At 60.0% G+C, this 56163-nt stretch carries 49 protein-coding genes, 2 tRNA genes and 1 pseudogene (2 of these 52 cut by a window edge); 19 read left to right on the top strand and 33 right to left on the bottom strand.

The annotated features are described in order from the left end of the window. Nucleotides 1–790: the 3' portion of a 3'(2'),5'-bisphosphate nucleotidase CysQ gene (gene cysQ, locus HBR93_RS05855; RefSeq protein WP_057958007.1), read on the top strand. It extends 47 nt beyond the left edge of the window; the window shows 790 of its 837 coding nt (coding positions 48–837); the start codon falls outside the window, past its left edge; it ends in the stop codon at nucleotides 788–790. 81 nt (nucleotides 791–871) lie between these two features. Here cysQ and HBR93_RS05850 read toward each other — a convergent pair whose 3' ends face one another. From HBR93_RS05850 to rfbB, 7 genes are read right to left on the bottom strand one after another with little or no spacing between them, the layout of a single operon-like run. Next, on the bottom strand, nucleotides 872–1327 hold the full coding sequence (locus HBR93_RS05850) for a thioesterase domain-containing protein (protein WP_169959969.1): 456 nt from the start codon (nucleotides 1325–1327) through the stop codon (nucleotides 872–874). Nucleotides 1328–1353: 26 nt separating this feature from the next. After that, nucleotides 1354–2736, bottom strand: coding sequence for a sigma-54 dependent transcriptional regulator (locus HBR93_RS05845; RefSeq protein ID WP_120731254.1), 1383 nt, complete (start codon nucleotides 2734–2736; stop codon nucleotides 1354–1356). Further along, nucleotides 2733–4541 carry an ATP-binding protein gene (locus HBR93_RS05840; protein ID WP_169959968.1) on the bottom strand — a complete coding sequence of 603 codons (1809 nt, stop codon included), beginning with the start codon at nucleotides 4539–4541 and terminating at the stop codon, nucleotides 2733–2735. The genes HBR93_RS05845 and HBR93_RS05840 overlap by 4 nt, the downstream gene beginning before the upstream one ends. 35 nt (nucleotides 4542–4576) lie before the next feature. Next, the gene (gene rfbD, locus HBR93_RS05835) at nucleotides 4577–5458 is read right to left on the bottom strand and encodes a dTDP-4-dehydrorhamnose reductase (protein WP_169959967.1); all 882 of its coding nucleotides are present in this window, start codon (nucleotides 5456–5458) and stop codon (nucleotides 4577–4579) included. Continuing rightward, on the bottom strand, nucleotides 5455–6000 hold the full coding sequence (gene rfbC / locus HBR93_RS05830; RefSeq protein ID WP_169959966.1) for a dTDP-4-dehydrorhamnose 3,5-epimerase: 546 nt from the start codon (nucleotides 5998–6000) through the stop codon (nucleotides 5455–5457). The genes rfbD and rfbC overlap by 4 nt, the downstream gene beginning before the upstream one ends. After that, entirely contained in the window at nucleotides 5997–6872 is an 876-nt protein-coding gene (gene rfbA / locus HBR93_RS05825) for a glucose-1-phosphate thymidylyltransferase RfbA (RefSeq protein ID WP_169959965.1), read from the bottom strand. Before rfbA ends, rfbC begins: the two co-directional genes overlap by 4 nt. Continuing rightward, complete coding sequence (rfbB, locus tag HBR93_RS05820) at nucleotides 6869–7951, bottom strand: dTDP-glucose 4,6-dehydratase (protein ID WP_169959964.1); 1083 nt, start codon at nucleotides 7949–7951, stop codon at nucleotides 6869–6871. Before rfbB ends, rfbA begins: the two co-directional genes overlap by 4 nt. A gap of 176 nt (nucleotides 7952–8127) precedes the next feature. On the opposite strand from rfbB, the gene HBR93_RS05815 reads away from it, so the two are divergent. The 4 genes from HBR93_RS05815 to HBR93_RS05800 all read left to right on the top strand — a co-directional run bounded on the left by HBR93_RS05815 (nucleotide 8128) and on the right by HBR93_RS05800 (nucleotide 13695). Further along, complete coding sequence (locus tag HBR93_RS05815) at nucleotides 8128–11037, top strand: aminotransferase (protein ID WP_169959963.1); 2910 nt, start codon at nucleotides 8128–8130, stop codon at nucleotides 11035–11037. Nucleotides 11038–11248: 211 nt separating this feature from the next. Further along, a complete protein-coding gene (gene aguB / locus HBR93_RS05810) occupies nucleotides 11249–12127 on the top strand; it encodes an N-carbamoylputrescine amidase (protein ID WP_057437091.1) in 879 nt (292 codons plus the stop codon). A gap of 5 nt (nucleotides 12128–12132) precedes the next feature. After that, nucleotides 12133–13239, top strand: coding sequence for an agmatine deiminase (gene aguA / locus HBR93_RS05805; RefSeq protein WP_057437092.1), 1107 nt, complete (start codon nucleotides 12133–12135; stop codon nucleotides 13237–13239). A 243-nt stretch (nucleotides 13240–13482) separates the two neighbouring features. Continuing rightward, a complete protein-coding gene (locus tag HBR93_RS05800) occupies nucleotides 13483–13695 on the top strand; it encodes a hypothetical protein (protein ID WP_057437095.1) in 213 nt (70 codons plus the stop codon). A 185-nt stretch (nucleotides 13696–13880) separates the two neighbouring features. Here the strand turns inward: HBR93_RS05800 and HBR93_RS05795 are convergent, their stop codons facing one another. Next, the gene (locus tag HBR93_RS05795; protein WP_169959962.1) at nucleotides 13881–15953 is read right to left on the bottom strand and encodes a TonB-dependent siderophore receptor; all 2073 of its coding nucleotides are present in this window, start codon (nucleotides 15951–15953) and stop codon (nucleotides 13881–13883) included. 460 nt (nucleotides 15954–16413) lie between these two features. Between HBR93_RS05795 and HBR93_RS05790 the strand changes: the two genes are divergently transcribed. Continuing rightward, the gene (locus HBR93_RS05790) at nucleotides 16414–17730 is read left to right on the top strand and encodes an OprD family porin (protein ID WP_169959961.1); all 1317 of its coding nucleotides are present in this window, start codon (nucleotides 16414–16416) and stop codon (nucleotides 17728–17730) included. Nucleotides 17731–17805: 75 nt separating this feature from the next. Here the strand turns inward: HBR93_RS05790 and HBR93_RS05785 are convergent, their stop codons facing one another. The 4 genes from HBR93_RS05785 to HBR93_RS05770 form a co-directional block, all read right to left on the bottom strand. After that, complete coding sequence (locus tag HBR93_RS05785; protein WP_169959960.1) at nucleotides 17806–19371, bottom strand: M48 family metallopeptidase; 1566 nt, start codon at nucleotides 19369–19371, stop codon at nucleotides 17806–17808. A 12-nt stretch (nucleotides 19372–19383) separates the two neighbouring features. Continuing rightward, nucleotides 19384–19749, bottom strand: coding sequence for a hypothetical protein (locus tag HBR93_RS05780; protein ID WP_057437096.1), 366 nt, complete (start codon nucleotides 19747–19749; stop codon nucleotides 19384–19386). Between the two features lie 37 nt (nucleotides 19750–19786). After that, nucleotides 19787–21133 carry a CHASE2 domain-containing protein gene (locus HBR93_RS05775; RefSeq protein WP_169959959.1) on the bottom strand — a complete coding sequence of 449 codons (1347 nt, stop codon included), beginning with the start codon at nucleotides 21131–21133 and terminating at the stop codon, nucleotides 19787–19789. Between the two features lie 136 nt (nucleotides 21134–21269). Then, nucleotides 21270–22148 (bottom strand): EamA family transporter, encoded by an 879-nt coding sequence (locus HBR93_RS05770; protein ID WP_169959958.1) that lies wholly within the window; start codon nucleotides 22146–22148, stop codon nucleotides 21270–21272. A 119-nt stretch (nucleotides 22149–22267) separates the two neighbouring features. On the opposite strand from HBR93_RS05770, the gene HBR93_RS05765 reads away from it, so the two are divergent. Next, complete coding sequence (locus HBR93_RS05765; protein ID WP_169959957.1) at nucleotides 22268–23065, top strand: helix-turn-helix transcriptional regulator; 798 nt, start codon at nucleotides 22268–22270, stop codon at nucleotides 23063–23065. A gap of 43 nt (nucleotides 23066–23108) precedes the next feature. Here the strand turns inward: HBR93_RS05765 and HBR93_RS05760 are convergent, their stop codons facing one another. Then, nucleotides 23109–23399 (bottom strand): DUF3077 domain-containing protein, encoded by a 291-nt coding sequence (locus HBR93_RS05760; RefSeq protein WP_057958022.1) that lies wholly within the window; start codon nucleotides 23397–23399, stop codon nucleotides 23109–23111. A 947-nt stretch (nucleotides 23400–24346) separates the two neighbouring features. On the opposite strand from HBR93_RS05760, the gene drt2 reads away from it, so the two are divergent. Next, nucleotides 24347–25624 (top strand): antiviral reverse transcriptase Drt2, encoded by a 1278-nt coding sequence (drt2, locus tag HBR93_RS05755; protein WP_178111972.1) that lies wholly within the window; start codon nucleotides 24347–24349, stop codon nucleotides 25622–25624. Between the two features lie 12 nt (nucleotides 25625–25636). Here the strand turns inward: drt2 and HBR93_RS05750 are convergent, their stop codons facing one another. The 5 genes and pseudogenes from HBR93_RS05750 to HBR93_RS05735 all read right to left on the bottom strand — a co-directional run bounded on the left by HBR93_RS05750 (nucleotide 25637) and on the right by HBR93_RS05735 (nucleotide 29193). Next, the gene (locus HBR93_RS05750; protein ID WP_169959956.1) at nucleotides 25637–26656 is read right to left on the bottom strand and encodes an RES family NAD+ phosphorylase; all 1020 of its coding nucleotides are present in this window, start codon (nucleotides 26654–26656) and stop codon (nucleotides 25637–25639) included. Nucleotides 26657–26664: 8 nt separating this feature from the next. After that, on the bottom strand, nucleotides 26665–27597 hold the full coding sequence (locus HBR93_RS05745) for a sce7725 family protein (RefSeq protein ID WP_169959955.1): 933 nt from the start codon (nucleotides 27595–27597) through the stop codon (nucleotides 26665–26667). A gap of 5 nt (nucleotides 27598–27602) precedes the next feature. Continuing rightward, complete coding sequence (locus HBR93_RS05740) at nucleotides 27603–28484, bottom strand: sce7726 family protein (protein ID WP_346266846.1); 882 nt, start codon at nucleotides 28482–28484, stop codon at nucleotides 27603–27605. 140 nt (nucleotides 28485–28624) lie between these two features. Next, a pseudogene (locus tag HBR93_RS26880) lies at nucleotides 28625–28930 on the bottom strand (hypothetical protein). Nucleotides 28931–29117: 187 nt separating this feature from the next. Further along, nucleotides 29118–29193: transfer RNA gene (locus HBR93_RS05735), tRNA-Thr, on the bottom strand. 252 nt (nucleotides 29194–29445) lie between these two features. Here HBR93_RS05735 and HBR93_RS05730 point away from each other — a divergent pair. Next, nucleotides 29446–30294: an SDR family oxidoreductase gene (locus tag HBR93_RS05730; protein ID WP_169959954.1), complete on the top strand. Its 849-nt coding sequence runs from the start codon at nucleotides 29446–29448 to the stop codon at nucleotides 30292–30294. Between the two features lie 190 nt (nucleotides 30295–30484). Next, complete coding sequence (gene bcsQ, locus HBR93_RS05725) at nucleotides 30485–31336, top strand: cellulose biosynthesis protein BcsQ (protein WP_169959953.1); 852 nt, start codon at nucleotides 30485–30487, stop codon at nucleotides 31334–31336. 230 nt (nucleotides 31337–31566) lie between these two features. Here the strand turns inward: bcsQ and HBR93_RS05720 are convergent, their stop codons facing one another. The 5 genes from HBR93_RS05720 to HBR93_RS05700 all read right to left on the bottom strand — a co-directional run bounded on the left by HBR93_RS05720 (nucleotide 31567) and on the right by HBR93_RS05700 (nucleotide 35808). Continuing rightward, nucleotides 31567–32790 (bottom strand): methyltransferase, encoded by a 1224-nt coding sequence (locus HBR93_RS05720; protein ID WP_169959952.1) that lies wholly within the window; start codon nucleotides 32788–32790, stop codon nucleotides 31567–31569. Further along, complete coding sequence (locus tag HBR93_RS05715) at nucleotides 32771–33460, bottom strand: ABC transporter permease (protein ID WP_029295855.1); 690 nt, start codon at nucleotides 33458–33460, stop codon at nucleotides 32771–32773. Before HBR93_RS05715 ends, HBR93_RS05720 begins: the two co-directional genes overlap by 20 nt. A 38-nt stretch (nucleotides 33461–33498) precedes the next feature. After that, a complete protein-coding gene (locus tag HBR93_RS05710; RefSeq protein WP_057437111.1) occupies nucleotides 33499–34194 on the bottom strand; it encodes an ABC transporter permease in 696 nt (231 codons plus the stop codon). A 74-nt stretch (nucleotides 34195–34268) separates the two neighbouring features. Then, the gene (locus tag HBR93_RS05705) at nucleotides 34269–35021 is read right to left on the bottom strand and encodes an ABC transporter substrate-binding protein (RefSeq protein ID WP_057437113.1); all 753 of its coding nucleotides are present in this window, start codon (nucleotides 35019–35021) and stop codon (nucleotides 34269–34271) included. A gap of 13 nt (nucleotides 35022–35034) precedes the next feature. After that, nucleotides 35035–35808, bottom strand: coding sequence for an ABC transporter ATP-binding protein (locus HBR93_RS05700; protein WP_128593020.1), 774 nt, complete (start codon nucleotides 35806–35808; stop codon nucleotides 35035–35037). A 553-nt stretch (nucleotides 35809–36361) separates the two neighbouring features. On the opposite strand from HBR93_RS05700, the gene gabP reads away from it, so the two are divergent. Next, a complete protein-coding gene (gene gabP, locus HBR93_RS05695) occupies nucleotides 36362–37753 on the top strand; it encodes a GABA permease (RefSeq protein WP_057437117.1) in 1392 nt (463 codons plus the stop codon). A 255-nt stretch (nucleotides 37754–38008) separates the two neighbouring features. Here the strand turns inward: gabP and HBR93_RS05690 are convergent, their stop codons facing one another. Next, nucleotides 38009–38422, bottom strand: a complete 414-nt coding sequence (locus tag HBR93_RS05690; protein WP_057437118.1) for a hypothetical protein — start codon at nucleotides 38420–38422, stop codon at nucleotides 38009–38011. 70 nt (nucleotides 38423–38492) lie between these two features. Then, nucleotides 38493–39401: an alpha/beta fold hydrolase gene (locus HBR93_RS05685; protein ID WP_057958029.1), complete on the bottom strand. Its 909-nt coding sequence runs from the start codon at nucleotides 39399–39401 to the stop codon at nucleotides 38493–38495. 321 nt (nucleotides 39402–39722) lie between these two features. Here HBR93_RS05685 and HBR93_RS05680 point away from each other — a divergent pair, with 321 nt between their 5' ends. Beyond that, nucleotides 39723–41363, top strand: a complete 1641-nt coding sequence (locus HBR93_RS05680; RefSeq protein ID WP_169959951.1) for a glycosyltransferase family 39 protein — start codon at nucleotides 39723–39725, stop codon at nucleotides 41361–41363. A gap of 29 nt (nucleotides 41364–41392) precedes the next feature. On the opposite strand, the gene HBR93_RS05675 is transcribed toward HBR93_RS05680, so the two are convergent. The 6 genes from HBR93_RS05675 to HBR93_RS05650 all read right to left on the bottom strand — a co-directional run bounded on the left by HBR93_RS05675 (nucleotide 41393) and on the right by HBR93_RS05650 (nucleotide 48378). Continuing rightward, nucleotides 41393–43468, bottom strand: coding sequence for a TonB-dependent siderophore receptor (locus tag HBR93_RS05675; protein ID WP_057437686.1), 2076 nt, complete (start codon nucleotides 43466–43468; stop codon nucleotides 41393–41395). Between the two features lie 302 nt (nucleotides 43469–43770). Next, nucleotides 43771–44439 (bottom strand): hypothetical protein, encoded by a 669-nt coding sequence (locus HBR93_RS05670; protein ID WP_057437122.1) that lies wholly within the window; start codon nucleotides 44437–44439, stop codon nucleotides 43771–43773. A 207-nt stretch (nucleotides 44440–44646) separates the two neighbouring features. Continuing rightward, nucleotides 44647–44722 (bottom strand) — tRNA-Phe (locus HBR93_RS05665). A 103-nt stretch (nucleotides 44723–44825) separates the two neighbouring features. Then, the gene (locus HBR93_RS05660; protein WP_038445278.1) at nucleotides 44826–45098 is read right to left on the bottom strand and encodes an oxidative damage protection protein; all 273 of its coding nucleotides are present in this window, start codon (nucleotides 45096–45098) and stop codon (nucleotides 44826–44828) included. Beyond that, nucleotides 45095–46162: an A/G-specific adenine glycosylase gene (gene mutY / locus HBR93_RS05655; protein ID WP_057958032.1), complete on the bottom strand. Its 1068-nt coding sequence runs from the start codon at nucleotides 46160–46162 to the stop codon at nucleotides 45095–45097. Before mutY ends, HBR93_RS05660 begins: the two co-directional genes overlap by 4 nt. Then, nucleotides 46159–48378 (bottom strand): AsmA family protein, encoded by a 2220-nt coding sequence (locus tag HBR93_RS05650; RefSeq protein WP_169959950.1) that lies wholly within the window; start codon nucleotides 48376–48378, stop codon nucleotides 46159–46161. Before HBR93_RS05650 ends, mutY begins: the two co-directional genes overlap by 4 nt. 296 nt (nucleotides 48379–48674) lie before the next feature. Between HBR93_RS05650 and HBR93_RS05645 the strand changes: the two genes are divergently transcribed. The 7 genes from HBR93_RS05645 to HBR93_RS05615 all read left to right on the top strand — a co-directional run bounded on the left by HBR93_RS05645 (nucleotide 48675) and on the right by HBR93_RS05615 (nucleotide 54458). Then, entirely contained in the window at nucleotides 48675–50336 is a 1662-nt protein-coding gene (locus HBR93_RS05645; RefSeq protein ID WP_057958034.1) for an OFA family MFS transporter, read from the top strand. Nucleotides 50337–50590: 254 nt separating this feature from the next. Beyond that, nucleotides 50591–51184, top strand: a complete 594-nt coding sequence (hisB, locus tag HBR93_RS05640; protein ID WP_003218037.1) for an imidazoleglycerol-phosphate dehydratase HisB — start codon at nucleotides 50591–50593, stop codon at nucleotides 51182–51184. Continuing rightward, nucleotides 51184–51822 carry an imidazole glycerol phosphate synthase subunit HisH gene (hisH, locus tag HBR93_RS05635; RefSeq protein WP_057437127.1) on the top strand — a complete coding sequence of 213 codons (639 nt, stop codon included), beginning with the start codon at nucleotides 51184–51186 and terminating at the stop codon, nucleotides 51820–51822. The genes hisB and hisH overlap by 1 nt, the downstream gene beginning before the upstream one ends. Beyond that, on the top strand, nucleotides 51822–52079 hold the full coding sequence (locus tag HBR93_RS05630; protein WP_169959949.1) for a DUF2164 domain-containing protein: 258 nt from the start codon (nucleotides 51822–51824) through the stop codon (nucleotides 52077–52079). The genes hisH and HBR93_RS05630 overlap by 1 nt, the downstream gene beginning before the upstream one ends. A 39-nt stretch (nucleotides 52080–52118) precedes the next feature. Further along, nucleotides 52119–52856, top strand: coding sequence for a 1-(5-phosphoribosyl)-5-[(5-phosphoribosylamino)methylideneamino]imidazole-4-carboxamide isomerase (gene hisA / locus HBR93_RS05625; protein ID WP_038445290.1), 738 nt, complete (start codon nucleotides 52119–52121; stop codon nucleotides 52854–52856). A 9-nt stretch (nucleotides 52857–52865) separates the two neighbouring features. Further along, on the top strand, nucleotides 52866–53636 hold the full coding sequence (gene hisF / locus HBR93_RS05620; RefSeq protein ID WP_003171107.1) for an imidazole glycerol phosphate synthase subunit HisF: 771 nt from the start codon (nucleotides 52866–52868) through the stop codon (nucleotides 53634–53636). 66 nt (nucleotides 53637–53702) lie between these two features. Continuing rightward, nucleotides 53703–54458, top strand: a complete 756-nt coding sequence (locus tag HBR93_RS05615) for an ABC transporter substrate-binding protein (RefSeq protein ID WP_169959948.1) — start codon at nucleotides 53703–53705, stop codon at nucleotides 54456–54458. Nucleotides 54459–54461: 3 nt separating this feature from the next. On the opposite strand, the gene HBR93_RS05610 is transcribed toward HBR93_RS05615, so the two are convergent. Together HBR93_RS05610 and HBR93_RS05605 are read right to left on the bottom strand one after the other, a co-directional pair. Beyond that, nucleotides 54462–55235, bottom strand: a complete 774-nt coding sequence (locus HBR93_RS05610; RefSeq protein WP_169959947.1) for a divergent polysaccharide deacetylase family protein — start codon at nucleotides 55233–55235, stop codon at nucleotides 54462–54464. A 1-nt stretch (nucleotide 55236) separates the two neighbouring features. After that, nucleotides 55237–56163, bottom strand: the 3' portion of a protein-coding gene (locus tag HBR93_RS05605) for a S41 family peptidase (protein ID WP_057958036.1). 381 nt of this gene lie beyond the right edge of the window; only the last 927 of its 1308 coding nucleotides appear in the window; the start codon falls outside the window, past its right edge — the gene reads right to left on this strand; the stop codon is at nucleotides 55237–55239.

The raw sequence follows: 56163 nt of genomic DNA, 5'->3' as shown, positions 1-56163 counted from the left end.
ACTGGCCCGCCAGGCCGGCGAGGTCATCCTGCCGTACTGGCGCGCCAATGTAGCCGTGACGGCCAAGGCGGATGATTCGCCGGTGACCGCCGCCGACCTGGCCGCCCATCACCTGATTCTCGCCGGCCTCACTGCGCTGGACCCAAGCATCCCGGTGCTGTCGGAAGAAGATGCCGATATCGACCAGAGCGTGCGTGCCGGTTGGCAACGCTGGTGGCTGGTGGACCCGCTGGATGGCACCAAGGAATTTATCAGCGGCAGCGAAGAATTTACCGTCAACATCGCCTTGATCGAACAGGGGCAGGTGGTGTTTGGCGTGGTGTCGATGCCCACCAGTGGCCGCTGCTACTTCGGCGGCGCCGGGCTTGGGGCGTGGCGCTCCGACGTGAATGCCGCACCCCGGCCGATCCAGGTGCGCCAGAAGCCGGCCGCAGGCGAGGCGTTCACCGTGGTTGCCAGCCGTCGCCACACCAGCCCCGAACAGGAGCGCTTGCTCGATGGGTTGAGTGAAGGGCTGGGGGAGTTGAAGCTGGCCAATATCGGCAGCTCCTTGAAATTCTGCCTGCTGGCCGAAGGCAGCGCCGATTGCTATCCGCGCCTGGCGCCGACGTCGCAGTGGGACACCGCCGCCGCCCAGGGCGTGCTGGAAGGGGCTGGCGGCGAAGTGCTGGAGTTGAATGGCCAGCCGTTCAGCTACCCGGCACGCGAGTCGCTGTTGAACCCGTTCTTCCTGGCCTTGCCGGCCAAGGCCGCCTGGCGCGAGCGTTTGCTGACTCTGGCCCGTTCTTGAAGGCAATGCAGATCAAATGTGGGAGCGGGCTTGCCTGCTCCCACACAAGCCCGCTCCCAGATAGGCCTTGGATGATCTTGCCTAGCGGTGCAACACGTACTGCCCGGTAAACGCCACCGCCCGCGCTTCACTGCCCTCATTCACGATCCACGCCTGCAACGCCAGCCGCGCCCGGCCATGGCGCCGGTAGGTCGCCAAAAAGCGCTTCCACACCTTGTCCTCCGGGGCCTGGCAAATCGCCGTGGCGTCCTGGGTGACAGGCAATGGGTAGCTGATCTGCCCTTCCTGAATCACGATATGCCCGTCTTCAATCCCTTCCTCGCGCAATTGCAGGTGCAGCCAGCCCCAGCCCGCCAAGACCGTGCCGCAATACAGGCTGCCGCCGAACATGGTGCTCTTGTGGTTGATATTGGCTTGCAACGGTAAGTGCAGGCGCAGTTGCCGGTCCTGCCAGTCGAGCACCTTGAGGCCCATCTCCCGGGTCAGGGGGATGTCATGGTGCAGAATGGATTCCAGGTAACGGCTATCGCGGCTCATGGCAGTCTCTTGGCAGGGGGAAAAGGTCAATCGTCGTCAGCGTGGGCGTTGCCGCTGTCGGCAAAGTTCAGGCCGTGCTTGCGTAACTTGTCATGCAGGGTTTTGCGCGGCACGCCCAGGGCTTCGGCCAGGCTGCGCACAGAGCTGTGGGGGCGGCCGAGTTCGGCCGCGATCAGGGCTTTTTCAAAGTGCTCGACTTGCTCGCTCAAGCCCCCCGTCGACATCGGTACACCCGGCGCCGGGCCGTCCGGTGCGTTGTCCAGGGCCAGTTCCAGGCCAAGGGCGAAGCGCTCGGCGACGTTTTGCAGTTCGCGCACGTTGCCCGGCCAGTTATGGCGCAACAGCATTGCCCGTTGGCCCGGCTGCAGCTCATGCAGCGGTAGGCCGTGGCGGCTGCTGGCCTCGTCGGCGAAGTGCTGGAACAGCATCAGGGCATCTTCGCCCCGCTCGCGCAGCGGCGGAATGCGCAGCGGCGCGACGTTCAGGCGGTAGTACAAGTCTGCGCGAAAGCGCCCCTGGTCGGCGGACTGGCGCAGGTCTTCCTTGGTCGCGGCGATGATGCGGATATCCAGCGGGATCTGCTGATTGCCACCCAGGCGCTCGACCACCCGCTCCTGTAGCAGACGCAACAACTTGACCTGCACATCCAGGCTCATGCTCTCGATTTCATCGAGGAACAACGTGCCGCCGTTGGCAAATTCGAACTTGCCGATGCGCCGTTTCTGCGCACCGGTAAACGCCCCCGGCTCATGGCCGAACAGCTCGCTTTCGACCACGGACTCGGCCAGGGCGCCTGCGTTGATAGCGACGAAGGGCCCGGTGCGGCGGTTCGACAGGTCGTGCAGGGCGCGCGCCACCACTTCCTTGCCGGCGCCGGTTTCGCCGAGGATCAGCACGTCGGCGCGGGTCGCCGCCAGCGCGCCAATCTGCTCGCGCAGGCGCAGCATCGGCGCCGACTGGCCGACCAGGCGCGTGCTCAATTGCTGGCGGTCACTCAGGGCCAGGCGCAGGCTGCGGTTGTCCAGCACCAGCCGGCGCAGCGACAAGGCGCGGCGCACGCTGTCGAGCAGGGCGTCGCTGGCGAAGGGTTTTTCGAGGAAGTCATAGGCGCCGGCGCGCATTGCTTGCACCGCCAGTGGCACATCGCCGTGGCCGGTGATCAGCAGTACTGGCAACTCCGGGTCCTGGCCGTGGAGCTCGGTGAGCAGCTCCAGGCCGTCCATGCCGGGCATGCGGATATCGCTGACCACCACCCCTGGCCAATCCCGCGTCAGGCGCGCCGTGAGGCCGGTGGCCTCGCCAAGGGGCAGGACTTTCAGCCCGGCCAGGTCCAGGGTCTGGCACAGGGCCTGACGCAGGTGTGGATCATCGTCGATCAACACCACCTGAATCTGGTTATCGATAGTCATACACTGCGGTCCTCGGACGGTTGCAGACTGACGCCGGGTGCTCCGGCGCGCAGTTTCAAGGTTATCAGTGCGCCGCCTTCCTTGTGGTTGGCGAACAGCAGTTCACCACCAAAGGCACGCATCAGGGTGTCACAAATGGCCAGGCCCAACCCCAGGCCCTGGGTGCGGGTCTTGGTGGTGTAGAAGGGCTCGCCGGCGCGACCCAGGGCTTCCATGCAGAACCCCGGCCCGTTGTCGCGGATGTACAGGTTGACGCCCTGCTCGGTGGATTCGGCACTCAGCCACAATTTGCGCGGCGGACCCTTTTCGGTCAACGCATCCAGGGCATTGGCCAGCAGGTTGCCCAGCACCTGGCGCAGGCGGGTTTCCCCGGCCTCCACCCACAGGGAGGCTTCTGGCAAGTCGCGGATCAGCTCCACTTCCATGGCCCGTCGGCGCTTGGCCAGCAATGCCAGGGCGTCGTCCAGGGCCGGTTGCAGGGCCACGCTTTCCGGGGCATGCCGGTCGCGGCGGGCAAAGGCGCGCAAGTGGGCGATGATCGAGGCCATGCGCCCGGTCAGTTCGCTGATCAGTTTGAGGTTGCCCCGCGCGTCGTCGGTGCGCTGGTGGTCGAGGAGAATCTCGGCGTTTTCCGCGTAGCTGCGAATGGCCGCCAGGGGCTGGTTGAGTTCATGGCTGATACTCGCCGACATGGTACCCAGCGCCGACAGTTTGCCGGCCTGCACCAAGTCATCCTGGGCGCGCACCAATTCCTGCTGGGCATTTTCGCGCTCCAGCACTTCCTGGCGCAGGCGACGGTTGAGGCCTTCGAGGTCGCTGGTGCGTTCGGCCACGCGCATTTCCAGCTCGCGCCGGGCCTTGGCTTCAAAGGCGATGCGTTCCAGGTAGTGGCGACGGCGCTGCATCATCAGGCCGAGCAGCAGCATCAGCACCAGTAAGGTCGCGCCGCCGACGGCAACCACCGTGCGCACGGGGCGGTCGATCAGGGTGCGCGGCGCAAGAATCTCCACTTTCCAGCCGGTTTCGGCGATTTCGGTGGATTGGCGCAGCCAGGCATTGGAGCTGAAAGTCAGGGGCTGTGGGTCGCGGGTCGGGTAGGGCTGGATCGCGACGATCGCCTGGTGCTCGGCCTCGGTCAGTGGCCGGGTCGCGCGAAAACGCCATTGTGGGCGTGAGGTCAGGATCACCACGCCGTTGTGGTCGGTGACCAGCAGCTGCTCGGGGGTCTGCCCCCAGAGACTCTCGGTGTGGTCCAGGTCGACCTTGACCACCAGCACGCCAATCACATGTTCGTCTTCGCGCACCGCAGCGGCGAAGAAGTACCCGCGCTTGGCCGAGGTGGTGCCCAGGCCGAAGAAACGCCCCAGGCGCCCGGCCATGGCCTCACTGAAATACGGACGAAAGGAAAAGTTGCGGCCGACGAAGCTGTCCTGTTTGTCCCAGTTCGAGGCGGCCAGGGTCTTGCCACGGGTGTCCATCAGGTACATCACTTCCACGCCCGCCTGGGCTGATACCTCCTTGAGCAACTGGTTGGCGGCGACCAGGTTGGTGCTGATGTGAGGCGCTTCCAGGGCGGTACGCAAGGCCGGCAATTCGCCGAGAATTTGCGGCAGCACTTCGTAGCGGTGCAGGGTGCCCAGCAGGTTGGCGACGTACAGGTCGAGGGTCTGGCGGTTCTGCCCGGCCAGCTCGCTGCGGTAGTAACGTTCGGCCAGATGCTCCAGCGGCCACAGCAGCGGTGCCAGGCATAACGCCAGCAACGCCAGGCTGCGCCAGCGGGGTCTTCGTGGAAGGGGTGAAGTCATGTAAGTCTGCGCCTGTGGGTACAGGCGCATTATGCCTAGTGCTGCTGTGCAAGACACTCGCGCAATGCTTCGCGCCATTGCGGTTGGCCGACGTGCCATTGTTGTTGCAGGCGGCTGCAGTCCAGGCGCGAGTTCAACGGGCGCTTGGCGGGCGTGGGGTAGTCGCTGGCGGGAATCCCTTCCAGCTCGGCGCACGCCTTGCCTTCGGCCAGCAGTTGCTCGCCAATGGCCTGGGCAAAGCCGAACCACGAGGTCTCGCCCTGGGCCGTCAAGTGATAGACGCCCCAGTCCCCGGCTTGGCCGGCCTGCCAGCGCTCGATCAGTGCCCGGGTGCTGTTGGCGATGGTCCCGGCCCAGGTCGGCGCGCCGATCTGATCGGCGACGATACGCATCTGCGGTTTTTCCTGGAGCAGGCGCTGCATGGTCAGCAGGAAATTCTTGCCGTGGCTCGAATACACCCAACTGGTACGCAGGACCAGGTACTGACCGCCCACCGCCGCGATGGCCTGCTCGCCCGCCAGCTTGCTCTGGCCGTAGACACCCAACGGGTTGGGCGCATCGTCCTCGGTGTAGGGCGCCGGCTTGCTGCCGTCAAACACATAGTCGGTGGAGTAGTGGATCAACGGGATGCCCAGGGCCTTGGCTTCTTCGGCGAGGATGCCGGGCGCCGTGGCATTGATCGCGAAGGCCACCTCGGGCTCGTTCTCGGCCTGGTCGACAGCAGTATGGGCCGCCGCGTTGATGATCAGCCCAGGGCGATGGCTGCGCACCTGTTGGCGGATCTGCTCGGGGTTGGCCAGGTCGAGCTGGTCGCGACCGAGCACGACCAGTTCACCCAGGCCCTGGAGCCGCAGTTGCAGCTCGCGGGAAACCTGGCCGTGTTGGCCGGTGATGAGGATTTTCAGGGGTTTGTTCATGGGAACAGCTCGGCTTCCAGCAGAGGCTTGCCGTTCTGGTCCTTGGCGGACAGTTGTGGCGGTTCGGTCAGTTGCCAGTCGATAGCCAGCGTTGGGTCATTCCACAGAATGCAGCGCTCGGCACTTGGCTGGTAATAGTCGGTGGTCTTGTAGAGGAACTCGGCGTAGTCGCTCAGCACCACGAAGCCGTGGGCAAAACCTTCCGGTACCCACAGTTGGCGATGATTCTGCGCAGACAGGCGCACACCGATCCATTGGCCGAAATTCGGCGAGCTGCGGCGGATGTCGACCGCCACGTCCAGGACCTCGCCGGCGCTGACGCGCACCAGTTTGCCCTGGGTGTGTTCCAGCTGGTAATGCAGGCCGCGCAACACGCCTTTCTGTGAGCGTGAATGGTTGTCCTGAACAAAAGTGCGCGTAAGGCCGGTGGCCTCTGCAAAAGCGCGAGCGTTGAAACTCTCGTAGAAAAAACCGCGTTCGTCACCGAACACTTTAGGTTCGATGATCAGCACACCGGGCAGGGAGGTTTCCACGATATTCACTGGTGCTCTCCCGCCAGGGCGAACAGGTACTGCCCATAGCCGGTCTTGCCAAAATATTTAGCGCGCTCGAGCAAGTGCTCACGGTCGATCCAGCCGCTCTGGTAGGCGATTTCTTCCAGGCACGCGACTTTCAAGCCCTGGCGGTGCTCGATGGTTTGCACATACTGCGAAGCCTCCAGCAGGCTGTCATGGGTACCGGTGTCGAGCCAGGCGAAGCCCCGGCCAAAGCGCTCAACCTGTAGGTCGCCGCGTTGCAGGTAGGCATTGTTGACGTCGGTGATTTCCAGTTCGCCACGGGGTGACGGTTTGATCGCCTTGGCAATCTGGATCACGTCGTTGTCGTAGAAATACAGGCCTGTTACGGCGTAGCTGGATTTGGGCTTGAGGGGCTTTTCTTCGATGGACAGGGCGCGACCTTCGCTGTCGAAGTCGATCACGCCAAAGCGTTCCGGGTCCTTGACCCAGTAGCCGAACACAGTGGCGCCCTTGTCGCGCTTGACGGCGCTGTGCAGTTGCTGGCTGAAGCTCTGACCATGGAAGATGTTGTCGCCCAGAATCAGGCACACGGGATCCTTGCCAATAAATGCTTCGCCAATCAGGAACGCCTGGGCCAGGCCGTCCGGGCTGGGTTGTTCGGCATAACTGAAGGTAACCCCGAACTGGCTGCCGTCTCCCAGCAGGTTGCGGTACTGCGGCAGGTCCGCTGGGGTCGAAATCACTAGGATCTCCTTGATCCCGGCCAGCATCAGCACCGAGATCGGGTAGTAGATCATCGGTTTGTCATAGACCGGCAACAACTGCTTGGACACGCCCAGGGTAATGGGGTGCAAGCGGGTGCCGGAGCCGCCGGCCAATACAATTCCCTTCATCATGCGATCAGATCCTTTAGGTCGGTGTTACCCAGTCGTTGTCCTTGATAGCTGCCGTCCTGGACTCGGCGGCACCATTGCAGGTTATCCAGATACCACTGAACGGTCTTGCGCAGGCCGGTTTTGAAGGTTTCTTCAGGAACCCAGCCCAGTTCGCGCTCGATCTTGCTGGCGTCGATGGCGTAACGCTGGTCGTGGCCTGGGCGATCCTTGACGAAGGTGATCAGGTCGGTGAACTGCGCAACGCCGGCCGGACGCTGTGGCGCCAGCTCTTCGAGCAGTGCACAGATGCTACGCACCACGTCGATGTTCTTCTGCTCATTGTGCCCGCCGATGTTGTAGGTCTCGCCCACCACACCTTCGGTGACCACTTTGAGCAATGCACGGGCATGGTCTTCGACATACAGCCAGTCGCGCACTTGCAGGCCATCGCCATATACCGGCAGGGGCTTGCCTGCCAAGGCATTGAGGATCACCAGGGGGATCAGTTTCTCGGGGAAGTGGAACGGCCCGTAGTTGTTCGAGCAGTTGGTCAGCAGCACCGGTAAACCGTAGGTGCGCTGCCAGGCGCGAACCAGGTGGTCGGACGCGGCCTTGCTCGCAGAGTAAGGCGAGCTTGGCGCGTAAGGCGTGGTTTCGGTGAACAGGTCATCCACACCATGCAGGTCGCCATACACTTCGTCGGTGGAAATGTGATGGAAGCGGAAGGCGCTCTTGGCCGGCTCTGCCAACTGTTGCCAATAGGCGCGAGTGGCTTCCAGCAGGCTGTAGGTGCCGACGATGTTGGTCTGGATAAAGTCCGACGGACCGTCGATGGAACGATCGACATGGGACTCGGCCGCCAGGTGCATGATGGCCTGGGGCTGGAAGCGTGCCAGCACGGCGCTGACGGTGGCCTGGTCGATGATATCGGCCTGGACGAATTCATAGCGGGTGTTGGTCGCGATGCTGGCCAGCGACTCAAGATTGCCAGCGTAGGTCAGTTTGTCGAGGTTGAGCACTTCATGCCCGGTATGTTGAATCAAGTACCGGACCAGAGCCGAGCCAATAAATCCTGCACCGCCGGTAATAAGAATGCGCATGTCGAGAGCCCTTTTCCTTAGACAGACATAAAGCGAATGGAGCATAGCTTGTGTTGTGGCGCGAGCCGGTGCAAGGGCGCGCGGTCAGATCGCCGGCCTGGCCGTCTTCCAGGGGTTGCGCAACCCCCGTCAACAATGGCGATATAGGCACCGGACAAAAAACCAGGGGCCGTCACATGTTGCTCGATACATTGATCCACCGCGCCAGTTTGCCGTGCCCTCAAGTCGGGCCGGAGCAAGCCTTGCAGTTGCTTGAGCAACATTACGGCCTCAGTGGCACGCTGCAGTCCCTGGGCAGCCAGCAAGACCTCAATTACCGGGTCGACAGTGACCGGGGCCGCTTCGTCCTGAAAATCTGCCGTGGCGAGTATGCCGCCGTTGAGTTGCACGCCCAGCACGCCGCCCTGGCGCACCTGCAGGCGCATGCGGCGGTTCGGGTGCCCACGGTCATCAGTACCCTTGATGGCGAGCAGCTGCTGAGCCTGACGGTGGCCGGGCAGGCGGTGCACCTGCGGGTGCTGGACTATATCGACGGCCAGCCGCTGACCCACCTGCCGCACCTGGGCCGTGAGCTGATCGCCGGGTTTGGCCAGCTGTGCGGGCAGATGAGCCGGGCATTGGCCGGCTTCGCCCATGAGGGCCTGGAGCGCACCCTGCAGTGGGACCCGCGCCACGCCCTGGAACTGATCCGTCATTTACTCTCGACACTCGACAACCTGCCCCAGCGTACGGCCCTGGAACAGGTCGCCGCCCAGGTCGAGCAGCGCCTGCGCCCCCTGGCCGAGCAATTGCCGTGGCAGGCGGTGCATATGGATATCACCGATGACAACGTGGTGTGGCAGCGGGATGCCGAGCGGCATTGGCAGGTGCAGGGCGTTATCGACTTCGGTGATTTGGTGCATACCTGGCGGATTGCCGATTTGTCGGTGACCTGCGCCGCGTTATTGCACCACGCCGACGGCGACCCGTTTGCGATCCTGCCGGCGATCCAGGCCTGTCACGCGTTGACCCCTTTGCAACCCCAGGAATTGCAGGCGTTGTGGCCGCTGATTGTGGCCCGTGCGGCGGTTCTAGTCCTGAGCAGCGAACAGCAGCAGCGTCTGGACCCAGATAACTCTTACCTGTTGAAGAATGCCGAGCACGAGTGGGAAATTTTCCACGTTGCCAACTCGGTGCCGTTTGAATTGATGGAGGCGGCGATCCAGGCGTGCGTCGGTGCAACCCCCAAACCAGTGGCCAGCGAAGGTTTTGCCCCGCTGCTGCCGGGCCTGGTGGGGCGCGAGTTCGCGCTGATCGACCTGGGTGTACTCAGTGAGCATTTCGAAGCCGGAAACTGGGAAACCCCTGGCATCGACCAACATCTATTGCAGCAGGCTGCAACGGTCCACGGCTTGGCGGCCAGTCGTTATGGTCAGTATCGCTTGTCCCGCACGCGCCCAGACTGCGCGAGCGAACCGCACACGTTCGCCCTGCACGTCGAACTGTATGTGCCCCAAGGCAGCGTCGTAGAGGCGCCGTTCGCCGGCATCCTGCGCAGCACTGCCGATGGCGTATTAAGTCTGCATAGCGCGCAACTGAATGTACGGCTACAGGGCCTGAAAAATGCCTTGCAACCCGGTGCCGCAGTGCTCAAGGGCCAGGTCCTGGGGGAGGCGTGCGGGGCATTGACCGTGCAACTGTGCCGGGTTGACCTTGATCCGCCATTGTTCTGCACGCCGTCCCGCGCTGCGGCCTGGCAGGCGTTGTGCCCATCGCCGGCGACGCTGCTGGGCCTGGCCTGTGACGCCGAGCCGGAGGTGGATCCAGAAGCCTTGCTGGCCCGGCGCGATGCCAGCTTCGCCCGCTCGCAGAAGCACTATTACGTCGACCCGCCGCGCATCGAGCGTGGCTGGCGCAATCATCTGATCGACATGCAGGGCCGCTCGTACCTGGACATGCTCAACAATGTCGCGGTACTGGGCCACGGCCATCCGCGCATGGCCCAGGTGGCGGCGCGGCAGTGGTCGCTGCTCAACACCAACTCACGCTTTCATTACGCCGCAATTGCCGAGTTTTCCGAGCGTCTGCTGGCGCTGGCGCCCGAGTCCATGGACCGCGTGTTCCTGGTCAACAGTGGCACCGAAGCCAACGACCTGGCGATCCGCCTGGCCTGGGCCTACAGCGGCGGGCGCGACATGCTCAGTGTGCTGGAGGCCTATCACGGCTGGTCGGTGGCGGCCGATGCGGTGTCCACCTCGATCGCCGACAACCCCCAGGCCCTGAGCAGCCGGCCCGACTGGGTGCACCCCGTGACCGCGCCCAATACCTATCGCGGCGAATTCCGTGGCCCGGACACTGCACCGGATTACGTGCGCAGCGTTGAGCACAACCTGGCGAAAATCGCCGCCAGCCAGCGCCAGTTGGCGGGCTTTATCTGCGAACCGGTATATGGCAATGCCGGTGGCATCTCCCTGCCACCGGGCTATTTGCAGCAGGTGTATGCCCTGGTGCGCGCCCAGGGTGGGGTGTGTATCGCCGATGAAGTGCAGGTTGGCTATGGGCGCATGGGCCATTTCTTCTGGGGCTTTGAAGAGCAGGGCGTGGTGCCGGACATCATCACCATGGCCAAGGGCATGGGTAACGGCCAGCCGTTGGGTGCGGTGATCACCCGCCGGGAAATCGCCGAAGCGCTGGAGGCTGAAGGGTACTTCTTCTCGTCCTCCGGCGGCAGCCCGGTCAGTTGCCGGATTGGTCTGGCGGTGCTGGATGTGATGGAGCAAGAAAAGCTCTGGGAAAACGCCCAGGTGGTCGGCGGGCACTTCAAGGCGCGGCTCGAGGCGCTGATCGAGCGCCATCCGCTGGTGGGGGCGGTGCATGGCTCGGGCTTTTATCTGGGGCTGGAGTTGGTGCGGGACCGGCAGACTCTGGAGCCGGCGACGCAAGAAACCGCCAAGCTGTGTGATCGCTTGCGTGAGCTGGGGATTTTTATGCAGCCGACCGGGGACTATTTGAACATCCTCAAGATCAAGCCGCCGATGGTCACGTCTAAACGCAGTGTGGATTTCTTTGTCGACATGTTGTCGAAGGTGCTGGATGAAGGGTTGTAACCCCCTTCAATAAATTGAAATGCTCCCACAGTTGATTGGGGTTTCACTTTTAAAGCCGATTGTTATCGGTAATATTTTGAGTTTTTTAGATAGTCGGATGTTTGCGCGCTTTAAAAGCCGATTTTTATCCGCTATAAAGTCGCGCAGCATTCCCCTTTCTGTCATCGGCCCTGGTTATCCTGGCCGCTGACCACCGCCCAGGAGATGATTCATGAGCCGTATCGTTACCGTCGCCGCTACCCAGATGGCTTGTTCCTGGGACCTTGAAGCCAATATCGAGACCGCTGAAAAGCTGGTCCGTGAGGCCGCCGCCAAAGGCGCGCAGATCATCCTGATCCAGGAACTGTTCGAAAGCCCGTACTTCTGCCAGAAGCCGAACCCGGACTATCTGCAACTGGCGACCTCGGTTGACGACAACGTGGCCATCAAGCACTTCCAGAAAATCGCCAAGGAACTGCAAGTGGTGCTGCCGATCAGCTTCTTCGAACTGGCTGGCCGTGCGCGTTTCAACAGCATCGCGATCATCGACGCCGACGGCTCCAACCTCGGGATTTATCGTAAAAGCCACATTCCGGATGGCCCTGGCTACCACGAAAAGTACTACTTCAACCCGGGCGATACCGGCTTCAAAGTGTGGAACACCCGCTACGCGAAGATCGGCGTGGGCATCTGCTGGGACCAGTGGTTCCCGGAATGCGCCCGCAGCATGGCGCTGCAAGGTGCAGAGATCCTGTTCTACCCGACCGCCATCGGCAGCGAGCCACACGACAAGACCATTTCGTCCCGCGACCACTGGCAGCGCGTGCAACAAGGCCATGCCGGCGCCAACCTGATGCCGCTGATCGCCAGTAACCGCATCGGCAACGAAGAGCAGGACGGCTACGACATTACCTTCTACGGCTCGTCGTTCATTGCCAACCAGTTCGGCGAAAAAGTCGAAGAGCTCAACGAAACCGCAGAAGGCATCCTGGTGCACAGCTTCGACCTCGATGAGCTGGAGCACATCCGCAGCGCGTGGGGCTCGTTCCGTGATCGCCGGCCGAACCTGTACGGCGCGCTCAAGACCCTCGACGGTTCCCTGGAGTCCTGATCGCCATGACCACTTTGCACAGCACGCCTCGCGCTGACGGCTTTTATATGCCAGCCGAGTGGGCGCCCCAGACCCAGGCCTGGATGATCTGGCCCGAGCGCCCCGACAACTGGCGCCTGGGCGGCAAGCCGGCGCAGGCGGCCCATGCGGCAGTGGCCAAGGCCATTGCGCGTTTTGAACCGGTGACGGTTGCGGTCTCCGCCGGCCAGTACGAAAACGCCCGGGCGCGCCTGGATGTGCCGAATATCCGAGTGGTGGAGATGTCCAGCGACGATGCGTGGGTACGCGACAGCGGGCCGACCTTCGTGATCAATGACCAGGGCGAAGTGCGTGGCGTGAACTGGGATTTCAACGCCTGGGGCGGGTTTGACGGTGGCTTGTATGCGCCGTGGAACCGCGATTCCCAGGTGGGCGGCAAGATCCTTGAGATCGAGCGCAGCCCGCGTTATCGCACCGAAGGTTTTGTGCTGGAGGGCGGCTCGATCCACGTTGATGGTGAAGGCACGCTGATCACCACCGAGGAATGCCTGCTTAATCGTAATCGCAACCCGCACCTGGGCCGCGAAGAGATCGAAGCGGTCCTGAGCGCCAACCTGGCTGTGGATAAGATCATCTGGCTGCCCGACGGTCTGTTCAACGACGAAACCGACGGCCATGTGGATAACTTCTGCTGCTACGTGCGCCCGGGCGAAGTATTGCTGGCCTGGACCGACGACCCGCAAGACCCGAACTATGCGCGCTGCCATGCCGCCATGGACGTGCTGCAAAACAGCACAGACGCCAAGGGCCGCGCGTTTATCGTACATAAAATGCCGATCCCGGGGCCGTTGTACGCCACTGAGGAAGAGTGCGCCGGTGTCGATCCGGTGGACGGTTCCCAGGAGCGTAATCCGACCGTGCGTTTGGCCGGTTCGTACGTCAACTTTCTGATCGTCAACGGCGGCATTATCGCGCCGAGTTTTGACGACCCGCTGGACAGCCGCGCCGAGGAAATCCTTCAGGGCCTGTTCCCGCAACATGAAGTGGTGATGGTGCCAGGTCGTGAACTGTTACTGGGGGGCGGCAATATCCACTGTCTGACCCAACAACAGCCCGCGCCGCACAAAAACTGAGTGCACTTGTAACAGGCGATTTCGCCGTACGACGGCTGATCGCCAGCCACTGCACTGGGCAATAACAGCAAGCCCACGGCCCATTGGGGCCGTGGGCTTTTTTGTGTGTGCAAGCCCGTAAATCGGGCTTATTGGCATAGCTCTTGTATCGGCGTTGTGACAGTGATCGGGGTTTGTGACTGCACAGTTCTGTCATAAACCTTGAGTAAGTTAGCCGCTCAAGCAGTAGGAGAGAGCGCTGAAATGAACGCCGATATCAACCTGGTCTATACACGCGCGCCCCATCCTTCGGTCGTGCGAGGTGACGCGATTCACACGCTGGCACTTTGGTTGAAGGCAAACGGCTCGCGCCGGATCCGGCAGGCTGATCCACGCAGGGTGATGAGTGAGCGCTACCCGCTGGGGTTGTTCAGTGAGGATGAAGTGCAGGTGCTGTGCGAATTGATCCGCAACTGACTGACACTGATCTGCAAGTGTGGGAGCGGGCTTGCCCTAATGCCAGTCAGTTAAGCGCAGATCCCCTGTGGGAGCGGGCTTGCTCGCGAAAGCAGTGGGTCAGTCAACATTAATGTTGGCTGGGCCGACGTCTTCGCGGCGATGCGGCGATCCGACAACCCGCTCCTACATGAGCCGCATGTGGCTTAGAAGTTGTACGTCCCCGTTACCACCAGGCTGCGCGGCTCACCAAACTGGATCTGGTTGGCGCTGGTCGCCGACGCGTAGTACGTCTTGTCGCTGATGTTATTGAGCGCCGCCTTCACATCCCAGTCCTTGTGCCGGAACCCGGCCAGGGCGTCCCAGCGGCCATAGCCCGGCAGCACCACGGTGTTGGCGTTATCGGCATAACGATCACTCACCAGGGTCAGACCGGTTTCGGCGTACCAGCCCATTTCCGGTTTCCAGGTAACGAACAGGCTGGCGTTGCGCTTGGCCACGTCGCTGATGCGTTTGCCTTCAAAGCCATTGTTGTCTTTCACCACCTTGGCATCCTGCACGCCGATGCCGCCGCGTACATACCAGTTGCCGACGATTTTGCCGGTGGTGGTCAGCTCGATACCACGGGAACGCTGGATTCCGCTGAGCAGGGTGATCAGTGGCTTCTCCGGGTCGCGGGTGCGGCGGTTGTAGAGCTCCAGTTCATACACGGCGAGGGTGGTGCTCAAGCGGTCGTCGAGCCAGTCGCTCTTGACCCCGATTTCCTTTTGCTTGGTCAGCTCGGGGCTCAGGTCATTGGTATTGTCCGTCGCATTCGGGGTGATGCCGATCAGGCCGCCGCCGGTGGGGGAAAACGTCTTGCTCCATGACGCGTAGAACGAATGGTTCTCCACCGGCGTCCACACCACGCCCAGCCGTGGGCTGGTGTTGTGGCTGTCGACCTTTTTGCGCAGGTTGATGATTTTATTGGTGGTGTCCACTTCAAAACGGTCGTAGCGCAAACCCGCGAGCAACTGCCACTGATCGTTCAGGCGCAGTTGGTCCTGCACATACAGGCCTTGGCTTTCGACCTCGGTGTGGTTGTTGCTCGAGATCGTCATCGGCCCGGTATGGCTCAGGTGGCGGTTGGGGTGGTTCAGATCGAGGCCGGGCACTGTGGCCGTTACCGCGCTGTACAACTTCGGATCACGGCGCTGGCTGCCCAGCTCCACGCCGGTCAGCAGGCGGTGTTCCAGGCCAAAGGTATTGAAGCCACCTTCGAGTTCGACGTTATTGAATACGTTGCGCGTCGTCAGGTCTTGCTGCCAGCGCTGGCGCGCGACGGTGTTGGTCTTGGGGGCGTAGCCGTTCAGGTAGGTGTTGTCGAAGTCACTGTCGAGCTTGAATACGCCCAGGGTGTGGCGCAGTTGCCAGCTGTCGTTGAGTTCATAGGCGAGCTTGGAGCGCAGGGACTGGGTGGTGTCGTCGATATAGTCCCGTGGGTCGCCGTAGGTGGTGTCGCGGCTCACATCGGCCGGGCGCCCGCGCACGCCGGGGATGCCACGGTCCGGGGTGCGGTCGTAGCGGCTGTATTCGTATTGCACCAGCCAGTTCAGTTGCGGGGTCAGTTGCCAGCTTATCGACGGCGCGAACAGTTTGCGGTTGCCGCTGATGCCGTCGCGGAAGCTGTCGGTGTCCTCGTTGCCCATGTTCAGGCGCAGGCTGATGTTCTCGGTCGGGTCAGCGCTCAAGTCGGTGTACAGACTGCGCAGCCCGTTCGTGCCGCCCTGGGCCTCGAGGCTGGAGGCCCGCCCGGCCTGGGGCATTTTGCTGACGCGGTTGACGATCCCGCCCTGGCCACCACGGCCGTACAACACGGCGGCGGGGCCCTTGAGCACGTCGATGCGTTCGATGTTGTGCAGGTCGCGCACGTACTGGCTGTCGTCGCGAATGCCATCGAGGTAGAAGTCGTTGCTGGCTTCGAAGCCACGGATGCGCAAACTGTCAAAGCGCGTGTCGGCGCCGCTGCTGACGTTGGGGATGCCACTCAGGGCCTGGCCCAGGTCGTTGGTGCCGTAGGCGCGCAGGTTCTCGGTCTTTACCGAGTCGATCGCCTGGGGCACGTAGCGCACCGGCGTGCTTGTGCGCGTGGCGGTGTTGGTGTCTTTGACGCGCGGGTCGTCCTCGTCAGCTTCGGCGCTGATGGAGGTGGCGGGCAGTGTGGTCGCGGCGCAGGCAAATCCGGCGCACAGCAGTGCGGAAAGCCCAAGGGTTATGGGCGTCAGGCGAGAGGCAGGCATCGAGGGGCGCATCCGTAAGAAGGAAGAAGAAAACGCGCGAATGATAATGCTTGCTATTTGCGCGCGTTAATCATTCCTCGACCTTCCGCGAAAACAAATGTTTCAAGATGTGTTTTTTATGGAATTTTACGCCGCAGGGGAAAATGCGTTACCCACCAGCGGCTTATTCAGGCGATGAATTGGCCGAGCGTATATATCGCGTAAATAATGGCTAAATAATATCGCTTAGACTTTTTTTGCCTAAATACAGACGATTCACTAAATTGACATGCGGCTGAGGGCGCGGATAGGATTCGCCTCAACGCCTGTGGCTAACCGCCATGACTTCCCTATAAAAAAAGGCCCGCGGCAATTTCGGTCGTCCGCGGGCCTTTTTTTATCCGGGGAAAATTGATACCAAAAAAGCCAAATGGAGCCAGGTGTCACAGCGCGTACTCAACCAGTAATAAGGAATAAGAAAATGTTGAATAAACGGATGGGTCTGATTGCTCTGGGGATTTTGAGCGCTACTCAGGCAATGGCAAACGACCAGGAGCAATCCAAAGGCTTCGTGGAAGACAGCCACCTGAACATCGCGGCGCGTAATGCGTATATCAGCCGCGATTACAAAAACCGCAAGCAAGACAAAGCTGAATGGGGCCAAGGCTTTATCGGTAAGTTTGAGTCCGGCTTCACCCAAGGCACCGTCGGTGTGGGTGTGGACGTGATCGGCCAATACGCTATTCGCCTGGATGGTGGCCAAGGCCGCGCTGGTGCTGGCGGTATCGACTTCTTCAAGCAAGGCAACGGCACTGTTGATGCCAACGGCAAGCCAAACCCTGGTCCGGCACCACACGACCTGGCCAAAGGTGGCGCTGCCGTTAAGTTCCGTGTGTCCAACACTGTGCTCAAGTACGGTGATCAGTTCCCGGCCGTACCTGTATTGCAGTACGACAACTCGCGTCTGTTGTCGGAAACCTACACCGGTACTTCGATTGTTTCCAAAGAGATCGCTGGCCTGCAACTTGATGCTGGTCACTTCACCAAGGAAGCTCGCAAGAGCATGGAAGGCACCGACAGCGGCGGCCTGAAGAGCATCGACTACATCGGTGGTAGCTACAAATTCACCGAAAGCCTTTCGGCCGCGCTGTACGCTTCCGACATGCAAGACGTGCTGAAGAAGCAATACATCAACGTCAACTACGTGCTGGCCTTGCCACAAGAGCAGTCGCTGACTTTTGACTTCAACGGCTACAAAACCAAGCTGGACAAGAGCTTCGCTCTGGAAAACCAGAAGAACGAAGACGCCCGCGACAACAAGATCTGGAGCCTGGGCGCTACGTGGGCCGTTGGCGCGCATAGCTTCACTGTCGCTCACCAGCGCAGCACCGGTGACACTGGCTATCTGTACGGTGGCTACCGCAACGCTGGCGGTATCGGCGACGGCGGCAACACCATCCTGTTGGCCAACTCCTACTGGTCTGACTTCAACGCTAAAGACGAGCGTTCCTGGCAGGTTGGTTACGGTCTGGACTTCAGCGCCTTCGGCGTACCGGGCCTGACCTATAACGTCGCTTACGTGCGTGGCACCAACATTGACGACGGTACCAACCGTGGCGATGGTTCCGAGCGTGAAATCTTCAACCAGTTCAAGTACGTCGTACAAGCTGGTCCAGCCAAGGACCTGAGCCTGCGCGCTCGTGCATCCTGGTTGCGCGTTTCCAACAACGCCAGCGAATACAACGTTGGTGGTAACGAAATCCGTCTGTTCGCCGACTACCCGATCAACGTGTTCTAAGATCGTGCGTCGTGCCTGATACCAGGCAATAAAAAACCCCGACGTGTCGGGGTTTTTTTATGGCTGCCTGAAACCCTACGCCTTGACCTGCGCCAACTTCTGGCAGTTGGCCTTGCGTGTCGGGTACTGCCCGCATTTGCGCAGTACGCTTTGCACCTGTTGGGTGTTCTGCAGTTGCTGATTGGCCAGCAGCTTCTCGGTGATAAACAACTCTTCCGAACCCAGGTGGCGCTCGGCTGTGTCGATCATGGCCAGCGCGGCCTTGCCATCGCCGCGCTTGAGGTAGTAGCTGATCATCAAATCATAGGTCGAAGGCCCGGCCAGGGACCAGTCCCTGATCGCCTGCAATTGCTGGAGCGCCTCAGCGTTTTTGCCCTGGGCCAGGCGCACGGCGTAGGCGGTGCGGCGGATGTTCGGCTGGTCCTTGACCGGTGAACTCAAGGCGCGCCGGATAAACGCATCGGCCTCGGGCACCTTGTTTTTTGCCAGGGCGGCGGTGGCGGCGTAGGCGTCCTTGTAACCCTGCATGGCCTTGGCCACAGGGGCGGCGTCACGCACCTTCGGCCAGTTCGTGGTGTTGACCCGGGCGCGGCGCTCCTTGCGGTACTCGCGTTGCAGGTACTGGCGCAGCTCGGTGTCACGGTCGATGGCGGACATGTGGGAGCGGTTGAAGTAATCGGTGGTGGCGGTGATGGTATTGGTCAGGCCGTCCTTGACCAGCACGTCCAGCTCCTTGGTAAAGCGGTCGAGGTTGAACTGCTGCAATGAGTCTTGCATCGCATCCTTGCGGGCGGTGAGAAAACCCGTCAGCAATGGTTTCTGCTTGCCCTGGAAATCATTCAGGCGCTCCAGGCTGTGGGTGGCCGCACGGGGCGCGTAGCCGGCCCGGATCATCAGGTCGGTGCCGAGCAGATCGGCCTGGTCTTCCTGGCTGCGGCCCCACGCAGTGCTCCACACGTTGTCGGAAAAACTGTTGGCCAGCGAGGTATACAGCACAGTATTGCCGATGGTTTTTTGCGTGCCGGCCGGGTCCTTGCTGAACAGTTTCATGGTGCCTGAACTGCGGTCCACCCCGGTGTTGGCCGCCACGGTTGCCAGGGCCACTGTGGACGCCACGGTGGTGAACATATCCTTCTGCTGCTGGAAGGCAGCGGCGCGGTCATGGTGATGCAACAGCACATGGCTCATTTCGTGGCCGAGCATGGCGGCGATTTCATCTTCGCTGCCGACGTTCTCCAGCATGCCCAGGGGCACGAAGATATTGCCGTACGGGTCCGCCGACGGCCCGAAGGTGTAGCTGTCGGTGATCTTCACCTGCAACAGCGGCAACTGCCCCGGCCAGCCCTTGGACAGGCGCGTGACGATGCCCTGCAAGTACACCTGCAGCATCGGGATATCCACCAGGTTCTGCTGGCGCGCCTCGGCGGCAGGTACGGTGCGGCCGTCGTAGCTCAAGCGCTGCTGGCCCGCGCGCTGCGGGTCGAGCTTGTAGTACTGGCGCACGTCGGCGTTATCCACATAGTGGCCTTCGACGCGCGACTGCGTCGATGGCCCCACCAGGTTCATAAACGCCTGGTCTGCCCCCTTCAAGGTGGCGCAGCCGCTGAGCAATGCACTGGCCAGCAATAGATATCCCTTCACCGCGATACTCCCTTATTGATTGCAGCCGGCACCGTAGCCGAGGGTGGACTTGTTGTTACTGTCCTTGGCCAGGCTTTGGGGCATGAGCTGGCACGGCAGCTCGGTGACGTGGAAGGGCGGCTCGATGCGCAGGTCCCCGGTATCCAGCCAGACTTTCTGCCCAGCCAGTTCCACCTGGACCAGTTCCAGTTCCTTGTTGAGTTTCAACACCTGAACGGGTTGCTTGGGGGTGTCTTTGCGGGCGATTTCCCGCTGCAGCTTGCCCTGCTCGTCCACCACCTCCACCGGGTCGGCCAGGAACTCCTTGATGACGTGGGTTTCGGCCAGTACACCCTGGCTGTAGAGCGCGGCGAGTAACACGATGAGGATTCTGTTCATCCTTGGTTTCCTTGAGTGAGACGACATGGCGGCACCCTCAGCGGCCACGGTCGAAGAAAGCTTCGATCCGCTCGCTGAACAGCGCCAATGACAGCAAAACAATACCCAGCACGTTGACCAGGGTGATGTGGTTCAGATACAGCACCCAGCACACCGCCAGCAGTACCAGCATCACCAGCCCCCACGACGGGTAGGGTGTGGTGAAGAAGCGGGTTTCTTGATCCCGCCAGCGAGTCCAGGTTTGCAAACCGGCCAGGCGCCGTGCATGCAGGGCCTTGAGCACGATAATCAGCGCCAGCAGCCCAAGCTCCAGGACGTCTACCCAGTGCAGGTTCAACCTCGGGAAATTGGCCGGCTCGCGGTCGTAATCCATGCCCTTGTCGATCAGGTTGTCCAAAGCCATGGCATGCAGGTACACCCCGGGGATCAGCCCATGCACGGGCGACTGCACCAGGTCGCCGGTGGAGGTGATACTGGCCCCGACCATCACCAGTCGGTCGCGCAGCAACCCGGCCACCAACGCCTGGTCTTCCGGCGAGCTGACCTCCAGGTCGCTGGCCGACAGGGTCAGGCTATACGGGCAACGGGCCTGGGCGGAGTCGTCGAGTTTCCAGAACACCGCCTGGAACAATTGCGCCACCCCATCCAGCACAAAGTTGCGCGGTGGTGCGCAGTGCCGGATATCCGCGATCTGCGCCTGCTGCGGCGCCAGCTTCAAGCCCCACTGCACGGCGATCGGCTGTAGCTGTGCAGCGGCTTCAGCATCCCGCGGCAGTTGGTCGGCACACGGCTGGCCCTTGCAGAACTGGCGGTACAGCGCCAGGGCCGGGGTTTCCATTACCCCCAGCGCGGTCGGCATCGCCAAGGGGTACTTGTCGTCCACACCGTCCCAGACCACCAGCCCTGGCTGGCTGAACGCGGCAAATTGCTCAAGGGTATTGGCCTGCCCATTCTCGCCCCGTGTCACCCCGGTGTTGGCCAGCAGCAACGGAATGCCCCGGCGCTGATAGCGCTCGAACACATTCGCCAACAACTGGCTGCCCCGCGTCGGGTCGCCCAGGGAGTGATCGTGGCTGTACAGCAAATCCACAAACACCGCCTTGGGCTTGTAGGCCAGCAAGCGCTTGAACAACTTGCTCTGCTCGCTATACGGCATCGGCCATGAGGTGTTGTTGCGCATCAGGTAGGCGTCGTCGATCAACACCACGGTGATATGTTGCTGGCCGGTGCTCGGGTAATTGCTGGAGAACATCCGGTTGAGCCACTGGGCGGATGCCTTGTCACTGGAACTGGCCAGGCCGAAGGGGTCGAGCACCGCCAGCAACACGATAAAAAACGCGAGCAAATAGCGACGACGATTAAAAAGCGGCGGGTTCTTCGACATCCATGTCTCGATAAAAAACGGCGGGTGCTGTTGGGGGCAGGGTTCCCGCAGCGAATGCATGGGTTTTAAAGGACGGGGAGGGGGGTGTCAATTAGAAATATGGCTAAGTGCCATCTTGCGCGCGTCGCCCTTGGCATCAAGCGGCAGATGACGTCCTCGCTGGGCGCGATTTCACTAGCCCTACTGCCAAGGCCGACAAAATCAGCGCAATCGAGATTCCCTCGTTGAGATCGACCTGATGCCCCAGCAACAGCATGGAGCCGGTGACGCCAAACACCGGGATCAGCAACGACAACGGCGCCACTTTGGAGACCGGGTACTCGCGCAGCAGCAGGTTCCAGCCCCAGTAACAAAAGTGCGTAGCCGCGTACACTTGGAACAACAGTGAGAACACTGTCAGCCACTCCATATGGGTGACCAGCGCAGTGAATGGCGCCGATCCATGGGCCAGCCACGTCAGCAGCAACAACGGCAGCGGCGGGAACAGACTGGCCCACACCACAAAGGCAAACATCTCGCGCACTTTTGAGTGCTTGATGATGACGTTGCCCACACTCCAACTGAACGCACTTACCAGCAACAGGCCATAACCCAGGGTTGTCGCCTCGCCCGGACTGCTGGCGATAATACCGACCAGTCCTACAGCCGCCAACCCCACCCCGAGGATCTGCCCGACGCTCAGTTGCTCGCGAAACAACAACACCCCCCAACCCAGGGTAAAAAACGCACTGAACTGGATCAACAAGGCTGCCGTGCCTGGCGGTACACCCCATTCAATCCCCAGGTTGATCAAGGCCCACATTGCCACCCCGAAAATCAGCCCGTAGGCCACCAACCACTTCATGGCAATGGCCGGGCGCCGCACAAAAAACACCCACGGCAACGCCGCCAACGTAAAGCGCAGCGCAGTCAGCAACAGCGGATCAACCCCCGCCAGCCCCAACTTGGTAATCGGAAAATTCAGCCCCCAGACAGCCGTCACCAACACGGCCAGGGCCAGATGCTTCTTTTGCATGGTGTTCTGATTCCACAAAGCAGCGCCGGCACCTGTGTGCGCCAGCCAAGGCGCAACTATGCGCAATAGGCGCAATGGCTCGCTTGCACTATCAGGTCATAAATCATTAAATTCGGGCCATGCGCAAAACTGACATCGACCCCTACGAAAACACCCCCCGCGACGCCGTGGTCACCGCCAACGACTATGCCGATGGCCAGCACTTTGCGGTGCATACCCATCGCCGCGGGCAATTCGCCTACGCCGCCTGCGGCGTGATCACCGTCTTCACCCAACAGGGCAACTGGGTGGTGCCACCCCACCGCGCCATCTGGGTCCCGGCGGGCGTGCCCCACGAAATGAGCATGAGCGGCCCGGTGACCATGCTCAACACCTACATCCGCCCCCACGCCGCAACCCGCCTGAACCTGCCCGCGCAGTGCCAGGTATTCGGCGTATCGACGCTGCTGCGCGAACTGCTGACCCGCGCCATCGACATACCGGCGCTGTACGAAAAGGACCATCTGCACGGCCGCCTGATGACCCTGCTGCTCGACGAAATAGCCGACATGCGCCCCCTGTCACTCAACGCCCCACTCCCCAACGACCCCCGGCTGGCCCCCATCTGCCGCCACCTGCTGGAACAGCCATCACTGGAAACCAGCATCGACGACATGACCCAACGCCTCGGCATGAGCCGCCGCACCTTCACCCGCTTGTTTCGCCAGCAGACGGGCATCAGCTTTGTGGAATGGCGCCAGCAAGCCTGCCTGTTGGCGGCGGTGGTCAGGTTGGGGAACGGGGAGTCGGTGACCCGGGTGGCGATTGATTTGGGGTATAGCAGCTCGAGTGCGTTTACGAGTGTTTTCAGGCGGGTGTTGGGGGAGGTGCCTAGTCGGTATTTTGCGAAGGATTCGGTTGCTTGGGCTCAGGCCTAATGAGCATTTAGGCGCCCGACGCACAGCATCGGGCGCGAACGGCTTACTGCGGCTCAGGCCCCTCGGGCTGCATGGCCAGGAGCACATCGTCGAGGATCGCTTTACCCATCTCGCCCAGGTAGTGCGAAGAAAACGCATACTTTTCCCCGTCTACATCCATGGCGGCATCGAGCGAGAGAACATTGGCGTAGTAGAGCAGGTGGGAGGCGTGTTCAAGGGCTTCCTGGACGGGAATGCCGGCATTGACGCGGAAGACCTTCATATCGTGTTTGCTTTCGCCACAGTCTGCGAAGGTTACGGCACCGAGGGTGGTTGCTGGGGGGGAGGTGTTCATTGCTGGCCTCCGGAATACGGAAGGCCATAAGCGGGGAGTGCAGTGTGTCTTGAGGTCTTTTCGTACGGCATAAGCTTGCTCCTTTGGTACAACCAAAAAGAGCTGCCAGTCACGATTCCAAGCGTGAGGGTGGCAGCTGTACGCAGGTTGGAATCCGAGAAGAAGCGACTCGGCAGGCACGGGGCCTCCCACGTACAGCCGCCAAAAAGCACAAAAAACAGGCACAAAAAAAGCGCCCGCTGATTGCGTGACGACGCTGTAGCGTCTTCTTACTCGGGATTCCACGCCCGGTCACTGATGAGCAGCGACGTTGGGGAGGTTAGCGCGCCGGCGTATGGGGTGCAACTTGCAGGGTGTGGGATTTTTCTGGTGGAGCAGTTCTCCGGAATATCGGCGGTTCTGAGACCAATTCCGAGAAACAATAAAGCCTCCACATTTTTGTGGAGGCTTCGTTTAGTATGGTGGCACTAGGAGTCGAATCGGTTCTTAACCTATTGATTTTTAAGTATTGTTATTAAGTATCGTACTTTTCTATCTCTAAAAATACCTCAAGACCTTCGCTTTCTGAACCTACCTAAGGTAATGAGCTGATGGATAATCAAATTAGGATACATATTGTTACTTGGTGTCGTGTGTCAATGTGCTACTATTTTGAGGCTTTGGGTATAGATCCAAAGGTGCATCACAAGCTGTCAAGTCCCATGACGGCACCGACGGTTACGTAACCGACGGTGACGAGCAATGAGACTAGCAGCCCACGGATACTTATATTCATAGGTACTCCAAGTGTGACGCTGACATGATACGTCAATCCTAGCAATAGCGGCCAAGTCAGGAAACTGATTGAAGATGTGAGGAACATATGGGTTTATCCGATCAGGTGGTTTTGGATTGCCGCCATCCTAAGCCTGATCGGTTGGCTCTATATCTACGGAAGGATAAAGATAATGAAGGAATGGTTTAAATCCCGCGGCTATCTTCACTTCGATCCTCAAGTTAGTAAAATTGCGGCATCTCGCGTGGTTGCTGAACCTGAAGTAGTAGCAGCTCATTCTTTTTATCCGTTTATTAGATATGCAGTAAGCTCGCAGAAAGTTTTCTTCGATAAGACCTTTAAAAAGGTTGAGGCGAAGGAGCCAAAAGTCAGGCCCATATCTTATGCTTCACATATGGATAGCCATATTTATTCGTATTATTGCCAATTATTAAATAATCTTTATGAAGCGGAGCTTGCCTCTTGTTCATGGGGGAATTCAGTACTTGCGTTCAGGTCTTTAGGTAAGAGCAACATTGATTTCGCATATCAAGCATTTGTCGATATCTCTTCTAAGGGCGAGTGTTGTGCCATAGCTTTAGATGTGAAAGGGTTTTTTGATAATCTAAATCACAATACTCTCAAGCAGGCTTGGGGTAAGCTGCTGGGCTGCGCGAGTCTGCCTGCTGACCACTACAAGGTGTTCAGATCACTAACGAAGTTTTCGTTCGTTGATCGAGATGCATTGTATGAAAGGTTGGGAATATCAAAAAATAATCCTAGAAATAATAGAGTTCGTGTTTGTACTCCCTCGGAGTTTAGATGCGTAGTTCGTGCTGAGAAGTTTGTTGAGGTTAATACCGACATCAAAGGTATACCGCAAGGTTCTCCTATCAGTTCGATGCTTTCGAATATTTATATGATGGAATTCGATGCTGCCGTCTATGATCATGTATCTAGGCTCGGTGGGACCTACTACAGGTATTGCGACGATATCCTAGTAATCGTTCCTATTGGTTCAGAGGGTGGAGTGACGGATTTCGTGTCTTCCCAAATATCAAATATGAGGCTTGAGGTTCAAAGTTCAAAAACAGAAACTAGGACTTTCCGTATTGCACAATATGGGCTTAGAGCGGATAAACCCTTGCAGTATCTTGGTTTTATATTCGATGGGCAGCGAATTTATCTTCGCTCCGCGTCGCTTGCGAGATATCACGAGCGTAAGAGGAAGGGTGTGTGGCTAGCTCAGAAAACAATGGAAAAACGCAATGCGTTGCGAATTGAGCGTGGGCAATTGCCACGATCTATGTATCTCAAGAAACTTTATAGTCGATACTCTTACTTGGGGAGGCGGAATTTTATAGCTTATGGGTACAGGGCTGCCTCAATAATGGGATCGAATTCAATTAAGAAACAGCTTAAGTCACATTGGTCGCGTTTGCAAAATAGGATTGCGCTTGCCCAGGAGTAAGTTTTGTTAAATTCATGCTGGTTGTACGTCTACTGATACGCGGCTGATTTTATAAATCGCGACATTACCTCCCACGGCTTTGTCGGGGTTAAATAGAGCTAGGTTCATTCCCTCGCTAACCGAACTTCGATAAACGACCCCATCGTACCCACTCTTTTTTATAAACTCGCAAAGGTACTGGCTGGGGACATAATCAATCGCTGCTCCTTGTGGCAAGACTGGTCTAGTAAGCTCCTCTCCCAAGCGTTCGAGGAATGGTATATCCGCACGTAATTGGCCGATTGCACCAGCATCTCCCAGCAAAAATGGGGATACAAGCTTTCGGGGGTTCCGAAGATCTACCGCCTTGAGTGGCGGCTCGATTCTAAACTCGGCAACGCAGGCTATTTCACCCGTATGCGGACGTACTTCCGCAACTGCAGTGTCGGGCTTTGAGCCCACATATAAGTATGGGATCCCTGGTGGATTTGCTCGCCCATGAGAGGACAGTCGTTTCGGAGGCGGACCCATATCTCCAATTGGATAGGTAACGTCGCCGGTACGAATGCGCGCTCGATACCACAGGCTCGGAAGATCGTCAGCAGGAAGGTGGCTTAGAAGTTCTTTCAGCCGGTCGGTATCGAGCGGTTGATCCAAAAAATAACGATTTTTATACATTAATTCATCGCGTAAGGTCTCCCATCTAACTAGGACCTCACTCTTGTATCTTTCTGACGGTGAGAAACTTCTTCTAACTATTTCGCCGTCATCTAGGATTTCTCCAAGAAGTTCCTTTGAGTGTGCAACATCCATATGTGGATGTGAGAATAGTTGCCAATCTTCTTTTAACCATTCTACGAGTGACTTTCCATTTGGGTCTGGTTCATAAATGCTGATTAAAAGTTGGAACCAGTCTGCAAGAATTCGTGGGGGGACTAGTTCCACGTCTGTAGATTTGCAGAAGTCGCAAGCGCCTCTTCCATCAGAGATTAATGGAATAATATCTTTGCCTAAACCTCGGTCTCCGAAACACTCAGGACAACATTTGGTCATAGCTATTCTCAACTAAAAGATTTTGCGAGTGTCTCAATGTGATGATTTAGTGATAGCTTTTTCAAATATCCGAGACCTGGAAAGTGCCCTTTCTTCGATAGTTCACGCAACTCTTGGATCGCAGATGTTTCGTAGAGATTCGACTCGCCTGAGTCTAGTTTTTCTATTAGTTTTTTCAACGCTTCTGCGAATTTTCCCGCGGGATCGGTAGGAGTGTCCTGGCTATCGGATACGAAATGATAGACAAACATTGCATCATCTTGATCCGGGTCGATGAATGTTAAATGAATAGCTACGGCGTAGGCGGGGCCGCCTGACTCTGAGTAATCGTCGCCGACAATTGAGAAATCCCCAAATCCATTCATCCCTTCTTCTTCAAAGGTCACGTTCAGATCGCTAAATAATTCTACCGGGGGATAGTCACGGTTGCGACGGCGTTTAAACCCATCACGGAGGAGAATACGTTCGCTTCCTAAAAAATGCTTTCGATAGGTTTTTGGGCAATATGTTTCGTTAAATACATTGCGCGTTTCTTTGAGTCTGTCGCCAAGTGCTGTAGCAAGCTCTTTACCGTGGGTAAATCCCGCATGGATGAAGGTTAATTGATGGTTGGGATGTCGATTGCAGTGGACTATTGCCTCTGCCACGTCGATGTCCTGGCGCAATAATATTCCTACCCCAACGGAGTCCTTGCCTATGAAGGTTTTGAGTAACTCTGTTATTCCTGCTCCGTTCTCACGATGATCACCATGATATGGATTGACAATAACGACAACTTTTCCATGAGCATCGCAAACCGCTTTCAAGGACTTATCGAGCCCATTGAGCGCTTCCCGTACAGGCTCGATAATAGGGACAAAGCCAGATTTTGCGAAAATTTCAGCTTTCTCACGAACAGATATCAACTCAAATTGCTTACCACGAAAATATGGGTAATACATTATGTTTATGTCCAGTCCATGGCACTTGAAATTGGCGTGCGCAAAGCCGTGATAAGACGATTTTGATCTTCCGGGCGGATTTTGATCGAAAGTGCTGCTGGTTGAAGCGAAATGGGAAGGTTTACTACAAAATCACTGAGTGGAGCCAAGCTGCGCGTGCGTTTTAAAGTATCCACCATCGCTTGGTGTACCACTTCAGGGGCTAAGCCAGCAAAGCATTCGCGTAAAGCGCTATGAAGCATCGTATTTGGGACTTGGGGAGTAGCGACACCGAGTCCATTAAGGATTTCGCAAGCTTCGCTTGAACGGAGGGATTCAAAAATCGTAACAGGACAAACTCTGTCTGGGCGGTCAGCGGCATTTCGAATCGTAGTGATTTGATGTCGGCGAGTTAGACACATTACTCCGATATCAATGGGAGTATTCTCCAGTACGTCGTTAACATGTCCGTCCCCTACAATTACATATACCTTTGCGAAAACTTTCCGATAATTTGAGATTTGATTCGCTAAGCGAGTAAGCGAGTCTCTCTCAGACTTTATTTCATAAACGGTAGCTGTTCCGTTTAATATCGCAAGATCTGCTTTGCACGAGCCTGCCCTGAACTCTGTCAGCATGCATGCTGTATTGAGTGAATGCGTACCCAATAGAATATTTTGGGTTAAGGCTGCGCGATACACATACTCGTCGCGCATTCCGGAGCGGCGAAGAAGAGCGAATGCAGCATCGAACGCATCCCCGACACTCTGATCCGAAGCACAAGAAATTTTTGCCTGAGCCAACAGGCGAGCAAACAGACTCGACTGGCCCCGTTTCGCAATTTCTCGGAAAACGCCAGATGAAAATAGTCTCGACAGCGCTGAGAGCTGCGATGCGTTTGTTGACACGATCCCTCCAAGCTTTGCCTAACATTTGGAACGCAGGCGGTGCGCAATTCTAGATCATTAATTCCTATGCGGGAATTTTTAGATGGTTACCGGAGGCTCCCACCACCGCATAAACTGCGTTATTTAACCTCGTCTCATCATCATATGGCCCTGACGTCGGCGATTTTCAGCAATGTTTTCATCAGCCACGGCTTGCCTAGGCGAAAGCTAATCAGTCGTAAAGTGAGGTAATAGTAGTAGCGAGTCATGGCCGCCAGATGTTTCATTTCCTGATCGAGGAACCATCTGTAGTGCTTGAGCTACCACGTCCATGGATTATCTCGGTGCCAGCGATTAGAAATCGCCGCTTGAATGGCTTTCGCTTGGCGAAGGTGACGCTGGCGCGTGGTATGCGACCCGGTTAAGACACTCGTCAGGAACAGCTCCATATCAAATGGCTTGCTCATGCTCGGCGGAAAAGGGGACGGATTTATTTTCACCCGTAATATGCAGGCAGTGAGTACGTCGGGTGGTAAATAGCCAGGTGAGGACGACGAGGACGTACACGGCAGAGTGGAAAACACGGGTACGCTCAAACCCCCAAACCCCAGAAACAACAAAGCCCCCACATTTCTGTGGAGGCTTCGTTTTGTATGGTGCCGGCACCAGGAGTCGAACCCGGGACCTACTGATTACAAGTCAGTTGCTCTACCAACTGAGCTATACCGGCGTGTTAGGGCGACGATTATAGCGATTGGAAAGGTTCTGTAAACCCCTGAATTCTGACTATTTTTCAGAACGTGGTTTTTCCGCTGCCCGTCGCAGGCTCCAGCGCTTTGGCAAGGGGTGATGCGTGCCGGTGCCGAGGCCTTGGGGGGCGTAGGGCTTGATACGCAGAAGGTATCAAACCGCCCCTTGATCAGTATTAAACAACGCCGTTGTTCATTGCTAAGTTGAGGTGGCACTCAATGAGGAAAAGCCAATGAATTTCGCAGGAAAAACCGCTGTTATCACCGGCGCAGGCCGTGGCTTGGGGTTTGTCTACGCACAAGCACTGGCCCAGCGCGGGGCCAATGTGGTGATCAGTGATATCGGCGCCGATAACCTCGGTTCGGGAAGCGACAACGCCATCGCCCTGGTCGCGGCACGCCGCCTTGAGGCCCAGGGGTTGAGCGCGGTTGCTCATCAGGGTGACTTGTCCAGCGAGCAAGCCTGTCGGCAATTGGTCGAGACGGCCATCGCGGCGTTTGGGCAGTTGGATATCCTGATTCATAACGCCGGCTGGGTGGGTTATCAATCCATTGAAGAGGCGGACGCGGCGTTTATCGGGCGTGCGCTGGGTATCAATGTCTATGCGCCCATCTGGCTATGCAACCATGCCTGGCAATACCTCAAGCTATCCACTGCCGCGCGGGTGGTGCTGACGTCGTCTGATCGGGCGATGTACCAGCAATATGCCCAGCCCGGGCTGGTGGCCTATGCGGCGGGCAAGATGGCGCAACTGGGCATCATGAATGCCCTGAGTATGGAAGGCGCGAAGGACGGGATCCTGGTCAATGCGGTGTCGCCGGTGGCCAAGACGCGCATGTGGGGCATCGAGGGGGAACCGGACAATCTCAAGCCGGAATGGGTGGCGCCGGGGGTGGTGTTCCTGGCGTCGGGGCAATGCCAGGACACGGGCTACATACTGCGTGCCAGTAATGGTCAATTTACCGCGACGCGGTTTGTCGAGAATCAGGGTGTGGAGTATCCCGTCGACCTGGCGCGAGTGAGTGCGTCCAGTGCCGAGCACGTTGCGCAGCAGTGGGAGCGCATAAAGCAGAGTCACTAGATTGACTTTCGACCGCTCGTCTAAATGAACATGATAAAAAACACCAAAATAATGACACCTCCACCGACCTGTCCCAGACTGCCTGAACAACATGTGCGCCCATGCTCTGCAAGCGGTGCCGGGACAAGGAGGGGCTGTGAGCCAGGCCGACGAAGGTTTTGCAACGCATGCTATCCGTCAGGATCACCCGATGACGGCGACATTGCAGTTCTTCGAAGACACCCCCATCGACGACGCGCCTTCCCCTGCGGAGCAACCCCAGCCAATCGACGCTTCAGCAAAACGCCCACGGGTGGTGGTGTTGGCCTCGGTCAATGGTGGGGTGGGCCGCAGCACGCTGGCGACGGCACTGGGCAGCGGCTTGCAGCGTCTCGGGCGGGCGGTGACGGTGCTGGAGCTGGATCCGCAAAACGCCTTGTACCTGCACTTTGACCTGCCCCAGGGCACCCCGGGCCTCGGTCGTGCCAGCCTGTGTAATCAACCTTGGGATCAGCTCGCCCAGCCCGGTTTCTGCGGCTGCCAGGTGGTGGTCTTCGGCGAGACCGATATGCAGCAGCAGGAAGACCTGCAGCGCTGGCTCAAGCAGGACCCGGAGTGGCTGGCGCAGCACTTGTCTCGCCTGGGTTTGAGTGAGCAACACACGGTCATCATCGACACCCCAGCCGGCAATAATGTTTACCTGCACCAGGCCTTACACGTCGCCGATACCGTGGTGGTGCTGGCCCTGGCAGACGCGGCGTCGCTGGGCACGCTGGAGCAGATGCAGCGATTGTTGGCGCCGTATCTTGCGCGCCCGTCGGCGCCACGTTGCCTGGTGTTGGTCAACCAGCTGGATGAAGGCAGTGCCTTCAGCCTGGATATGCTGGACCTGTTCAGGCAGCGTCTTGGGGAAGGTGGCGTGGAAGTGATCCATCGTGATCCGCAGATCAGCGAGGCGCTGGCCTTTGGCGAGGACCCCCTGGATAACGAGGCCGCGAGCCTGGCCTGTGACGATATCCATGGGCTGTGCCAGTTACTGGATGGCCCTCCAGGCGCGGCCTGAACCACGTCTTATACGGTTAGGTGCAAATGCTTATGCACAATTTGTTGGTCGCACAAGTGTTGAAACAGCCATTTTGTGAAGATGTTCTCATTACGCTGCAACTGCCTGTTTTGCGTGCGTTTTATTTTGTGAACAAATAATGACCAGTCAGCATTTGTGCCTGTGGCGCCCGTCTTTACGGCACTCGACAGAGTTTCATCAACAGACTTATCCACAGGGCATCCTGCCCTTTAATCGCGCTCGGCGAGCACCATCAGGTTGCGCGGGGTCAGCGCTGTTTCGCAGAAGCGGCCTACTTGAGCCTGGTAGCCGTTCTCTTGAAGAAACAGTGCCCGATCCAGGACCAGCCACATTTCCAGCGGGCGGCGAAACAGACCGCGCACCAACTCCAGGTTTCGTACCTGCGCCAGGCGCTGCCAGCCATGCTGCTCCAGCGCGGCCCAGTCCTGCTCGCCTGTGGATAACCCCTTGAGCGCCGCCAGGTGCTGGCAGTAGTCAGCAAAGGACCGATGCAGCCATTCGCTGGGCAACGAAGGCGTGGGCAGGTATTCATCGCACCCGCGCAGTTGCCGCTGCAACTGATCGAAACCCAGGCGCCGGGCCATGGAGGTGTCGCGTTGCAGGCGCACCCGCAAGCCTGCGGTGACGGTTTCGCTCAGGGGCAGGCCCAGGTCCTCCCGCGACAAGCGCAGCGCCGAGGCGCGGGCCGGGGCCGACAGCGCCTGGTACTGCTCGCTACTGATGCGGTTGTAACAGCAGGGCGCCACGGCCAGGTGCTTGCAGCCGGCGGCGCTGGCCAATTGCAGCAGGCGTACGTGCAGATCGCCACAGGCGTGCAGGGCGACGGGGGTGTGTTCGCCGCGCAGTTGTTGCACCGCGTCCTCGGCCATCACGTCTTGCGGGTGGTGGCGGGCGGGCATTTGATGATGGTCACTGAGGGCCTGGCCTGCGGCGATCAGCGCCGGGTCGTACTCCAGGCAGGTCAGGTGTTGCCCCGGTTGCAGCAGCCGCCGGCCGAGGTGGCCTTTACCGGCGCACCAGTCGAGCCAATGGGTGGGGCGCTCGGCAAACTGCAGAGCGCTGCCAAACGCTTCGATCTGCTGCCATTTGCGCCCCGGTACATCGACATTCAGGCGCGACGACGGCGCATGCAGCGCGCCCGCCGGTAACTGATCCACAGCACTGAGCTGGGCGGCCAACTGCGCCCATTGGGGAAACGGCGCCGGGGCCTGGAGTTCGGTGGGCAGGTTATGGCTGCTTTCGGCTTCTGCCAGGGAGCGCCGGCGCAGCCATTGGGCCAGCGCAGGATGCTGGGCTTCCCAAGGCAATTGCAGATGGGTGAAGGGCCGTGGTCGCCACAGCCCTTGATGTTCGGTGAGGAACGCATCCAGCGCGAGAAAACGGGCCAGCAGTCGCTCACCCGTCAACCCGCTGTCAGCGTCCCTGGCAGGCATCGACCCGCAACCAGCGTTCCAGCAGCTTGAAGCCGCGCACCAGCACATAGGCCATCAGCAGGTAGAACATCCCGGCGGCAAAGAAGATCTCCACCGGCAGGTAGGTGCGGGCAATGATGGTGCGGGCCATGCCGGTCAGTTCCAGCAAGGTCACGGTACTGGCCAGGGCGCTGGCCTTGAGCATCAGGATCACTTCGTTGCTGTAGGCCGGCAGGCCGATGCGCGCGGCGCGCGGCAGGATGATGTAGAACAGCGCCTTGGGCTTGGACATGCCCAGTGCCCGCGCCGCTTCGATTTCCCCAGGCGGGATGGCCTGGATCGCGCCGCGCAGGATCTCCGCGATGTAAGCGGCGGTGTGCAGGGTCATGGTGACGGTGGCGCACCAGAACGGGTCCCGCAGGTAGGGCCACAGGGCGCTTTCGCGCACGGCGTCGAACTGCGCCAGGCCGTAGTAGACCAAAAACAGCTGCACCAGCAACGGTGTGCCACGGAAGAAGAAGATGTAGCAGTAGGGCAGGGTGCGCACGTACCACAGGCGCGAAGAACGGGCGATGCCCAGGGGGATCGCCAGCAGCAGCCCGGCGATGACCGCGATGGCCACCAGTTCCAGGGTCAGGGTCGCACCCTGGGCCAGTCGTGGCAGCCACTTGATGATCACGGCCCAGTTCAGGCCCAGGTCGAAATGCGACAGCCAGCTGTAGTCGCCGTTCATTGCGTGCTCCTCGCAAAGCCGCGAGCGGCGCGTTTTTCCAGGAAGTACATGCCGACCATGGCCAGGACGGTGAGGCCCAGGTACATGAAGGCCGCGACCATGAAGAAGGTGAAAGGCTGCTTGGTAACGGTCACGCCGATTTGCGCGTGGCGCATGATTTCTTCCAGGCCGATCACCGAGACCAGCGCGGTGTCCTTCATCAAAATCATAAACAGGTTGCCCAGGCCCGGCAGGGCGATGCGCCACATCTGCGGCATGATCAACCGGGTGAAAATACGCAGCTTCGACAGGCCCAGGGCGATGCCCGCTTCACGATGGCCTTTGGGGATCGCCAGGATCGCGCCACGAAACACTTCGGTGGCGTAGGCGCCAAAGCACAGGCCCAGGGCAATCACGCCGGCAGCGAAGGCGCTGAGCGACAGGTCGGGGTTACCGAAGAACTCCCCGAGGGCACGCATCATATTGACCGTGCCGAAATAAATCAGCAGGACCCACAGCAGTTCGGGAATGCCCCGGACAATGGTCGAGTAAGCGCCGCCAAGCCATTGCAGGAACTTGTACGGGGAAGTCTTGGCCAAGGCGCCGGCCAGGCCGAGCACCAGCCCCAGGCATAACGCCGTGAGTGCCAGTTTGACGGTCATCAGCGCGCCGGCAGCGAGTGCGGGGCCGAATCCGTAGAGATCGAAATTCATGGTTTTTTCATATCGCGCAAGGCTTGCGAAAAGCCGGCGCGCTCAAGCGAGCGCGCCGGACTGGCCAATCAGGATCATTCGATGCTGAAAGGGAAGTACTTGTCGTTGATCTTCTTGTAGGTGCCGTCGGCCTTGATTTCCGCCAGGGCCTTGTTCAGGCGCTCGCGCAGTGGGTCGCCTTTGCGCACGGCGATGCCGATCTTGTCGCTTTCTACAACCGGATCGCCTTTGAACTCGTAGGCCGAACCGTCTTTGCTCTTGAGCCACTCGTATTGCACGTACTTGTCGGCGAGCATCCCGTCCAGGCGGCCGGACGTCAGGTCGAGGTAGGCGTTTTCTTGGGTGTCATAGAGCTTGGCGGTGGTGTCTGGCAGTTTGTCTTCCAGGTAGGTACCGGCCAATGTCGCGCGCTGGGCACCGATGATCTTGCCTTTGAGGTAGTCGGCGTCGGTCTTGAAGTCTTTGATGGATTTGGCCGCGATGAATTGCAGCTTGTTGGAGTAGTACGGGTCGGTGAAATCAACGGCCTGCTTGCGCTCGTCGGTGATCGACAGCGACGACACCAGGAAGTCGAACTTCTTGGCGTTCAGGGCAGGGATGATGCCGTCCCAGTCCGAGACATACACTTCGCACTTCTCGACTTTCATCTTGGCGCACAGGGCGTCGCCGATGTCTTTGTCGAAGCCGACAACGTTGCCGCTGGCGTCTTTATTGTTGAAGGGCGGGTAAGCCGCCTCGATCCCCATTTTCAAAGTCTCGGCCATGGCCGTGGCGCTGAACGCCATGGAAACGGCGGCGGCCAGGAGGAATTTTTTATAGTTCTGCATGCATGTTGCTCCGTTAGCGGTTGCTGGACATGAATTGTTTGCAGCGCGCCGAAAGCGGGTTGTCAAACACCTGCTGTGGCGATCCTTGCTCTTCGACCAGCCCCTGGTGGAGGAACACCACTTCGCTGGACACTTGGCGGGCAAAGCCCATTTCGTGGGTGACCAGCAGCATGGTGCGGCCTTCTTCGGCCAGCGCGCGGATCACATTAAGTACTTCCTGAACCATTTCCGGGTCAAGTGCCGAAGTGGGCTCATCGAACAGAATGACTTTAGGTTGCATCGCCAGGGTGCGGGCGATGGCCGCGCGTTGTTGCTGGCCGCCAGACAATTGCGCCGGGTAGGCGTGGCGTTTGTCGCCAATGCCCACCTTGGCCAGCAGCGCTTCGGCCACTTCGATGGCTTCGGCCTTGCTCTGGCCGAGCACGCGGCGTGGGGCCTCGATGATGTTGTCGAGGATGCTCATGTGCGGCCAGAGGTTGAAATTCTGGAAGACAAAACCGATTTCGCTGCGCAGGCGATTGATCTGCTTGCCGTCGGCGGCCACCAGCTCGCCGTTTTTCGCGGCCTTGAGCTTGAGCTCTTCGCCGGCCACCAGGATCTGGCCCTGGTGCGGGTTTTCCAGCAGGTTGATGCAGCGCAGGAATGTGGACTTGCCGGAACCGGACGAACCCAGGATCGAGATCACATCGCCGTCGCGAGCGGTCAGCGAGATGCCTTTAAGCACCTCCAGCTCACCATAGCGTTTATGCAAGTTGCGGATTTCAAGCGCGGGCGCGGCCAAAGCCATGTGCGGTCCTCATTGTGTTCATTGCGTTCCTGCTGTTGGGTCGCCTTCCTGGCGTGGCGCCAAGCTAGCATAGCGTTCGGATGACAGCCAACAGCGCCACGGGCGTTAAACAGGCAGTGTGTGACAGGTTGTCGCATCGGCACAGTAGCGTGTCGCGCCATCAACAACCGAACAGCCGTTTTAACCGATAAACCCGTGGCAGTCGCGTAAAAAAGGGCGCGATGGTGCCAGCTTTGGCCGGGTGTTGGAAGGGTTAAACGGGTAAACGGTGCCTATCAGCCCTTTAATTGGGCGTCACTGACTTTTTGTGTGTGTTTTTGGTGCACTCATTCGTTCTTGAAGTGAGTCGAGCGGTAACGCTGTGGCGGATTGCCAGTAATCTCAATGGCTTGCGAGCGCTGATGGATTGTCCTACAGGCCGCGTCAACCTTGGCTTTGTAACATTTTGGCGCAAATCTTGCGTAAAAAATAAAGAACGCCCCGTTTGTTTCTTTTCACGAAGACGCAGCAAACCGGGTGGACCGAATACGCAATTCCTCGCAAAGGTGTGTCAATGAGTAGTACGCAAAGCTCCAATGACCTCGAACAGGGGCTCAAACCGCGGCATGTCACCATGTTGTCGATTGCCGGTGTGATCGGCGCCGGTTTGTTTGTCGGCTCCGGCCACGCGATTGCGGCAGCCGGGCCTGCCGTGCTGCTGGCCTATGCCGCAGCCGGTACGTTGGTGGTGCTGGTGATGCGCATGCTGGCCGAGATGGCCGTTGCTTCGCCAGACACCGGTTCATTTTCCACCTACGCCGACCGGGCCATCGGCCATTGGGCCGGCTTTACCATCGGCTGGCTGTACTGGTGGTTCTGGGTGCTGGTGATTCCCCTGGAAGCCAACGCCGCCGCAACCATCCTGCATGCCTGGTTCCCCGATGTGGCGATCTGGGCCTTCACCCTGGTCATCACCCTGCTGCTGACCGCGACCAACCTGTTCAGCGTGAAGAACTACGGCGAGTTCGAGTTCTGGTTTGCCCTGATCAAAGTGGTGGCGATCATCGGTTTTGTGATCCTCGGCGTACTGGCGATCTTTGGCTTGCTGCCGGGCAGCCAGGTCAGCGGCGTCTCGCACCTGTTCGACACCCAAGGCTTTTTGCCCAACGGCATGGGCGCGGTGCTGGCGGCGATTCTGACCACCATGTTCTCGTTCATGGGCACCGAGATCGTGACCATCGCGGCCGCAGAGTCGAAGAACCCTGGCCAGCAGATCACCAAGGCCACCAACTCGGTGATCTGGCGGATCGGCTTGTTCTACCTGGTGTCGATCTTCATCGTCGTGGCCCTGGTGCCATGGAACGATCCGACCCTGGCAGCCGTTGGTTCCTACCAGACTGTGCTGGAACGCATGGGCATCCCGAATGCCAAGCTGATCGTCGACCTGGTGGTATTGGTCGCGGTAACCAGCTGCTTGAACTCGGCGCTGTACACCGCGTCGCGCATGCTGTTTTCCCTGGGCCGGCGTGGTGATGCGCCGGCAGTGGCCAAACGCACCAACAAGAGCGGCACGCCTTACTGGGCGGTGATGCTGTCTACCGGCGCGGCGTTCCTCGCGGTATTCGCCAACTACGTGGCCCCGGCGGCGGTGTTTGAATTCCTGCTGGCCAGCTCCGGCGCGATTGCGCTGCTGGTGTACCTGGTGATTGCCGTGTCGCAACTGCGCATGCGTCAGAAACGGACCGCGGCGGGCGAGAAGATTGCCTTCAAGATGTGGCTGTTTCCGGGCCTGACCTATGCGGTGATCGTGTTTATCGTCGGCGCGTTGACCATCATGCTGTTCCAGGAAGCGCACCGGGTGGAGATTATTGCGACCGGTGTGTTGAGCCTGCTGGTGGTATTGGCGGGGTTGCTGGTGGCAAGTCGGCGCCGGGCCCAGAAGTTGGGGGCTGCGGTGCTCAACTGACGAGTTGAAATGCTTGCTGCCTGGCACCACAAAGCACTGTGGGAGCCGGGCAGTTAAGCGCAGATCCCCTGTGGGAGCGGGCTTGCTCGCGAAAGCGGTGGGTCAGTCAACATCAATGTTGGCTGGGCCGACGTCTTCGCGGCGATGCGGCGATCCGACAAGCCCGCTCCCACATTTGATCTTCGCTGCTTTGAGCATTGCGTTCGCTTAACTGATCGGCATTAGGGCTTGCCCGGCTCCCACATTGGTTTTGTATCAATCCTGCGCGCTGGTCAGCGCCTGGGATGCCGCCACGTAGTCCGCCTGGAACTGTGGCGATTCAATCCAGGCCAACGCCGCCGCTTCATCATCGCTGTCGGTGGACCACTGCCGATACTCGATCAGCGCCGCCAGGATAAAGTCCGTGGCGTTTTCTTCGCCCTCCTGCTCTAGCACCAGCGCCAGCAACGGGTGCGCCAGGAATGCCGCACACAGCGCCTGCTGGCTGGTCTCGCCGGCCGCGCGCATTTCCACGAACAGTTCGGTCAAGTCCACCGACTCAAGGTCAATGCGGTCGTCGTCACCGGCAAACGCATCCGGCTTCGGCGCATTGGCGCGCTGGGTGCGGTTCTGCTTGGCCTTGGCTTTTGCCCGTTGGGCACGTTTTTGCTGCTTGTCTGGCGAAGCCATGGGCTCACGTCCTTGGTTCAGGATCTGGGTGGCGTATTGAAGCGCAGGTCTGGCGAAATCCCAAGGGTTTCTACAGCCGGGTGCCCGGTGTGTCGGGCGCCAGTTGGCCGTGCTGCAGCCACGCCAGTGCAATCGGCCACAACCGATCCTGATATTCACTGCGGAAAAACGCGAAATGCCCGACGACCTCTTCGCCAATATCCCCCGGCGCGATACGCAGGTGCGTGCGCTCGCTGGCCTGGAAGTAATTTAGCAGACGCTCAATGGCGGGCACGGTGCCAAACGGGTCGTCGCTGATGCTGATCGCCAGGATCTGTGCCTGCACCCGGGCAAAGGGCAACTCGTCCAAGGCCCGCCCGCTGGGGCGTGTCTCGTAGGTGGGGGTGGGTGTGCTCCAGTCGCGCACCACGCCGGCGGGCGTGTCTTCCAGCCAGCCCAGGCGCTTGCCCGGGAAATACCCGCACACGGCAGTCACCAGCGGCATCACCAGGTGCCACTTGGCAAACATCCGCCAGCGCCCGCTCGCTTGATAGTCACGCCAGTAGGCGAACTGCGCGCCCACCGTTACCAGGCGCCTGATCGCGGCGCCGGAGGCCCCGAGACCGGCCGCGCAGCCGCCAAAGCTGTGGCCGACTACATCAATGGGCTGCCCGGCAAACTCGCGTTGCGCCCGTCGCAGGATGGCCTCGAAATCCAGCCGGCCCCAGTCTGACCACGAGGCTTTGAACCCACGCAACGAGCCACTGCGCGACTCGCCGATGCCGCGATAGTCGTAGGTGATGACATCGAAACCCTTGGCAAACAGGTACTCGGCAAAGCGCGAATAGTGGCGGCAGCGCACTGAGGTGGCGGCGTTGATGATCACCACTGGGCGTTCGATATCGCTGCGGATATGGCGCCAGGTGAAGCCGCCAATGGGGTAGTGGTCGGCGGCGGGCTCGCGGAATGTCTCGGGGTGAGGGCGGCTGGGCAGGTTCATCACTGGCCTCGATCCATGCGCTTTCGATGGGGGTTGACGACCCGTGCGCAGTTTTTATTGGAGGCTGACACTAACAAAATCGCCAGCCAAAGGCGCGCAATACCTGCCAGCCAATCCCGTAAAAAAGGCGGTTGTGGCGAGCGGGCTTGCCCGCGTTGGGTCGCGCACTGGCCCCAAAAATGGGACAGCCCTGCAGCCCAGCGCGGGCAAGCCCGCTCGCCACAGGTGTGTACAGGTAAATGTTGCATTCGGTTCAGGCGTGATTCAGCCGTGCTGCCGGCAATATACGCCAGCATCTCCCCCGCCCTGGCAGGTTAAACCATGGAACACCGCAACCGTTTTCGTGTGGAGGCCCTGGGTGTTTTCCTGGTGGCCTTGTTGTTATTTACCCTGGGCATCTGGGATCAGTCGCCGCAAGGGTTTGACGGGCGTTGGGCGGTGTTTATGCAGGAGATGTTTCGCCACGGCGCAAGCCTCTTCCCCACCACCTACGGTGAGCCTTACCCGGATTATCCGGGCACGGCGACCTATTTCAGCCTGCTCTTTGCCCGGCTGTTCGGTGCGCCTAACGACCTGGCTAACGTGTTGCCCACCGCTCTGGCGTCGGCCGGGGTCGTGGCCCTGGTCTACCGCTTGCTGGTGCCCTGCGGCCGGACCTGGGCGTTGCTGACGGTAGTGCTGACGGCATTGACCGCGCAATGGCTGGAGAAGTCGCGCTCAGTCTGCCTGGATCAGATGGTCTCCCTGCTGTGCCTGGGCTGTTTCTACTTGCTGCACACCGGCGAGCGCCTGGGCTCGCGGCTGCGTCAATACGCAATCTTTCCCTTGTTCGTGGCGGCGTTTGCCATGCGTGGCCCTTTGGGCTTGATCGAGGTCTGTGGGGTTGCTTGCGTGTACTGGGCGCTGGGGCCTGCCCGCACGCGGGAAGAGAAGATTGGCTTGCTGAAAAAGGTGCTTGCCCACGGCGTGATCGGCCTGGTCCTGCTCCTTGCCTGTTGGTGGGGGTTGCTGAAGCTGGCGCGGATCAGCGGGGGTGATGCTTTTGCCGACGAGGTGATGAAGATGCAGGTGGCCGGTCGCCTGGATGAAAGCGGCGAGCCGTTCTACTTCTACTTCAAGCTGAGCCTGTATCGCTATTTCCCGGTGATCCCGCTGGCGCTGGCGACGTTGATTGCCCTGCGCCACACCTGGTCGGCGCGCAATGATGATGCCGATGTGCGGCTGATGCTGCGCCTGGGCGGCTGTGGCCTGATGATCCTGCTGGGGTTGTCGGTGCCGAACTTCAAGCGTGCCTACTACATCCTGCCGATGGTCCCGATGTTTGCCGCGGTGGCGGCTTATGGGCTGCTTCAGGCCCGGGGTTGGTTGCTTGGGGTGCGTCGGGGTTATGCGTGGCTGGTGGCGATCCTGCCGCTGCTGGGGGTTGTCGTGGTCTTGGTCTGCCGGCAGTTGTGGAGCAAACACGATTACTGGCCTGATGTTTCAGTGCCGGGGTTGATTGCGCTGCTGATCGCCCTGCAGTTGGCGGCGGTGGTGGCCTGGCGTCGCTGGCGCAGCCGTGTGGGGGCGCGACTGGTGGTGCTCAGCCTGATCGCGCTGGCCACCCAATGGCTGGTGCTGGTGACGGTCGTGGAGCCGGCCAAGGATCTGCAATTCGACACCAAAAACTTTGTGGGTGCGGTGGAAACCCTGCGGGCCGAGCACCCCGGGCCGCTGGTGTTTCTCAATCTTGGCAAGGACACCTGGGCCATTCGCTACATCATGAACCTGGATCATGACGAGCAGCCGCTGTTTATCGGGCGCGATGACCTTGCGCGCCTGAACGCACTGCCGCGCTCGTCCTGGGTGATTGTCGCGCGCAAGGAAACCGAACTGCTGCAGGGCACGCCGCTGCAGCATCTGGTACCGGCTTTCAATGGGCGGCTTAATGACAACCCGTTGCTGGTGTTCCGGGTGCCATGATCAGCCGCAGCCGTGGATTTACAACTCAATCAAAAGTTGTAGGCCAGCGTACCGACGAGCGTACGACGGTTGCCGATAAAGCAGTCGCCTCGCGCCAGGCATGTGGTGTAGTAGGTCTTGTCTTCAAGGTTGGTCGCGTTGAGCGTCAGGTTCCAGTTCTGGTAGCGGTACCCGAGCATCGCATCCACCAGGGTAGAAGACGGCGTTTTCAGGCGGTCGGCGCCATCCCAGCTGGTTCCCACATAGCGAATACCGGCACCGACACTGAACCCGGAAATGTCGCCGATGCTGAACCGATGTTGGCTCCATACCGAGGCCATGTTCTCTGGAACGCTGGACAGGCGTTTGCCTTGCTCGGCGGGCGCGCCCTTGATGACGGTGGTGTCGGTGTAGCTGTAGGTGCCAATCAGGTCCCAGTCGGGCGTGACCGTCACCAGCGCTTCGAGCTCCAGGCCACGGGCGCGGGTTTCACCACTTTGCAGGGTGTTCATCGCATCCAGGGGGTCGGGCATGCGGCGGTTCTGCTCGCGAATGTCATACACCGCTGCGGTGTAGAGACTGTTGCTGCCAACCGGCTGATATTTCACCCCCAGCTCCCACTGTTTGCCCTTGAGCGGTACGTAGGGCTCCAGCGTTCGCCGGTTGAGGCCGATTTGGGGCTGGAATGATTCGCTGTAGCTCAAGTAGGGCGCTATGCCGTTGTCGAACAGGTAGGTCAGGCCTGCGCGGCCGGTCACCTTGTCGTCCTTTTGCCGGGCGCTGCCTTGGGTTTGGCTGGCGGCCCAATCCTTGCGCAGGCCGAGGGTCAGCAGCCACTGTTCGTATTTGATCTGGTCCTGGGCATACAGCCCTTGTTGCATGACCCGTTGTTCCGGGTCTGCGGTGAGGCGAATGACCGAGGGATCAAAGGTGCCATACACCGGTTCGTACACGTTCAGTGGTGTTGCGTTACCGCTGGCACCTTCCCGGTTGGAGACCGCATGCTGGTAGTCGCCCCCCAGCAGCAGCGTGTGCTGTAGCGGGCCGGTGTCAAATCGGGCCTCGGCGTTTTGGTCGGCAACCCAGACTTTGACCTCTGGCTTGGAGACGTAATAGACACGGTCGAGGGTCTGGTTATCGGCGTTAAACGGTGGGTTTCTTGCGAATTTCGCATAAATCGACTGGTAGCTGACTTTGCTTTTCTGCCAGCGCAGGTTCTGGCGCAGCGTCCATGTGTCGTTCAGGTGCCACGAGAATTGCGACGTCAGGGCTGTCTGGTCACTGTCGTATTCGTCGAACCCTGGCTCGCTGGCGAACCGGTTGCTGTGGATTCGGCCATATGGCGCATTCCAGACGGTACCTTTGTGTGGGAAGAACTGCGTGGTGGAGCCGCTGTCATCGCGCTGGATGTTGGCCATGACGGTCCAGTCGATATCTTCGTTGGGGCGCCAGGTCAGCGATGGCATCAGCACCTGGCGGTTGTCTTTGACATGATCAACCTGGGTGTCGCTGTCGCGCTGGATCGCCACCAGCCGGTACAGCAGCGTGCCTTGCGGGTTCAGAGCGCCGGTGGTGTCGACGGCGACCTGCTTGCGGTTGTAATTGCCGTATTGCAGTTGCAGTTCGGTGTGCTGTTCGGCTTTGGGGCGTTTGCTGACCTGGTTGATCAGGCCGCCCACCGGGCTTTGCCCATACAGCATCGACGCAGGACCCTTGAGCACTTCAAGGCGTTCCAGGGTGAAGGGGTCGGTGCGCACGTTGGTGTAAGTGCCGAAGCTCTGCTGTAAACCATCAAGGAACAGGGCCGGCGAGCTGCCTCGCACTTTCGACCAGTCTCCGCGGCTATCGAGCCCGAAGGTCTCGGCCCGCACCCCGGAAACGTAACGCAGTGCGTCTTGCACGGTCAGCGCGCCCTGATCGCGCATGCGGTCGGCGCTGATGACGGAAATCGATTGGGGGATCTCGGTGATGGGGGTGTCGGTCTTGGCCCCTGTTGTACTGCGCTTGGCTACGTAGCCTTTGACCGGGCCGTCGGCCGTTTCTTCTGAGGCAGTTGCCGTAATACTTTGGCTGGGCAGTTCGAGCTGGCCTGTTTTCTCGGCCGCGTCTGCGACCGGGACAAGCATCGAAGCGAATCCGAAGGGGGCAAGGCCAAACGCCTTCAACCATGAACCTGACTCGCGTGCAGAGGGCATCGCAGCTCCTTGATTATTGTTAGTGGGGCAGGGGGGATTTTGCGCGCCAGCTTAAATGATAATAATTGCTATTAGCAACCATGGGCTTCAGTCGAGCCTGGCTTTTTGGCGGGGGTGTTTGATGCGGGCGACCGAGTGGGGTCGCCCTGAGCGGTGAGGGGCAATCAAGGCTGGCAGTCAGGCAGGACTGCGAAGTGACATTCGTCCTGAACTACCTGGAAGGGGGCGACGAACTATTTGCAGCGATACCCCTCGGGCATCGTGACGGTGTAGTTGCGCTGCACGCGATCCTGGAAGTTCAGGTTCTGCAGGCCCTGCTGCACCAGGAAGGCTTCGACCTTGGCGGCCTGGCAGTCCTCGTTGTAGGACGTTACCCGCAGCAGGTACACCGCGCGTTTGCTCGCTTCATCCCGGGCCGTGGCGGTGAAGGTGGTGAGGGTGGTGTAGCCGGTGCGCTCCGAGCTGCCTACCGGGCCATAGGTGGTGTTCGGCGTGCTGGTGCAGATCATCTGATCGCTTTTTTTCTTGCTGTTCTTGCACACGGTGGAGGTGCTGGTGGGCACCTGCCCATACTCGGTGGCGGTATAGCGGTAGGTCACCTGGTGACTGTCGATGTCGAGGGTGATCGTGATTTTCGGCGTGCGGTTCTTGGGCAGGGACACGTCGGTATACACCTCGCGAAACCCCTGGTCCTTCATGGCGCTGACCATATCGCGCAGGTAGTAGCGGGCATTGAGCGCGTTCTCGGCATTGCCGCCGACCGACGTCACCAGCACCGTCGCTTGTCGGTCAAAGTGATAATCCGGGTCAGGGGTTGCGTTGATCGCGACGTCCATCGTAGTAGCGCATCCGCTGAGCAGCGCTGTCAGCATTAACAGCGTGCATAACAAGTACCGGGTCATGAAATAACTACCTTGCTGAAGATTGGATTAAGGCTAGACGGTTGAGCAGGGAAATAAATAACACATCAGGTGCCAGCAAGGCTTGGCGTTAACCTGAAAGTAACCAGAGGGGCGCTGGCGATACTAAATCGCAGGCAACAAAAAACCCGCACTAGGCGGGTTTCTTGGGTGTTTCAGATGATTTTTGCACCACCTGAAACTAATAAGTGGTGCCCAGAGACGGAATCGAACCGCCGACACGGGGATTTTCAATCCCCTGCTCTACCGACTGAGCTATCTGGGCAACGGGGCGCATTAAACGGGTTTTTCAGGGGGTCGTCAAGCAAGTTTTCAAAAAATATTTAATTATTACCGTCGCTTACGTGCCAACCCCGGTTTTTGCTCAATTATTGAGCAGGCGGCACGTAGCCGTCGGCCTTGGCGTAATCCTCGCCGGAAAAGTACTTGTCCATCTCGCCCTGCAGATATTTGCGGTCTTCGGCGTTCATCATGTTCAGGCGTTTTTCGTTGATCAGCAGGGTCTGGTGCTTCTGCCAGTCGGCCCAGGCCTTGGCGGAGACGTGGTCGAAAATGTCCTGGCCCTTGGCGCCCGGGAATGGGGCACGCTCCAGGGCTGGCAGTTCTTCGTGATACTTGCGGCAGATGATGGTGCGGGTCATGACGAAACTCCTGCGTTCAATACGTCGGCCGCGCGCTTCAGCAGTTTTTTCACCGGGGCGGCAAGGCCCAGGCGCGGCGGGGTGGCGAGGTTATACCAGAGCCAGTCGGCCTCGGCCACGTGATGGGCCGATTCCTCGACCTGCACCAGCCAGGGTTCGATAGCCAGCTGGAAGTGGCTGAAGGTGTGGACCAGCCCAGGTAGCGCCTGATGCTTGCCCAGCGCCAGTGAGTGCTGGTTGGCCAGGTGTTCCAGGTCGTTCAGGTCGTCCAGCTCCGGCAAGCTCCACAGCCCGCCCCACAGGCCCGTAGAGGGGCGACGGTAAAGCAGGATCGCGCCCTCCTGGTTGGCCAGCATTGGCATCAGCGTGCGCTTTTGCGGGATGGTCTTGCGCGGCTTGGGGATCGGGTAGCGGGTTTCCAGGCCCAGCATGTGCGCCTCGCAGCCCTTTTCCAGGGGGCACAGCAGGCAACTGGGCTTGCTGCGGGTGCAGAGGGTGGCGCCCATGTCCATCATGGCCTGGGTGTAGGCATTGACGCGGTCGTGGGGGGTAAAGCGCTCGGCAGTGGCCCACAGCTGCTTGGCCACCTTGGGCTCGCCCGGATAGCCCTCCTGGGCAGTAAAACGTGCCAGCACGCGCTTGACGTTACCGTCGAGGATCGGTGCGCGCAGGCCCATGCTCAGGCTGGCGATGGCACCGGCGGTGGACAGGCCGATGCCCGGCAGTTCGGTGAGTTTCTCTACATCGCGGGGAAACTCGCCGCCGTATTCGGCCACCACGATCTTGGCAGTCTTCTGCAGGTTGCGCGCCCGGGTGTAGTAGCCCAGCCCGGTCCACAGGTGCAGTACTTCATCTTCCGGCGCGGCCGCCAGGGCCTCGACCGTTGGCAGCGAAGCCATGAAGCGGTCGAAGTAATTGAGCACGGTGCTGACCTGGGTCTGTTGCAGCATGATTTCCGAGACCCACACCCGATACGGGGTGATGCCCTGTTGCCAGGGCAAGTCATGGCGACCGTGGCGGTCGTACCAGTCGAGCACGGCCGCTGAAAATTGCTCGTTTCTCATCGGTTGAACAAACCTTTGAGGGCGTCTTTGAGCTTGGGGTTGACCTTGTCGAGCTTCTCTTCAAGTTTCTCGCTGAGCTTGTTGCCCGCCATCTTGGCGGCCACCTGGCCCAGGCCGTCCTTGTCCAGGCGGCAGGCTTTGGCGCCCAGTTCCAGCGGGCCACGGCAGCGCAGCGGCACTTCGATACCCTGGAAGTTCGAGCCGACCTGGCAGGCCGGGTCCGGCATGTCGCGCTTGTCGCCCTCGACGATGATGCCTACGCGGTAGTCCATGCCCAGTACACGCAGGTCCACGTCGCCATTGCCGTTGACGGTCAGGCCGGGGATGCGCACTTTCAGGTCCGGGTTGCTCGCCACGCCGTTACGGAAAGTCAGGTTGCCCTTGAGTTCCTGGAACGGTGTGTCCTTGCTGCGCGGTGTGGTGGTCAAGGTCTTGCGGTTGAGCAGGGCAATACCCGTGCACAGCTGTTGCTCAAGGTTGGCATTGAGCAGCACACCATTGTTGATGACGAAGCTGGCGGTGCCGTTGAGGCTGTCGATCAGCGCTTTCTGGCTGTTGCCACGCCCGTTCAGGTTGCTGTCGAGGGTGATCTGGCCCTTGACCGGCGGGGTTTGCCCCTGGGCTTGCAGGATGCGCTCGACCGGTACTTGCTTGATTTTGGTCTGCAACGCCAGCACCGGCACATCTTCCCGTGCATCGAGGCTGCCGTTGGCCTGGAACGTGCCGTTATAGAGGCCACCGCTCAAGGTGTCGAGCTTGAACTGGCCACCCTGGCCGGAGGCCTTGAGGGCTGCATTCTCGATGGGCAACTGGCTCAGGGTCAGTTGGCCGAAGGACAGGTCGGCAATCACGTCCAGGCTGCGCAGGCGGGCCAGGGGCAGCAGTTTGTCGGTGCTCCAGGCGCCTTTGGTCGGCGCGTCCGGCAACGGTGTGGTGCCACCGGCGGCCATGGCCCCGGCTTCGCTGCTTTGCACTTCGGCCTGGCGTGCGACGGCGGCGCTGTTGGCGGCTTCGGACTTGGCGGGCAGGTAATGGTCGGCATTGAACGTGTCGCCCTTGAGCTGCGCGCGCAGGGATTGCTTGGCAAAGTCCTCCACCGCCAGGCGCCCGGTAAAGGTGCTGCCGTCGACTTTCAAGTTGAGGTCTTCCAGGGCCATGCTCGACGGCGTGCCTTGCAGGCGGCTGACCAGCTCGACTTTGCTCAGGCTCCCTGGGGCCATGGCCGGCAGGGGCTGGCCGACGCTGTCGAGGAACTTGGCCAGGTCAAACTGGGCAATCGACAGGGCGCCGCTGATCTGTGGGGTTTTATCCAGGTCGTTGACCTTTACTTCGCCCAGTGCCCGCAGTTGGTTGAGCGACAGCTTGAGGCTGGTCCACTCGGCAATGTTCGCCGACAGGTCCACCAGCAACTGGCCCTGGGTGGCAAAGGTCACGGTCTTGCCTTGCAGCGGCTCGCCGGTGGCTTCGCCTGCGACTTTCATGTCTTCGAACTGATAGCGCTTGAGGGCGCGATCAAAACGCAGCTCGCCGCTGAGTTCGCTCTTGACCCGCATCACTGGCTGGTTGCTGCCGAAGAAGGCAGTGAGTTTGACCGGGATGCTCGCGCCTTCATGCACGGCACCGGTGCTCAACTGAATGCTCTCGGCGCTGAATTGCTTGCCGGTCTGCTCGTCGTTGTACTCGATGCGGGCGTTGTTGACCGTCAGGCTGTCGATATCCAGGCGGATCGGCTGAGCCGGTTTGTCCGGCGCTGGCGCCGTGGTTGGCGCAGTCGTCACGGGTGCCTCGGCGGTGCCGGTGGCTGCAACGGGCGGTGCCTTACCGATATCTTCCCAGTTGCCGTGGCCTTGCTTGTCGCGGTTGAGGCGCAGGTTCAGGCCCTCGACGCGCACATCGCTCATCTGCACTTCACGACGCAGCAGCGGCAGCACCCGTACCGACAGGCCGAGCATCTGCAGGTCGGCAAACGGCTGGGCAGGATTGCTCAGGGTGGCCACGCTGGCTTCATGCAGTTCCAGGCCCAGCCAGGGGAACAGGCTCCAGCCGATATCGCCATTGAGCGTCAGCTCGATGTGGGCCTTGTCGCGGGCAATCTGGCGAATCTCGTCTTTGTAGTCGTTGGGATCGAAGAGGTGGGTCAGGGCAAAGCCCAGAGCCACAATGATCAGCAACAGCCCGAGAAGTACCAGACCCAGGATTTTGCCGAACGCTTTCATGGGCGAGTCCTTGTATGTCGATTTCAAAATTTAGCCGCAGAGTATAACGCCGCTGGACCTGCGGCTGTTTACGCATCGTTACATAGTGTCAAACAAAACAGATGAGCCGAAAAAGGTAGTGTCAGTTTGGTTTTTCTCGCGGCGCCAAATGCTAATCTTTGCGCGTTCGCCCGCCTTCTGCGACGAAACGTCGCGCTTACAGGGAGCTTCACTCGACAAAACGGCCACGCATTGCGTGCAAAGGCCGAGGAGGAGAGCGCCTGGCGAACACAGACCAACAACTGGGGGAAACACCAATGAACACTAGCACTGCGGCCGGCATTCCTGCTGCGCAGCCTGCGTTCCTGTCCAAGGAACGCATCATCGCCAAGCCAGGGTTTAACCGCTGGCTGGTTCCGCCGGCCGCCCTGGCTATCCACTTGTGCATCGGCATGGCCTACGGCTTTTCGGTGTTCTGGCTGCCACTGTCCAAGGCGCTGGGCGTCACCGCACCGGTCGCGTGCGCGCCGGACATGAGCTTTATCGCGCAGATCTTCTCGTCGTCCTGCGACTGGCCGATCTCCATGCTGGGCTGGATCTACACCCTGTTCTTCATCTTCCTGGGCTGCTCGGCAGCGATCTGGGGCGGCTGGCTGGAACACGCCGGGCCGCGCAAGGCCGGTGTGGTCTCGGCGCTGTGCTGGTGTGGTGGCCTGCTGATCTCGGCGCTGGGGATCTATACCCACCAGATCTGGCTGATGTGGCTCGGCTCCGGGGTCATCGGCGGTATCGGCCTGGGCCTGGGCTATATCTCGCCGGTCTCGACCCTGATCAAGTGGTTCCCGGACAAGCGCGGCATGGCCACCGGCATGGCGATCATGGGCTTTGGTGGTGGTGCGATGGTCGGCGCCCCCCTGGCAGCGGCACTGATGGGCCACTTCGCTTCGCCGACTGGCGTGGGCGTATGGCAGAGCTTCTTGGTGATGGCCGCGATCTACTTCGTGTTCATGATCGGCGGCGCCTTGTCCTACCGCGTCCCGCCGACCGGCTGGAAGCCTGAGGGCTGGACCGCGCCGGCGAAAAAAGCCAGCAACGCGATGATTACCCATCGCCACGTGCACGTGAACGTGGCCTGGAAAACCCCGCAATTTCGCCTGGTGTGGCTGGTGCTGTGCCTGAACGTATCGGCCGGTATCGGCATTCTCGGCATGGCGTCGCCGCTGTTGCAGGAAGTGTTTGGTGGCAAGTTGCTGGGTGTGGATGTGCCATTTGGCCAACTGGATGCCGGGCAACTGGCCTCCATCGCAGCCATCGCTGCCGGTTTCACCGGGTTGTTGAGCCTGTTCAACATTGGTGGGCGGTTCTTCTGGGCGTCGTTCTCTGACTACCTGGGCCGTAAAAACACCTACTTCGTGTTCTTCGCCCTGGGCTTTGCCCTGTATGCGCTGATCCCGAACCTCGGCCACTTGGGCAACGTCTCGCTGTTCGTGGCGGCGTTCTGCATCATCCTGTCGATGTACGGCGGCGGCTTCGCGACCGTGCCGGCCTACCTGGCGGACCTGTTCGGTACGCAAATGGTCGGTGCGATCCACGGTCGCCTGCTGACTGCCTGGGCGGCGGCCGGCGTGCTGGGCCCGGTGCTGGTCAACTACCTGCGTGAGTATCAGCTGAGCATTGGCGTGGAGCGTGCTGCGGCTTATGACATCACCTTGTACATCCTCGCCGGCCTGTTGGTGCTGGGCTTTATCTGCAACCTGCTGGTGCGTCCGGTGGCCGACAAGTACTTCATGACCGACGCCGAACTGGCCGCCGAACAGGCGCTGGGCCATGACAAGGGTGCTGATGCCAGCACTTCCCTGGAGTGGAAAGCCGCTTCCGGCACCGTGCCATTGGCAATTGCTGCGTGGCTGGTGGTGGGTATTCCGCTGGCGTGGGGCGTGTGGGTGACCTTGCAGAAGACTGCAGTGCTGTTCCACTAACACCGCATAACCCGTGTGGGCCCGGTTCCTGTGGGAGCCGGGCTTGCCCGCGATAGAACCCGCTTGGTGTATCTGTAGTGCGCAGGCGTCTGCATCGCAGGCAAGCCAGCTCCCACACACGCCAGCTCCCGCACTTGTACTGACATGTCTATGCCCGACAGGCCGTCAGTCTTATCCCCTTCGATGTTTCTGTTTAGCGCCCGCAGCCCCTATAATGGCCACCTTTTTCGCCCAATGATTTTGCGGAGCTGGTGATGGCCGAACGTAAGGCGTCCGTCGAGCGCGACACTCTGGAAACCCAGATCAAAGCCTCGATCAACCTGGATGGCACCGGAAAGGCCCGATTTGATATCGGTGTTCCTTTTCTTGAGCACATGCTGGATCAAATCGCCCGTCATGGGCTGATCGACCTGGATATCGTCAGCAAGGGTGACCTGCATATCGACGACCACCACACCGTGGAGGATGTCGGTATCACCCTCGGCCAGGCGTTTGCCAAGGCCATCGGCGACAAAAAGGGCATCCGCCGTTACGGCCATGCCTATGTCCCGCTGGACGAGGCGCTGTCGCGTGTGGTCATCGACTTCTCGGGCCGCCCAGGCCTGCAGATGCACGTGCCTTACACCCGCGCCACGGTGGGTGGCTTTGACGTGGACCTGTTCCAGGAATTCTTCCAGGGCTTCGTCAACCACGCTCTGGTCAGCCTGCACATCGACAACCTGCGTGGCACCAACACCCACCACCAGATCGAAACCGTGTTCAAGGCTTTCGGCCGCGCCCTGCGCATGGCCGTGGAGCTTGATGACCGCATGGCCGGGCAAATGCCGTCGACCAAGGGCGTTCTGTAATGCAGACGGTCGCGGTTATCGACTACGGCATGGGTAACCTGCATTCGGTGGCCAAGGCCCTCGAGCACGTCGGTGCCGGCAAGGTGCTGATCACCAGCGATGCGCAGGTGATCCGCGAAGCCGACCGTGTGGTGTTCCCCGGTGTGGGCGCGATTCGCGACTGCATGGCCGAAATCCGCCGCCTGGGCTTTGACAGCCTGGTGCGCGAAGTCAGCCAGGACCGGCCGTTCCTCGGGATCTGCGTGGGCATGCAAGCCTTGCTCGACCGCAGTGAAGAGAACGGCGGCGTCGACTGCATCGGTCTGTTCCCAGGCGCGGTGAAGTTTTTCGGCAAGGATCTGCACGAAGACGGCGAGCATCTGAAGGTCCCGCACATGGGCTGGAACGAAGTGCGCCGCACCGTCGACCACCCGCTGTGGCATGACATCCCGGACATGGCGCGTTTCTACTTCGTCCACAGCTACTACATCGCCGCCGGTAACCCGCGCCAGGTGGTGGGTGGCGGGCACTACGGCGTCGATTTTGCCGCAGCGCTGGCCGAAGGTTCGCGCTTTGCCGTGCAGTTCCACCCGGAGAAAAGCCATACCCATGGCCTGCAACTGTTGCAGAACTTCGCCAGTTGGGACGGGCGCTGGTAATGGCCAAGAAGATCAAGCCACCGATCCTCAATCTCACTCCCCAGCAGGAGAGTGAGGCGACCGACAAGATCAAGCGTTTCATGGAAGATCGCTTCGAGCTCCGTCTCGGGTCGTTCGAGGTGGCTGAGATCCTCGAGCTGTTCACCACTGAAATTGCTCCGCACTATTACAACAGGGCGATTTTCGATGTGCAGACGCACCTTAAAGAAAGGTTCGAAAGCATCGAAAGCGACTTGTGGGCGCTCGAAAAAACCTGATTTTCCGAGCAATGCTGAATATCGAATAAGGTTTGCCAGATGCTGATTATTCCCGCTATCGATCTCAAGGACGGCGCTTGTGTACGTCTGCGCCAGGGCCGCATGGAAGATTCCACGGTGTTTTCCGATGACCCGGTGAGCATGGCTGCCAAGTGGGTGGAGGGTGGCTGCCGTCGCCTGCATCTGGTGGACTTGAACGGCGCCTTTGAAGGCCAACCGGTCAATGGCGAAGTAGTGACGGCCATCGCCAAGCGCTACCCGAACCTGCCGATCCAGATCGGTGGCGGTATCCGCTCCCTGGAAACCATCGAGCACTACGTCAAGGCAGGCGTGAGCTACGTGATCATCGGCACCAAGGCGGTGAAAGACCCGGCCTTCGTCGCCGAAGCCTGCCGCGCGTTTCCGGGCAAGGTCATCGTGGGCCTGGACGCCAAGGATGGTTTCGTCGCTACAGACGGCTGGGCGCAAATCAGCACCGTGCAGGTGATCGACCTGGCCAAGCAGTTCGAGGCCGACGGTGTGTCCGCCATCGTTTATACCGACATCGCCAAAGACGGCATGATGCAGGGCTGCAACGTACCGTTTACCGCTGCGCTGGCCGCCGCCACCAAAATCCCGGTGATCGCTTCCGGCGGTATCCACAACCTGGGCGATATCAAGTCGCTGCTGGACGCCAAGGCGCCGGGGATCATCGGCGCCATCACCGGCCGGGCGATCTACGAAGGCACCCTGGACGTCGCCGAAGCCCAGGCTTACTGCGATGCCTACAAAGGCTGAGGACTGACCATGGCGCTGGCCAAACGCATCATCCCTTGCCTGGACGTCGACAACGGTCGGGTGGTCAAGGGCGTCAAGTTCGAGAACATCCGTGACGCCGGCGACCCGGTGGAAATCGCCCGTCGCTACGATGAGCAGGGTGCCGACGAGATTACCTTTCTCGACATCACCGCCAGCGTTGACGGCCGCGATACCACGCTGCATACCGTCGAGCGCATGGCCAGCCAGGTGTTTATCCCGCTGACCGTGGGCGGTGGCGTACGCACCGTGCAGGATATTCGTAACCTGCTTAACGCGGGTGCGGACAAGGTCTCGATCAACACGGCCGCGGTGTTCAACCCGGAGTTTGTCGGCGAAGCGGCGCAGCACTTCGGTTCGCAATGCATCGTCGTCGCCATCGACGCCAAGAAAGTCTCCGGCCCGGGTGAAACCCCGCGCTGGGAGATCTTCACCCACGGCGGGCGCAAGCCGACCGGCCTGGATGCGGTGGAGTGGGCGATGAAGATGGAAGGCCTGGGCGCCGGTGAAATCCTGCTGACCAGCATGGATCAGGACGGCATGAAAAACGGCTTTGACCTGGGCGTGACCCGCGCCATCAGTGACGCACTGGGCATTCCAGTGATTGCGTCCGGTGGTGTGGGCAACCTGCAACACCTGGCCGACGGCGTTATCGAAGGCCACGCCAGCGCGGTGCTGGCGGCGAGTATTTTCCACTTTGGCGAATACACCGTGCCTGAGGCAAAGGCCTACATGGCAGCACGCGGAATCGTCGTCCGCTAAACGTCACTGGACACCATGGCAGGCTCGCGGCACTCTGGGGCCTGCCATGGATTCCGGTACCCCTACATGCTCAAAGACCTGCTGCTTGCCCTCGCCAGTTCTTCCATTCTGTTGGCGGGCTCGGCCAATGCCGCTGAGCCGTCTGGCACTTCTCTGGTGCTGCTGACGGAGAACTTTCCGCCCTACAACATGGCGAAAAACGGCAAGAACTTCGCCAAGGACGAGAACATCGAAGGCATTGCGGTGGACATTGTCCGCGAGACTTTCAAGCAGGCTGGCATTTCCTACAACCTCACGCTGCGCTTCCCTTGGGAGCGGATCTATAAACTCGCCCTGGAAAAGCCAGGCTACGGCGTGTTTGTCATGGCGCGCCTGCCGGACCGCGAAGCGCTGTTCAAGTGGGTCGGCCCCATCGGCCCGGATGACTGGGTGCTGCTGGCCAAGGCTGACAGCAAGATCCAGCTGACCGACCTTGAGCATGCCCGTAGCTACAAGATTGGTGCCTACAAAGGCGATGCCATTGCTCAGACCCTGGAAAAGCGCGGGCTCAAGCCGATCATCGTGCTGCGCGACCAGGACAATGCGCAAAAGCTGATGGAGGGGCAGATTGACCTCTGGGCCACCGGCGACCCGGCCGGGCGCTATCTGGCGCGTCAGGTGGGGGTTTCCGGGCTCAAGACGGTGCTGCGGTTCAATAGCGCCCAGTTGTACCTGGCGCTGAACAAGGAGGTGCAGGATGAGGTGGTGGCCAAGCTGCAGGCGGCGCTGGACCAGCTACGCAAGGAGGGTGTGGTGGATCAGATCATGGCGCGCTATCTGTAGGTTTCAGCGGTAAACCCCATCCTTGCCGTGCCCAGCCATCGCCCGATTGCTGCGCACACTGATCATCAGCTTGATATCAATCCACTCGATACCCTGGGCCTTGAGCTTGGGCAGCTCGCGTTCCAGCACCGCCAGGGTCTGTGGATAAGGATGGCCGATCATCACCGCCGAGCCCTGTTTGTGGGCCAGCTTGATAGCCGTCTGCAACTGCGTGGCGATGGCCGCTTCGGTCCGTTCGTCATCCAGAAATACATCCCGTGAGACGTGGGCCAGGTTGATTTTCTGAGCCTCGGCGGCCGCCACGGTCTTGGCGCTGGTACGGCTGTCGACGAAAAACTTGTGCCGACGCTGCAGCTCGCCCATCAACCACGCCATGGCGCCAGGCTCGGCGGTCATGCGGCTGCCCATGTGGTTGTTGATGCCGGCGGTGTAGGGTACGGCCTTGAACGCCGCATCCAGGCGCTTGCCCAGTTCTTCGATGGGCAGCTCGGGGTGCCAGGCGAAGGGGCCGGTGGCCGGGTCCATGGGCATGTGCAGAATCACGATCTTGCCGGCGCGGTGGGCCTCGCGGGCGACTTCAGCGGCGTGGGGCGTGTCGGGCATGATTGCAGCCGTCACCGGGCCGGGCAGGGCCAGCACACGACGATCCCTGGGCAGGTTTTGCCCAAGGTCGTCGATGATAAGCGTGAGGTAGGCTTTGTGGGGCTTGTCGGCCGGCGTCGCTAGGGCGACTCCGGCCAGGCTGCACAACATTGAAAGGATTAGCGCAAAACGCATATCAACGGCTGCGCGTAATGCTCAAGCCCTTGAGCAGGCTCAGCGCCTGGGCCAGTTGGTAATCGTCGTCCTGTGGCATCGGCTTGGCTTTCGGGCCGCTGCCGGTTGGCTGGTCGGCGCCGCCGTTGCCATTGCCCAGGTGACCTTGCAGGTCGGCTTCCTTGAAGTACTCGTTGTCGCTTTCGTTGGTGATCTTGGCCCGACGCACCTCGATATCCGGCACGATGCCCTGGGCCTGGATCGAGCGACCATTAGGCGTGTAGTACAACGCCGTGGTGATCTTCAGCGCCCGCTCGTTGTTCAGCGGCAACACAGTTTGCACCGAGCCCTTGCCGAAGCTGGTGGTGCCCATCAGTACGCCGCGTTTCTGGTCTTGCAGGGCGCCGGCGACGATTTCCGAGGCCGAGGCGCTGCCGCCGTTGATCAGCACCGCCAGCGGTACGTTTTCGCTGAGGTCCTTGCCGGTGGCCGAGAAGCGCAGCTCGGAGTTGGCAATGCGGCCCTTGGTGTACACGATCAAGCCTTTGGTGATGAAGTGGTCGACCACTTCCACCGCTGATTGCAGCACGCCGCCGGGGTTGTTGCGCAGGTCCAGGACGATGCCGTTGAGCTTCTTGCCGTTGTCCTTGCGCAGCTTGGCCAGGGCCTTGGCCACTTCGTCGCCGGTCTTGACCTGGAACTGGGTGATGCGGATATAGCCGTAGCCCGACTCCAGCAACTGGCTCTTCACGCTCTTGACCACGATGGTGGCTCGGGTCAGGGTCACGTCAAACGGGCTGCCGCCGTCGCGCACCAGGGTCAGGGTGATTTTCTGGCCGACCTTGCCGCGCATCTTGTCGACGGCTTCGGTCATGGTCTGGCCACGGGTCGGCTGGCCGTTGATCTTGACGATCAGGTCGCCGGCCTGGATGCCGGCCTTGGACGCCGG

The organism is Pseudomonas sp. WS 5411, from assembly GCF_012985595.1.
GTDB classification, from domain to species: Bacteria; Pseudomonadota; Gammaproteobacteria; order Pseudomonadales; family Pseudomonadaceae; genus Aquipseudomonas; species Aquipseudomonas shahriarae.
The sequence above is the reverse complement of the archived record's forward strand: the minus strand, read 5'-3'. Positions and strand labels throughout refer to the sequence as shown.

What these genes read in the sequence shown, in the direction of transcription:
- HBR93_RS05660 (WP_038445278.1), bottom strand. Translation starts at nt 45,098, where the DNA reads ATGACCCGCACCATCATCTGCCGCAAGTATCACGAAGAACTGCCAGCC.
- HBR93_RS05800 (WP_057437095.1), top strand. Translation starts at nt 13,483, where the DNA reads ATGAACGCCGATATCAACCTGGTCTATACACGCGCGCCCCATCCTTCG.
- HBR93_RS05720 (WP_169959952.1), bottom strand. Translation starts at nt 32,790, where the DNA reads ATGCCTGCCAGGGACGCTGACAGCGGGTTGACGGGTGAGCGACTGCTG.
- HBR93_RS05670 (WP_057437122.1), bottom strand. Translation starts at nt 44,439, where the DNA reads ATGACCCGGTACTTGTTATGCACGCTGTTAATGCTGACAGCGCTGCTC.
- HBR93_RS05790 (WP_169959961.1), top strand. Translation starts at nt 16,414, where the DNA reads ATGTTGAATAAACGGATGGGTCTGATTGCTCTGGGGATTTTGAGCGCT.
- HBR93_RS05780 (WP_057437096.1), bottom strand. Translation starts at nt 19,749, where the DNA reads ATGAACAGAATCCTCATCGTGTTACTCGCCGCGCTCTACAGCCAGGGT.
- HBR93_RS05745 (WP_169959955.1), bottom strand. Translation starts at nt 27,597, where the DNA reads ATGTATTACCCATATTTTCGTGGTAAGCAATTTGAGTTGATATCTGTT.
- HBR93_RS05700 (WP_128593020.1), bottom strand. Translation starts at nt 35,808, where the DNA reads ATGGCTTTGGCCGCGCCCGCGCTTGAAATCCGCAACTTGCATAAACGC.
- drt2 (WP_178111972.1), top strand. Translation starts at nt 24,347, where the DNA reads ATGAAGGAATGGTTTAAATCCCGCGGCTATCTTCACTTCGATCCTCAA.
- HBR93_RS05675 (WP_057437686.1), bottom strand. Translation starts at nt 43,468, where the DNA reads ATGCTTGTCCCGGTCGCAGACGCGGCCGAGAAAACAGGCCAGCTCGAA.
- HBR93_RS05730 (WP_169959954.1), top strand. Translation starts at nt 29,446, where the DNA reads ATGAATTTCGCAGGAAAAACCGCTGTTATCACCGGCGCAGGCCGTGGC.
- aguB (WP_057437091.1), top strand. Translation starts at nt 11,249, where the DNA reads ATGAGCCGTATCGTTACCGTCGCCGCTACCCAGATGGCTTGTTCCTGG.
- HBR93_RS05650 (WP_169959950.1), bottom strand. Translation starts at nt 48,378, where the DNA reads ATGAAAGCGTTCGGCAAAATCCTGGGTCTGGTACTTCTCGGGCTGTTG.
- HBR93_RS05705 (WP_057437113.1), bottom strand. Translation starts at nt 35,021, where the DNA reads ATGCAGAACTATAAAAAATTCCTCCTGGCCGCCGCCGTTTCCATGGCG.
- HBR93_RS05815 (WP_169959963.1), top strand. Translation starts at nt 8,128, where the DNA reads ATGTTGCTCGATACATTGATCCACCGCGCCAGTTTGCCGTGCCCTCAA.
- HBR93_RS05630 (WP_169959949.1), top strand. Translation starts at nt 51,822, where the DNA reads ATGGCCAAGAAGATCAAGCCACCGATCCTCAATCTCACTCCCCAGCAG.
- aguA (WP_057437092.1), top strand. Translation starts at nt 12,133, where the DNA reads ATGACCACTTTGCACAGCACGCCTCGCGCTGACGGCTTTTATATGCCA.
- rfbD (WP_169959967.1), bottom strand. Translation starts at nt 5,458, where the DNA reads ATGAACAAACCCCTGAAAATCCTCATCACCGGCCAACACGGCCAGGTT.
- hisH (WP_057437127.1), top strand. Translation starts at nt 51,184, where the DNA reads ATGCAGACGGTCGCGGTTATCGACTACGGCATGGGTAACCTGCATTCG.
- HBR93_RS05760 (WP_057958022.1), bottom strand. Translation starts at nt 23,399, where the DNA reads ATGAACACCTCCCCCCCAGCAACCACCCTCGGTGCCGTAACCTTCGCA.
- HBR93_RS05845 (WP_120731254.1), bottom strand. Translation starts at nt 2,736, where the DNA reads ATGACTATCGATAACCAGATTCAGGTGGTGTTGATCGACGATGATCCA.
- hisB (WP_003218037.1), top strand. Translation starts at nt 50,591, where the DNA reads ATGGCCGAACGTAAGGCGTCCGTCGAGCGCGACACTCTGGAAACCCAG.
- HBR93_RS05795 (WP_169959962.1), bottom strand. Translation starts at nt 15,953, where the DNA reads ATGCCTGCCTCTCGCCTGACGCCCATAACCCTTGGGCTTTCCGCACTG.
- bcsQ (WP_169959953.1), top strand. Translation starts at nt 30,485, where the DNA reads ATGACGGCGACATTGCAGTTCTTCGAAGACACCCCCATCGACGACGCG.
- HBR93_RS05645 (WP_057958034.1), top strand. Translation starts at nt 48,675, where the DNA reads ATGAACACTAGCACTGCGGCCGGCATTCCTGCTGCGCAGCCTGCGTTC.
- HBR93_RS05750 (WP_169959956.1), bottom strand. Translation starts at nt 26,656, where the DNA reads ATGACCAAATGTTGTCCTGAGTGTTTCGGAGACCGAGGTTTAGGCAAA.
- HBR93_RS05615 (WP_169959948.1), top strand. Translation starts at nt 53,703, where the DNA reads ATGCTCAAAGACCTGCTGCTTGCCCTCGCCAGTTCTTCCATTCTGTTG.
- HBR93_RS05680 (WP_169959951.1), top strand. Translation starts at nt 39,723, where the DNA reads ATGGAACACCGCAACCGTTTTCGTGTGGAGGCCCTGGGTGTTTTCCTG.
- HBR93_RS05710 (WP_057437111.1), bottom strand. Translation starts at nt 34,194, where the DNA reads ATGAATTTCGATCTCTACGGATTCGGCCCCGCACTCGCTGCCGGCGCG.
- HBR93_RS05850 (WP_169959969.1), bottom strand. Translation starts at nt 1,327, where the DNA reads ATGAGCCGCGATAGCCGTTACCTGGAATCCATTCTGCACCATGACATC.
- mutY (WP_057958032.1), bottom strand. Translation starts at nt 46,162, where the DNA reads ATGAGAAACGAGCAATTTTCAGCGGCCGTGCTCGACTGGTACGACCGC.
- HBR93_RS05765 (WP_169959957.1), top strand. Translation starts at nt 22,268, where the DNA reads ATGCGCAAAACTGACATCGACCCCTACGAAAACACCCCCCGCGACGCC.
- HBR93_RS05690 (WP_057437118.1), bottom strand. Translation starts at nt 38,422, where the DNA reads ATGGCTTCGCCAGACAAGCAGCAAAAACGTGCCCAACGGGCAAAAGCC.
- rfbB (WP_169959964.1), bottom strand. Translation starts at nt 7,951, where the DNA reads ATGCGCATTCTTATTACCGGCGGTGCAGGATTTATTGGCTCGGCTCTG.
- HBR93_RS05610 (WP_169959947.1), bottom strand. Translation starts at nt 55,235, where the DNA reads ATGCGTTTTGCGCTAATCCTTTCAATGTTGTGCAGCCTGGCCGGAGTC.
- hisF (WP_003171107.1), top strand. Translation starts at nt 52,866, where the DNA reads ATGGCGCTGGCCAAACGCATCATCCCTTGCCTGGACGTCGACAACGGT.
- HBR93_RS05770 (WP_169959958.1), bottom strand. Translation starts at nt 22,148, where the DNA reads ATGCAAAAGAAGCATCTGGCCCTGGCCGTGTTGGTGACGGCTGTCTGG.
- HBR93_RS05840 (WP_169959968.1), bottom strand. Translation starts at nt 4,541, where the DNA reads ATGACTTCACCCCTTCCACGAAGACCCCGCTGGCGCAGCCTGGCGTTG.
- rfbA (WP_169959965.1), bottom strand. Translation starts at nt 6,872, where the DNA reads ATGATGAAGGGAATTGTATTGGCCGGCGGCTCCGGCACCCGCTTGCAC.
- HBR93_RS05775 (WP_169959959.1), bottom strand. Translation starts at nt 21,133, where the DNA reads ATGTCGAAGAACCCGCCGCTTTTTAATCGTCGTCGCTATTTGCTCGCG.
- gabP (WP_057437117.1), top strand. Translation starts at nt 36,362, where the DNA reads ATGAGTAGTACGCAAAGCTCCAATGACCTCGAACAGGGGCTCAAACCG.
- HBR93_RS05685 (WP_057958029.1), bottom strand. Translation starts at nt 39,401, where the DNA reads ATGAACCTGCCCAGCCGCCCTCACCCCGAGACATTCCGCGAGCCCGCC.
- hisA (WP_038445290.1), top strand. Translation starts at nt 52,119, where the DNA reads ATGCTGATTATTCCCGCTATCGATCTCAAGGACGGCGCTTGTGTACGT.